At 73.2% G+C, this 45,285-nt stretch carries 41 protein-coding genes and 1 pseudogene; 30 read left to right on the forward strand and 12 right to left on the reverse strand.

The features are described 5' to 3' along the window. Window positions 1-471, reverse strand: a pseudogene (locus ACFXGI_RS03630) (hypothetical protein); the annotation flags it as partial. A gap of 147 nt (window positions 472-618) precedes the next feature. On the opposite strand from ACFXGI_RS03630, the gene ACFXGI_RS03635 reads away from it, so the two are divergent. Next, entirely contained in the window at window positions 619-1,500 is an 882-nt protein-coding gene (locus tag ACFXGI_RS03635; RefSeq protein WP_384702721.1) for a tetratricopeptide repeat protein, read from the forward strand. 79 nt (window positions 1,501-1,579) lie between these two features. On the opposite strand, the gene ACFXGI_RS03640 is transcribed toward ACFXGI_RS03635, so the two are convergent. Beyond that, on the reverse strand, window positions 1,580-2,851 hold the full coding sequence (locus ACFXGI_RS03640; RefSeq protein WP_384702723.1) for a DUF1015 family protein: 1,272 nt from the start codon (window positions 2,849-2,851) through the stop codon (window positions 1,580-1,582). A 140-nt stretch (window positions 2,852-2,991) separates the two neighbouring features. On the opposite strand from ACFXGI_RS03640, the gene ACFXGI_RS03645 reads away from it, so the two are divergent. The 4 genes from ACFXGI_RS03645 to ACFXGI_RS03660 all read left to right on the forward strand — a co-directional run bounded on the left by ACFXGI_RS03645 (window position 2,992) and on the right by ACFXGI_RS03660 (window position 7,181). Beyond that, window positions 2,992-4,032: an HAD hydrolase-like protein gene (locus ACFXGI_RS03645; RefSeq protein ID WP_384702725.1), complete on the forward strand. Its 1,041-nt coding sequence runs from the start codon at window positions 2,992-2,994 to the stop codon at window positions 4,030-4,032. A gap of 163 nt (window positions 4,033-4,195) precedes the next feature. Further along, entirely contained in the window at window positions 4,196-5,242 is a 1,047-nt protein-coding gene (locus ACFXGI_RS03650; RefSeq protein WP_384702728.1) for a FecCD family ABC transporter permease, read from the forward strand. Between the two features lie 68 nt (window positions 5,243-5,310). Then, window positions 5,311-6,300 carry a FecCD family ABC transporter permease gene (locus ACFXGI_RS03655; RefSeq protein ID WP_384703403.1) on the forward strand — a complete coding sequence of 330 codons (990 nt, stop codon included), beginning with the start codon at window positions 5,311-5,313 and terminating at the stop codon, window positions 6,298-6,300. After that, window positions 6,297-7,181, forward strand: coding sequence for an ABC transporter ATP-binding protein (locus ACFXGI_RS03660; protein ID WP_384702731.1), 885 nt, complete (start codon window positions 6,297-6,299; stop codon window positions 7,179-7,181). Before ACFXGI_RS03655 ends, ACFXGI_RS03660 begins: the two co-directional genes overlap by 4 nt. Here ACFXGI_RS03660 and ACFXGI_RS03665 read toward each other — a convergent pair. Beyond that, window positions 7,165-7,512 carry an alkyl sulfatase C-terminal domain-containing protein gene (locus ACFXGI_RS03665; RefSeq protein ID WP_384702734.1) on the reverse strand — a complete coding sequence of 116 codons (348 nt, stop codon included), beginning with the start codon at window positions 7,510-7,512 and terminating at the stop codon, window positions 7,165-7,167. The two genes, ACFXGI_RS03660 and ACFXGI_RS03665, sit on opposite strands and share 17 nt — an antisense overlap. 65 nt (window positions 7,513-7,577) lie before the next feature. Here ACFXGI_RS03665 and ACFXGI_RS03670 point away from each other — a divergent pair, with 65 nt between their 5' ends. The 4 genes from ACFXGI_RS03670 to recN are packed head-to-tail and all read left to right on the forward strand — an operon-like array spanning window position 7,578 to window position 11,469. Then, complete coding sequence (locus tag ACFXGI_RS03670) at window positions 7,578-7,868, forward strand: hypothetical protein (RefSeq protein ID WP_384702737.1); 291 nt, start codon at window positions 7,578-7,580, stop codon at window positions 7,866-7,868. Window positions 7,869-7,875: 7 nt separating this feature from the next. Then, window positions 7,876-8,691 (forward strand): TlyA family RNA methyltransferase, encoded by an 816-nt coding sequence (locus ACFXGI_RS03675; protein ID WP_384702740.1) that lies wholly within the window; start codon window positions 7,876-7,878, stop codon window positions 8,689-8,691. Between the two features lie 53 nt (window positions 8,692-8,744). Continuing rightward, window positions 8,745-9,653 carry an NAD kinase gene (locus ACFXGI_RS03680; RefSeq protein ID WP_384702742.1) on the forward strand — a complete coding sequence of 303 codons (909 nt, stop codon included), beginning with the start codon at window positions 8,745-8,747 and terminating at the stop codon, window positions 9,651-9,653. 52 nt (window positions 9,654-9,705) lie between these two features. Further along, window positions 9,706-11,469: a DNA repair protein RecN gene (gene recN / locus ACFXGI_RS03685; RefSeq protein ID WP_384702745.1), complete on the forward strand. Its 1,764-nt coding sequence runs from the start codon at window positions 9,706-9,708 to the stop codon at window positions 11,467-11,469. 51 nt (window positions 11,470-11,520) lie between these two features. On the opposite strand, the gene ACFXGI_RS03690 is transcribed toward recN, so the two are convergent. After that, window positions 11,521-12,516, reverse strand: a complete 996-nt coding sequence (locus tag ACFXGI_RS03690) for an HNH endonuclease signature motif containing protein (protein WP_384702748.1) — start codon at window positions 12,514-12,516, stop codon at window positions 11,521-11,523. 151 nt (window positions 12,517-12,667) lie between these two features. Between ACFXGI_RS03690 and ACFXGI_RS03695 the strand changes: the two genes are divergently transcribed. After that, on the forward strand, window positions 12,668-13,867 hold the full coding sequence (locus ACFXGI_RS03695; RefSeq protein WP_384702751.1) for a glycosyltransferase family 4 protein: 1,200 nt from the start codon (window positions 12,668-12,670) through the stop codon (window positions 13,865-13,867). Window positions 13,868-14,220: 353 nt separating this feature from the next. On the opposite strand, the gene ACFXGI_RS03700 is transcribed toward ACFXGI_RS03695, so the two are convergent. The 3 genes from ACFXGI_RS03700 to ACFXGI_RS03710 form a co-directional block, all read right to left on the reverse strand. Then, the gene (locus tag ACFXGI_RS03700) at window positions 14,221-15,840 is read right to left on the reverse strand and encodes a PucR family transcriptional regulator (protein ID WP_384702754.1); all 1,620 of its coding nucleotides are present in this window, start codon (window positions 15,838-15,840) and stop codon (window positions 14,221-14,223) included. 22 nt (window positions 15,841-15,862) lie between these two features. After that, window positions 15,863-17,242 carry an FAD-binding oxidoreductase gene (locus ACFXGI_RS03705; protein ID WP_384702756.1) on the reverse strand — a complete coding sequence of 460 codons (1,380 nt, stop codon included), beginning with the start codon at window positions 17,240-17,242 and terminating at the stop codon, window positions 15,863-15,865. Between the two features lie 107 nt (window positions 17,243-17,349). Beyond that, a complete protein-coding gene (locus ACFXGI_RS03710; protein WP_030870678.1) occupies window positions 17,350-19,155 on the reverse strand; it encodes a glycoside hydrolase family 15 protein in 1,806 nt (601 codons plus the stop codon). A 482-nt stretch (window positions 19,156-19,637) separates the two neighbouring features. Here ACFXGI_RS03710 and ACFXGI_RS03715 point away from each other — a divergent pair, with 482 nt between their 5' ends. From ACFXGI_RS03715 to ACFXGI_RS03775, 13 genes are all read left to right on the forward strand, one after another. Continuing rightward, entirely contained in the window at window positions 19,638-21,305 is a 1,668-nt protein-coding gene (locus ACFXGI_RS03715; protein WP_384702759.1) for a CTP synthase, read from the forward strand. A gap of 126 nt (window positions 21,306-21,431) precedes the next feature. Further along, a complete protein-coding gene (locus ACFXGI_RS03720; protein ID WP_384703406.1) occupies window positions 21,432-22,061 on the forward strand; it encodes an NUDIX domain-containing protein in 630 nt (209 codons plus the stop codon). 58 nt (window positions 22,062-22,119) lie between these two features. Beyond that, window positions 22,120-24,180: a tetratricopeptide repeat protein gene (locus ACFXGI_RS03725; protein WP_384702761.1), complete on the forward strand. Its 2,061-nt coding sequence runs from the start codon at window positions 22,120-22,122 to the stop codon at window positions 24,178-24,180. A 152-nt stretch (window positions 24,181-24,332) separates the two neighbouring features. Then, window positions 24,333-25,448 carry an alanine dehydrogenase gene (gene ald, locus ACFXGI_RS03730; protein ID WP_384702764.1) on the forward strand — a complete coding sequence of 372 codons (1,116 nt, stop codon included), beginning with the start codon at window positions 24,333-24,335 and terminating at the stop codon, window positions 25,446-25,448. Between the two features lie 459 nt (window positions 25,449-25,907). Next, entirely contained in the window at window positions 25,908-26,945 is a 1,038-nt protein-coding gene (locus tag ACFXGI_RS03735) for a ParA family protein (RefSeq protein WP_384702767.1), read from the forward strand. Then, the gene (locus ACFXGI_RS03740; RefSeq protein WP_384702770.1) at window positions 26,930-27,421 is read left to right on the forward strand and encodes a hypothetical protein; all 492 of its coding nucleotides are present in this window, start codon (window positions 26,930-26,932) and stop codon (window positions 27,419-27,421) included. The genes ACFXGI_RS03735 and ACFXGI_RS03740 overlap by 16 nt, the downstream gene beginning before the upstream one ends. A gap of 830 nt (window positions 27,422-28,251) precedes the next feature. Beyond that, window positions 28,252-29,346 (forward strand): segregation and condensation protein A, encoded by a 1,095-nt coding sequence (locus ACFXGI_RS03745; RefSeq protein WP_384702772.1) that lies wholly within the window; start codon window positions 28,252-28,254, stop codon window positions 29,344-29,346. Then, window positions 29,343-29,963, forward strand: a complete 621-nt coding sequence (gene scpB / locus ACFXGI_RS03750; protein WP_384702775.1) for an SMC-Scp complex subunit ScpB — start codon at window positions 29,343-29,345, stop codon at window positions 29,961-29,963. The genes ACFXGI_RS03745 and scpB overlap by 4 nt, the downstream gene beginning before the upstream one ends. Continuing rightward, a complete protein-coding gene (locus ACFXGI_RS03755; protein ID WP_384702778.1) occupies window positions 29,963-31,417 on the forward strand; it encodes a pseudouridine synthase in 1,455 nt (484 codons plus the stop codon). The genes scpB and ACFXGI_RS03755 overlap by 1 nt, the downstream gene beginning before the upstream one ends. Window positions 31,418-31,544: 127 nt before the next feature. After that, on the forward strand, window positions 31,545-32,141 hold the full coding sequence (gene pnuC / locus ACFXGI_RS03760; RefSeq protein ID WP_384702780.1) for a nicotinamide riboside transporter PnuC: 597 nt from the start codon (window positions 31,545-31,547) through the stop codon (window positions 32,139-32,141). Continuing rightward, a complete protein-coding gene (locus ACFXGI_RS03765) occupies window positions 32,138-33,226 on the forward strand; it encodes an AAA family ATPase (protein ID WP_384702783.1) in 1,089 nt (362 codons plus the stop codon). The genes pnuC and ACFXGI_RS03765 overlap by 4 nt, the downstream gene beginning before the upstream one ends. Next, window positions 33,223-33,951, forward strand: a complete 729-nt coding sequence (locus ACFXGI_RS03770; protein WP_384702786.1) for an NUDIX domain-containing protein — start codon at window positions 33,223-33,225, stop codon at window positions 33,949-33,951. Before ACFXGI_RS03765 ends, ACFXGI_RS03770 begins: the two co-directional genes overlap by 4 nt. Then, window positions 33,948-34,976, forward strand: coding sequence for an ADP-ribosylglycohydrolase family protein (locus ACFXGI_RS03775; protein ID WP_384702789.1), 1,029 nt, complete (start codon window positions 33,948-33,950; stop codon window positions 34,974-34,976). The genes ACFXGI_RS03770 and ACFXGI_RS03775 overlap by 4 nt, the downstream gene beginning before the upstream one ends. Window positions 34,977-35,004: 28 nt before the next feature. Here ACFXGI_RS03775 and ACFXGI_RS03780 read toward each other — a convergent pair whose 3' ends face one another. The 3 genes from ACFXGI_RS03780 to ACFXGI_RS03790 all read right to left on the reverse strand — a co-directional run bounded on the left by ACFXGI_RS03780 (window position 35,005) and on the right by ACFXGI_RS03790 (window position 36,638). Beyond that, window positions 35,005-35,715, reverse strand: a complete 711-nt coding sequence (locus tag ACFXGI_RS03780; RefSeq protein WP_384702792.1) for a DNA polymerase beta superfamily protein — start codon at window positions 35,713-35,715, stop codon at window positions 35,005-35,007. Window positions 35,716-35,743: 28 nt separating this feature from the next. Then, window positions 35,744-36,208 carry a Rieske (2Fe-2S) protein gene (locus ACFXGI_RS03785; RefSeq protein WP_384702795.1) on the reverse strand — a complete coding sequence of 155 codons (465 nt, stop codon included), beginning with the start codon at window positions 36,206-36,208 and terminating at the stop codon, window positions 35,744-35,746. 88 nt (window positions 36,209-36,296) lie between these two features. Continuing rightward, window positions 36,297-36,638 (reverse strand): DUF952 domain-containing protein, encoded by a 342-nt coding sequence (locus ACFXGI_RS03790; RefSeq protein WP_030870633.1) that lies wholly within the window; start codon window positions 36,636-36,638, stop codon window positions 36,297-36,299. 107 nt (window positions 36,639-36,745) lie between these two features. Here ACFXGI_RS03790 and ACFXGI_RS03795 point away from each other — a divergent pair, with 107 nt between their 5' ends. The 5 genes from ACFXGI_RS03795 (at window position 36,746) to der (ending at window position 41,439) form a co-directional block, all read left to right on the forward strand. Beyond that, entirely contained in the window at window positions 36,746-37,201 is a 456-nt protein-coding gene (locus ACFXGI_RS03795; RefSeq protein WP_384702798.1) for a YidB family protein, read from the forward strand. 157 nt (window positions 37,202-37,358) lie between these two features. After that, window positions 37,359-38,447, forward strand: a complete 1,089-nt coding sequence (locus ACFXGI_RS03800) for a prephenate dehydrogenase (RefSeq protein ID WP_384702801.1) — start codon at window positions 37,359-37,361, stop codon at window positions 38,445-38,447. Window positions 38,448-38,563: 116 nt separating this feature from the next. After that, window positions 38,564-39,262 (forward strand): (d)CMP kinase, encoded by a 699-nt coding sequence (cmk, locus tag ACFXGI_RS03805; RefSeq protein WP_384702804.1) that lies wholly within the window; start codon window positions 38,564-38,566, stop codon window positions 39,260-39,262. Further along, complete coding sequence (locus tag ACFXGI_RS03810; protein WP_384702807.1) at window positions 39,217-39,906, forward strand: lysophospholipid acyltransferase family protein; 690 nt, start codon at window positions 39,217-39,219, stop codon at window positions 39,904-39,906. Before cmk ends, ACFXGI_RS03810 begins: the two co-directional genes overlap by 46 nt. 75 nt (window positions 39,907-39,981) lie before the next feature. After that, window positions 39,982-41,439 carry a ribosome biogenesis GTPase Der gene (gene der / locus ACFXGI_RS03815; RefSeq protein WP_384702810.1) on the forward strand — a complete coding sequence of 486 codons (1,458 nt, stop codon included), beginning with the start codon at window positions 39,982-39,984 and terminating at the stop codon, window positions 41,437-41,439. Window positions 41,440-41,459: 20 nt separating this feature from the next. On the opposite strand, the gene ACFXGI_RS03820 is transcribed toward der, so the two are convergent. Both ACFXGI_RS03820 and ACFXGI_RS03825 read right to left on the reverse strand, forming a co-directional pair. Beyond that, complete coding sequence (locus tag ACFXGI_RS03820; RefSeq protein WP_384702813.1) at window positions 41,460-41,840, reverse strand: hypothetical protein; 381 nt, start codon at window positions 41,838-41,840, stop codon at window positions 41,460-41,462. A 216-nt stretch (window positions 41,841-42,056) separates the two neighbouring features. Beyond that, on the reverse strand, window positions 42,057-42,854 hold the full coding sequence (locus tag ACFXGI_RS03825; protein WP_384702816.1) for a hypothetical protein: 798 nt from the start codon (window positions 42,852-42,854) through the stop codon (window positions 42,057-42,059). Window positions 42,855-43,156: 302 nt separating this feature from the next. Between ACFXGI_RS03825 and ACFXGI_RS03830 the strand changes: the two genes are divergently transcribed. Continuing rightward, a complete protein-coding gene (locus ACFXGI_RS03830) occupies window positions 43,157-43,864 on the forward strand; it encodes a transglycosylase family protein (RefSeq protein WP_384702819.1) in 708 nt (235 codons plus the stop codon). A gap of 61 nt (window positions 43,865-43,925) precedes the next feature. Beyond that, window positions 43,926-44,891 (forward strand): helix-turn-helix transcriptional regulator, encoded by a 966-nt coding sequence (locus ACFXGI_RS03835; protein ID WP_384702822.1) that lies wholly within the window; start codon window positions 43,926-43,928, stop codon window positions 44,889-44,891. Window positions 44,892-45,285 lie beyond the last annotated feature (394 nt).

Raw genomic sequence — 45,285 nt, forward strand, 5'->3', positions numbered from 1 at the left:
CGCGACGACCGCGGCGGCGACCGCCCCACCGGCGGCGGCTTCCGCGGCCGCGAGGACCGTCCGTCCTACCCGCGCCGTGACGACCGCGGTGGCGAGCGTCCCACCGGTGGCGGCTTCCGCCGTGACGACCGTGGCGGCGACCGTCCGTCGTACCCCCGCCGTGATGACGACCGCGGTGGTTTCCGCGGCGGCCGTGACGACCGTGGTGGCGACCGCCCGTCCTACCCCCGCCGCGACGACCGCGGCGAGCGTCCCTCCGGTGGTGGTGGCGGCTTCCGCCGTGACGACCGCGGTGGCGACCGTCCGTCGTACCCCCGCCGTGATGACGACCGCGGTGGACGTCCGTCCTACCCGCGTCGTGATGACGACCGTGGCGGATTCCGCGGCGGCCGTGACGACCGTGGTGGCGACCGCCCGTCCTACCCCCGCCGCGACGACCGCGGTGGCGACCGTGGCGGGTTCCGTGGCCATGACGACCGTGGTGGCGACCGCGGCGGCTACCGTGGCGGCCGCGATGACCGCGGCGGCGACCGCGACTACCGTGCGGACCGCGACCGGGACCCGGTCAAGCGCCTTCCGATCGACGAGGACGTCACCGGCCTCGAGATCGACGCCGATGTGCGCCAGGAGCTGCTGAGCCTGCCCAAGGGCCTGGCCGAAGAGGTTTCCAAGAACCTCGTCATGGTCGCCCGGCTGATCGACGAGGACCCCGAGCAGGCGTACGCGTACTCGCGGATCGCCCTGCGCCTGGCCTCCCGCGTCGCGGCCGTCCGCGAGGCCGCCGGCTTCGCCGCGTACGCCACGCAGAAGTACAGCGAGGCGCTCGCCGAGTTCCGCGCCGCCAAGCGCATGACCGGCTCCGTCGAGCTGTGGCCCGTCATGGCCGACTGCGAGCGCGGCCTCGGCCGCCCCGAGCGCGCGCTGGCCATGGCCGGCGAGCCCGAGGTGCAGAAGCTGGACAAGGCCGGCCAGGTCGAGATGCGTCTGGTCGCCGCCGGTGCGCGGCGGGACATGGGGCAGCTGGACGCCGCCATCGTGACCCTGCAGAGCCCGGAGCTGGCCTCCCACTCCGTCCAGCCGTGGACCGCGCGTCTGCGGTACGCCTACGCGGACGCCCTGCTTGCGGCCGGCCGTGAGGACGAGGCGCGCGAGTGGTTCGCCAAGACGGTCGAGGCGGACAAGGACGGGGCGATGGACGCCTCCGACCGGCTCGCCGAGCTGGACGGCGTCGAGTTCGTCGACGCGCTCGGCGGCGATGAGCCGGACGAGATCGGCGACGAGATCGACGACGAGGACGACGAGGACGACGAGCAGGACTCCGCCGAGGTGGCCGCCGCCGAGCGCGCCTCCGACCAGGCCGAGTACTACGACGAGGACGACGAGGAGTACGAGCCTCTGGAGCGTTCCGCCGAGGCGGACGCCGACGTCGACCTCACCGACGAGATCGTCGTCGTCGAGGACGAGGACGAGGACGACGCGCAGGCCCGCGACAAGGCCTGAGCGCTGAACCGGCACTCATGAGAAAGGGCGGTACCCCTGGTGGGGTACCGCCCTTTTTCGTGTCCGCGATCGGGCCGGTTCAGTCGAGGCTGCGCAGGACCAGGCCCGTGGCCGGCTTCGGGCCGAAGGAGGTGGACTTGCGGGGCATCGTGACGCCCTGGCGGGCCAGGTTCCGGACGACTTCCTCCCGTACGGGGTGCAGCAGGACCGCCGTGCCGCCGTGCCGTTCCGCCATGGCGACGGTGGCCGCCGCGTCGTGGATGTACGTGATCTGGTCCGGGGTGTCCGGGATCTGCCACAGGGCGTCCAGCAGGGTCGCGTGCAGCACCGTCGCGTCCAGCCGGCGCCAGGCCTCGGGCCGGTCGCGCCGTACGGTGCGCTCCAGGAGGTCCAGGTCCGGGTCGGTGACCAGGTGGAAGGTGCCGTCGCCGGCCAGGAGGAAGGCGTTGCCGCGCTCCGCGGCGTCGCCCAGGGCCTCCAGGGCGAGCGGCAGCGGGCCGTCGACCGGGCGGACCAGGAAGTGGCCCGTCACGGCGGCCAGGGCGTCCGCGACCGGGAGGCGGCGCAGCATCCGGTGGATGGCGCGGACCTGGAGCGGGTAGCGGGCGGTGTCGACGAGGAGCACCAGGCCGAAGTCCCAGTCGGTGGGGGACTGGTGCTCCTCCTGGAGGCGCAGGTACGTCGCCCAGCGGTGGTGGCCGTCGGCGATGAGGGCCTGGCGGTGGCCGAGGTCGGTGGTGACGGCGGCCAGGTCTGCGGGGTCGGTGATGGCCCACAGCCGGTGCCGGAAGCCGTCCTCGGTGGTGGTGGCCAGCAGGGGCGGGCGTGCGGCGGTCCGCTCGACGACCGCCGTCGCGCCGGCCGCGGGGTCGCCGCCGAGGTAGGTGAGCAGGAGGGGCTCCAGATTGGCCGAAGCGGCCCGCATCAGGCCGGCCCGGTCGGTGACCACGTCGGGCATGACGTCCTCGTGCGGGAGGACGATGCCGGCGTCGGGCTTCGAGAGGGCCAGGGCGCCGATCACGCCGCGCTGGAGCACGCTGCCCTTGCGCTGCTCGTAGACGTAGAGCGCGGGCTCGGGGTCGGCGCTGAGGACGCCCTTGGAGAGCCAGTCGTGCAGGGTGTGCGCGGCCTGTTCGTTGCGCTCGGCGGGAGTGTCGGCCTGCGGGAGGATCAGGCGGACGATGTTGTGCGGGTCGGCGGACTCCAGGTGGTCGACTCCGTCGGGCCGCACGACCACGTCGTACGGCGGTGAGGTGACGGCGGCCAGGCTGCCGACACGCTCCGGGACGTAGCGCAGTCCATGGAAAGGGATCAGGCGCAGCCCGTCGTCCGCGGTACCAGATGTGGTCATTGGTGCATGGTAAGACGCGTCTCGCGATGCGGGATGATCGGGTGAGGAAGACCGCAAGTCGCATGCGTTCGGTATCGGTCACGGGCGGACGGATGCGACGGACGGACCGTCGAGGATTGAGCGGACAGGGAGCCGACAGGATGACCCGGCAGAGCAGGACGAGTCCGGCGGGCAGCGAGCGAAGCCTGCACCAGGCGTACGACACGGCCCTGCTGGACCTGGACGGCGTGGTGTACGCGGGCGGCGAGGCGATCGGGTACGCCGCGGAGTCCCTGGCCGCGGTCAGGGCCGGCGGGATGCACCTCGCGTACGTCACGAACAACGCGCTGCGGACACCGGAGGCGGTCGCCGAGCACCTGGGCGAGCTGGGGATCCCGACCGAGGCGGGCGAGGTGATCACGTCGGCGCAGGCGGTGGCCCGGCTGATCTCGGAGCAGGTGGAGCCGGGGTCGAAGGTGCTGGTGATCGGCGGGGAGGGGCTGCGGGTCGCGCTGCGCGAGCGGGGGCTCGTACCGGTGGAGTCCGCCGACGAGGAGGGTCTCGCGGCGGTCGTCCAGGGGTACGGGGGCCCGGATCTGCCGTGGTCGCGGTTCGCGGAGGCCTCGTACGCGATCCACCGCGGGGTGCCGTGGTTCGCGTCGAACACCGATCTGACGATCCCGGGGGCGCGGGGAATCGGGCCGGGCAACGGGGCCGCGGTGGAGGTCGTACGGATCGCCACGGGCGCGGAGCCGCAGGTGGCGGGGAAGCCGCTGCCCCCGATGCACCGGGAGACGGTGCTGCGGACCGGGGCGGATCGGCCGCTGGTCGTCGGGGACCGGCTGGACACGGACATCGAGGGCGCGTTCAACGGGGACGTGGACTCGCTGCTGGTGCTGACCGGGGTGACGGACGGGGCGCAGCTGCTGCGGGCCGAGCCGGCGCACCGGCCGACGTACGTGGACCGGGACCTGCGCGGGCTGCTGACGGGACAGCCGGAGGTCGTGGCGGCGGGGGAGGGCTTCCGGTGCGGGGGCTGGACCGCGGTGGCGGCGGCGGGCGTACTGGAGCTGCGGGGCGAGGGCGATCCGGACGGTTCCCTCGACGCGTTGCGGGCGCTGTGCGCGGCCGCGTGGACGCAGGCGGGGGACGGCTCGTGCACGCTGGACGCGGGGAAGGCGCTGGCCCGGATCGGGCTGTAGTCGGGGCGGCGCGGGGCGGGTCGTTCGCGGGTCGTTCGCGGGCCCTCCCCGGGCCCTCCCCGGGCCCTCCGCGGCCGCGCCCCGGGATGCCTCCGGCGTAGTTCGCGGGTATCCCGGGATCCTCAGGGCCAGTTCAGGAGCAGGGTAGGCTAACCTAACTTCCGTGTTGGTCGAGAGTCCCCCTGAACAGAGCGCGGCGCCGGTCGCCGCCATCCGCCCGCGGCACGCCGCGCGCGCCGCCGGTCTGCTCGGCGCCCTCGCGGTGCTGGCCCTGATCGCGGTCGCGAGCATCGCCGTGGGCGCCAAGCAGATGCCCCTCGACCAGGTCTGGCACGGCCTGTTCCACTACGCGGGGACGCCCTCCGACGTGGTGGTGCGTGATCTGCGGGTCCCGCGCACCCTCCTCGGGCTGATGGTCGGGCTCGGCCTCGGCCTCTCCGGCGCCGTGATGCAGGCGCTGACCCGCAATCCGCTGGCCGAGCCCGGCATCCTCGGCGTCAACGCGGGCGCCGCGGCCGCCGTGGTCTCGGCGATCACCTTCCTCGGTGCCTCCACGCTCAGCGAGTTCGTCTGGTGGGCCTTCCTCGGCGCCGCCGTCGTCTCCGTCGTGGTCTACGTACTCGGCGGCAGCCGCAGCGCGACGCCGGTGCGCCTCGCCCTCGCCGGTACGGCGGCCAGCGCGGCCCTGGTCGGCTACATCAACGCCGTGCAGCTGATGGACAGCAAGGCGCTGGACAAGCTGCGCTTCTGGACCGTGGGCTCCTTGGCCTCCGCGAACATGGACACCGTCCGGCAGGTTGCTCCGTTCCTGCTGGTGGGCGCGGTGATCGCGCTCACCCTGGGCCGGCCGCTCAACGCGATGGCCATGGGCGACGACACCGCGCGGGCCCTCGGCGCGCACCTGACGCGGACCCGGATCGGCGCGATGGCGGCCATCACGCTGCTGTGCGGGGCGGCGACCGCCGCCTGCGGGCCGATCGTCTTCATCGGGCTGATGATCCCGCACCTGGTACGGATCATCACCGGTCCCGACATGCGGTGGGTGCTCGCCTATTCGGCGGTCCTCTCCCCGGTGCTGCTGCTGGGCGCGGACGTCATCGGCCGGGTCGTCACCCGGCCCGCCGAGCTCCAGGTCGGCATCGTCACCGCGCTGATCGGCGGACCCGTCTTCATCCACCTCGTCCGGCGCAAGAGGATGGCCCAGCTGTGACCGTCGACCTTCGGGCGGACAAGCCCGGATCCCGTGCCCTGCGCGGCCCCGGCGGGCTGTCCCTGCGGATGGAGCCGCGCGCGCTGGCGGTCGGGCTGCTGCTCACCGCCGCGGCGCTGGCCATGGCCGTCGTCCTCATCGGCACCGGCGACTTCGAGATCGCGCCGTGGGACGTCGTGCAGACCCTGCTCGGCAACGGCTCCCCGGCGAACGACTTCATCGTCAACGACCTGCGGCTGCCGCGGGTGCTGGTCGCCGTGCTGGTGGGCGCAGCGCTCGGCATGGCCGGCGCCGTCTTCCAGTCCGTCTCCCGCAATCCGCTCGGCTCCCCGGACCTGCTCGGATTCAGCTACGGCTCGGCGGTCGGCGCGCTCACCGTGATCGTCCTGTTCAAGGGCGGCGCGACGGCGGTCGCCGCGGGCGCGCTCGTGGGCGGCCTGCTCGCGGGCGTCCTCGTCTACCTGCTGTCGTACCGGCGCGGCATCCACGGCTACCGGCTGGTGCTGGTCGGCATCGGCACCTCCGCGATGCTCGTCGCCGTCATCAACTACCTCCTGACCAAGGCCCAGCTCGTCGAGGCGACGCGGGCGATGGTCTGGCTGACCGGCTCGCTCGCCGGCCGGGACTGGAGCCAGGTCTGGCCCCTGCTGGCGACCTGCGCCGTGCTGTTCCCGCTGGTCCTCGGGCAGGGCAGGGCCCTGCGGGTGATGGAGATGGGCGACGACGCCGCGTACGCCCTCGGAGTACGGGTGGAACGTACGCGGATGCTGCTGATGCTGGCGGCGGTCCTGCTGACCACCGCGGCCGCCGCGGCCGCCGGACCCATCTCCTTCGTCGCCCTGGCCGCGCCCCAGCTGGCCCGGCGCCTGACCCGCTCGCCCGGGTCGAACCTGCTCACCGGCGCGCTCATGGGATCCGTCCTGCTGCTCGTGTCCGACTGGGCCTCGCAACGCGCCGTCGGCGCCGACCAGCTGCCGGTGGGCGTGGTGACCGGGCTGGTCGGCGGCGTCTACCTGCTCTGGCTGCTCGTCACCGAGCGCAAGGCGGGACGTATATGAGCACGGACACGAGCAACTCAAGGAGTACGCAGGTGCAGCGGCTGACCGCGCAGAACGTGACCCTCGGCTACGAGCAGCGGGTCATCGCCGAGAACCTGTCGGTGGAGATCCCGGACCACTCGTTCACGGTGATCGTCGGACCCAACGCGTGCGGGAAGTCCACGCTGCTGCGCGCCCTGTCGCGGATGCTGAAGCCGTCCGCGGGGCAGGTGCTGCTGGACGGGCACGCCATCGGGTCGATGCCGGCCAAGAAGGTCGCCAGGACGCTGGGGCTGCTGCCGCAGTCCTCGATCGCGCCGGACGGGATCACGGTCGCCGACCTGGTCTCCCGCGGCCGGTACCCGCACCAGGGTCTGCTGAGGCAGTGGTCGCCGGAGGACGAGCGGATCGTCCTGGAGTCGATGGCCTCGACCGGGGTCGCCGAGCTCGCGGACCGCTCGGTGGACGAGCTGTCGGGCGGGCAGCGCCAGCGGGTGTGGATCGCGATGGCGCTGGCGCAGCAGACGCCGCTGCTGCTGCTGGACGAGCCGACCACGTACCTGGACATCCAGCACCAGATCGACGTGCTCGACCTGTGCGCGGAGCTGCACGAGGAGCAGGGGCGGACCCTGGTGGCCGTGCTGCACGACCTCAACCACGCGGCCCGCTACGCCACGCACCTGATCGCGATGCGCGGCGGCGAGGTCGTGGCGGAGGGGCCGCCGGCCGAGGTGGTCACGGCGGAGCTGGTGGAGAAGGTCTTCGGCCTGCGCTGCCAGATCATCGCCGATCCGGAGACGGGCACCCCGCTGGTGATCCCGGCCGCGCGCAAGCCGAAGCAGTCGGCCGGGCTGCCGAAGCCGTCGGCCGGGCTGCTGACGGGGACTACAGCAGGCTCTTGAGGCGGAGCAGGTCGCGGAAGCCGGCCTCCAGGCGGACCCGGCCGGAGGCCCAGGCCTTGGCGAACTTGAGCTCGCCCGCGACCATCGCCACCAGGTCGTCGCCCGTCATCGCGAGCCGGATCTCGGCCTTCGCGGCGGGCGGGCCGGGGGAGACCGCGTCCACCTGGATCCGGCCGTCTTCGAGGCGGCCGGTGAAGGTCTGGTCCAGGTCGGTGATGTGGCAGCTCAGGGAGCGGTCCATCGCGGCGGCGCCGCGCACACCGCCGTCGGCCTGTGCGAGGTTGCCGGAGAGTCTGTCGAGTGCGGCTCGGCACTGATCGATCGTAGCCATCGTGATCTCGACCGTACCGCAGAGCCGCGCGTGGCCGCCCGGGTGCTTCGGGGTAGCGTCGGGGCATGACCGACGACATGGCCGTGGTACCGCAGGCGGCGGACGCAGCGCGAGCGGTGGAGGCGGCGGACGTACCGGAGGCCTCCGGGGAAGCGGCGCCGGAGCCCCTGGGGCTCGTCCGTACGCCCACCGGCCACGCAGGGGTGGACGCGTACCTGGAGCGGCTGGCCGATGCCGACCACCTCACGGCGGACGGACACGTCGCGGTGTACGAGGATGTGCACAGGGGGTTGCGTGACGCGCTGACCGCGCTGGACGCACCGCCCGTCCCCGGACCGTACGAAAACAGGAGCTGAACCGAACGTGGCAGGAGTGGCACGCCGCCGCCTGGACGCCGAACTGGTACGCCGCAGCATGGCCCGCTCGCGCGAGCACGCCGCCCAGCTGATCGCCGCGGGCCGGGTGACCGTCGCAGGCGCCACCGCGACCAAGGCGGCCACCCAGGTCGAGACCAGCGCGGCCCTCGTCGTCCTCAAGGACGCCAGCGACCCCGACTACGTCTCCCGGGGCGGCCACAAGCTGGCCGGCGCTCTCGCGGCCTTCCAGCCGCAGGGGCTGGCAGTGGAGGGCCGCCGCGTGCTGGACGCGGGCGCCTCCACCGGCGGGTTCACCGACGTGCTGCTGCGCGCGGGCGTGGCCCACGTCATGGCCGTCGACGTCGGCTACGGGCAGCTCGCCTGGTCGCTGCAGAGCGACGACCGGGTCACCGTCAAGGACCGCACGAACGTCCGCGAGCTGACCGTCGAGCAGCTCGACGGGGTTCCGGTCGACCTGGTCGTCGGCGACCTGTCCTTCATCTCCATCGGCCTGGTGCTGCCGGCCCTGGTGCGCTGCTGCGCGCCGGACGCGGATCTGGTGCTGATGGTCAAGCCGCAGTTCGAGGTCGGCAAGGACCGGCTCGGCAGCGGCGGCGTCGTGCGCAGCGCGGAGCTTCGGGCGGAGGCCGTACGCGAGGTGGCGGCCCAGGCGGCGAAGCTGGGGCTGGGCGTGCTCGGGGTGACCGCGAGTCCGCTGCCGGGCCCGTCGGGGAACGTCGAGTACTTTCTGTGGCTGCGGGCGGGGGCACCGGCACTCGACCCGGCGGATGTCGACCGTGCAGTGGCGGAGGGGCCTCAGTGACTGATTCAGCGGACAGGTCGTCGCACACATCGAGCAACTCGCACGACCCGGATTTGGGGGTTCCGGGGCAGGGGCGGACCGTCTTCCTGCTCGCGCACACCGGGCGGCCCGCGGCCATCCGCAGCGCCGAGCTGGTCGTGCAGGGGCTGCTGAAGAACGGCCTGGGCGTACGGGTCGTCGAATACGAGGCGCGGGACCTGCCGCTGCCGCCCGAGGTGGAGCTGGTGTCCGAGTGCACCCCCGCGGTGCTCGAGGGCTGCGAGCTGCTGATCGTGCTGGGCGGCGATGGGACCCTGCTGCGCGGCGCCGAGTTCGCGCGCGGCTCGGGGGTGCCGATGCTGGGCGTGAACCTGGGCCGGGTGGGGTTCCTCGCGGAGGCGGAGCGGGACGACCTGGACAAGGTCGTGGACCGGGTCGTGACGCGGGAGTACGAGGTCGAGGAGCGGATGACCCTCGACGTGCTCGTACGGACGAACGGCGACGTGATCCACCGGGACTGGGCGCTGAACGAGGCCGCGGTCCAGAAGGTGTCCCCCGAGCGGATGCTCGAAGTGGTCCTGGAGATCGACGGGCGCCCGGTGTCCGGCTTCGGCTGCGACGGGATCGTCTGCGCGACCCCGACCGGTTCGACGGCGTACGCCTTCTCCGCGGGCGGGCCGGTGGTCTGGCCGGAGGTGGAGGCTCTGCTGATGGTGCCGATCAGCGCGCACGCGCTGTTCGCGAAGCCGCTGGTGACGTCGCCGGACTCGGTGCTGGCGGTGGAGGTGCAGCAGGGCGTCCCGCACGGGGTGCTGTGGTGCGACGGCCGCCGGATGCTGGAGCTGCCGGCCGGGGCCCGGGTGGAGGTCCGGCGGGGGGCGGTTCCGGTGCGGCTCGCCCGGCTGCACCACGCGTCGTTCACGGACCGGCTGGTCGCGAAGTTCGCACTGCCGGTGTCGGGGTGGCGCGGGGCGCCGCACTGAGAGCCCGCCCAATAGCACACGCGTTCGGGCAACTCCCCGCGGGTGACGTCACATGGCATCGGTGAAACCTCGGTATCGTCGTCCCGTGCTTGAGGAGATGCGGATACGGTCGCTCGGGGTCATCGACGACGCGGTGGTCGAGCTGTCGCCCGGTTTCACCGCGGTGACCGGCGAGACCGGCGCGGGCAAGACGATGGTCGTCACCAGCCTCGGCCTGCTGCTCGGCGGTCGCGCCGACCCGGCCCTGGTGCGGATCGGGGCCAAGGCGGCGGTCGTGGAGGGCCGCATCGTCTTGCGCCCCGGCGCGCCCGCCGCCGTACGGGCCGAGGAGGCCGGGGCCGAGCTCGACGACGGCGCCCTGCTGATCAGCCGGACCGTGTCCGCCGAGGGGCGCTCGCGCGCCCACGTCGGCGGCCGCTCCGTGCCCGTCGGCCTGCTCGGCGAACTCGCGGACGACCTGGTCGCCGTACACGGGCAGACCGACCAGCAGGGGCTGCTGCGGCCGGCCCGGCAGCGCCAGGCCCTCGACCGGTACGCGGGCGACGCCGTCGCCGTACCGCTGGAGAAGTACGGGTCCGCCTACCGGCGGCTGCGCGCGGTCGCCGTCGAACTCGACGAGATCACCACCCGGGCCCGGGAACGGGCCCAGGAGGCCGACCTGCTGCGCTTCGGCCTGGAGGAGATCGCGGCCGTGGAGCCGCTGGCCGGCGAGGACGCCGAGCTGGCGGCCGAGGCCGAGCGGCTCGGCCACGCCGAATCGCTGGCCTCGGCGGCGCAGATCGCGCACGCGGCCCTCGCCGGGGACGTCGAGGACCCGGAGGGCGTCGACGCGAACACGCTCGTCGCAGGCGCGCATCGGGCCCTGGACGCCGTACGGTCGCACGACCCGGCGCTCGGCGCGCTCGCGGAGCGGATCGGGGAGCTCGGGATCCTGCTGGCCGACGTGGCCGGGGAACTGGCCGGATACGCGGACGACCTGGACGCCGATCCCCTGCGGCTGGCCGCGGTCGAGGAGCGTCGGGCGGCGCTGACCCAGCTCACGCGCAAGTACGGCGACTCGATCGACTCCGTACTGGAGTGGGCCGAGCGGGGTTCGGCGCGGCTGCTGGAACTCGACGGCGACGACGAGCGGATCGCCGAGCTGACCGCCGAGCGGGACGGGCTGCGGGCCGAACTGTCGCTGCTGGCGCAGGCGCTGACGGACGCGCGGGTGGAGGCGGCGACGCGCTTCGCCTCGGCCGTCACGGAGGAGCTGGCTTCGCTGGCGATGCCGCACGCGCGGGTGACGATCGACATCCGGCAGGTGGAGGACCCCGAGGGGGTGGAGGTCGACGGCCGCCCGGTCGCCTACGGGCCCTCGGGCACGGACGAGGTCGAACTGCTGCTGGCCCCGCACCCGGGTGCCCAGCCGCGGCCGATCGCCAAGGGCGCCTCGGGTGGTGAGCTGTCGCGCGTGATGCTGGCGGTGGAGGTCGTGTTCGCGGGCTCCGACCCGGTGCCGACGTACCTCTTCGACGAGGTCGACGCGGGTGTCGGCGGCAAGGCGGCCGTCGAGGTCGGGCGGCGGCTCGCGAAGCTGGCCAAGTCGGCTCAGGTCGTGGTCGTCACGCACCTGCCGCAGGTGGCCGCCTTCGCGGACCGGCAGCTGCTGGTGGAGAAGACCAACGACGGATCGGTGACCAGGAGCGGCGTCAAGGTCCTGGAGGGCGAGGACCGGGTCCGCGAGCTCTCGCGCATGCTGGCGGGCCACGAGGACTCGGTCTCGGCGCGGGCGCACGCGGAGGAACTCCTGGCGGCGGCCCGCGCGGACGCGTAGGGCTCGCAGGGGGCCCTCTGCGGCGCGTGCCGCCGTAGAGGGCCCCCTGCGTCAGTCCTCGCCGGAGACCCGCCTGCGGGCCACGTCGTAGGCCCAGGCGTAGGTCGACGCCTTCTTGTCGATGGAGAAATGACGGCCGGTGGCGGTGTCGAGCACCACGTGGAACTCCTCCATGAGGTTGGACCAGTCCGCCTGTGCGAAGTCCTCGTCGGACCATCCGTACAGCCGCCGCAGCTCGTCCTTGACCTCGGCGAAGAACGTCCGGGCGGGGCGCGGGGGCAGCCCCACCTCCACGCCGAGCGCGCGCAGGCGCGCCTGTTCCTCCTCCGAAGCCTGCAGCCACTTGGACCCGCTGTCCCACAGCTCGGCGTAGTCGACCCAGGCCCAGAAACTCTCGGCGTCGGCGACGTCGGGCGCCTCCTGGTGGTGCTCGGGGCACAGCAGCGCGAAGTTCCTGACGTCCATGGAGCCGCCGAGGGAGGCGGGGACCACGTGCGCGCGCTCGACCGGTGTGGCCCAGCAGATCAGGCAGCAGGCCTCGCTCATGCCGAGGTACTCGGCTATGGCCTTGACGCCGGGCGGTGACCTGCGGTCGACCGGCGCGTGCTCGCGCGGCCTCAGGGGAAGGCCGGCGTGGTCGTACTCGTGACCGGTGCCGTCCTCCGGCGGCCCGATCAGCAGGGCCTCCGGAAGGTCGTCGCGCTGCGGCCTCGGATTGCCGGCATGGAGGAGCGGGGTCCGCGCTTCGGTGAGGAACGGCATCAGGTAGCCGAGGGTGAACTCCTGCATCAGCTCCAGGGCGTCGCCGTCGTAGCCTCCCGCGGCGTTCCGGTGACCCTGGACGTCGAGGTAGAGGATGCGGGGTGTGCCGGGGAACCGGACCTGGGCGGACCGGACCATGAGGAAGATCCGCTGCGCGGCGCGCTCGAAATCCTCGTACACCGCCATGTCGTGGTAGATCGCGATCGGCTTGCCGGTGCCGGTGCCGGTGCCGGCACCGCTCCGGCTCCCGCCCCGCCGTTTCTTCCCCGTCTTCTTCTTGCTCATCCGCCGAATCCGCCCGGGGTTCGTAAGTTTGTGTCCATGGCTTCCAGGGTTTCAGGCCCCACTGACAACCGGCCCCGGAAGGCCCGGCGTTAGGCCGTGTGGGTGAGGCTCGGGGGCGTGTGGCGGTATCTCGCGCGGGATCCGCACCCGTATGGTCCCGGAACGCGCGTGCGGACTGGCATCCTGGGCGACGACTCTGCCTCCCTCACCCACCCTGGAGCTTCGGCCCGTGAGCAGCTCCCCGGTCTCCGTCCCGGTCCCCCCGCAGCCGTACGGGCGGCCGCCGCTGCGCACCGTCCAGGTACTCGGCGGCGCGGGCGCGGGCAGCAGCGCGCACGTACGGTCGCTGGCGACCGGGCTCGCCGCGCGCGGGGTACGGGTCACGGTGTGCGCGCCCGTGGAGGCGGAGGGGGAGTACGACTTCACCGGCGCGGGGGCGGAGTTCACACCGGACGCGGTGAGCGCGCTGCGGGCCGTGTGCGCCGGGGCGGACGTGGTGCACGCGCACGGGGTGCGGGCCGGGGCCCGGGCCGCTCTGGCGCTGCGCGGGCGCCGGGTGCCGCTGGTGGTGACCTGGCAGGGCGGCGGGCCGGCCGCCGAAGGGGCGTTCGGGCGGCTGGGGCGCGTGCTGGAACGGCATGTGGCGCGGGCGGCGGCGGTGGTGCTGGGCGCGTCCTCGGACCAGGTGGACCTGGCGCGGGCCCGGGGCGCGCGGGACGCGCGGCTGGCGCCCGTGGCCGTGCCGGTGGCGCCGGCCGGACCGGACGCCGGGACGGACCCCGGCAAGGCGCGGGCGGAGCTCGGAGCGGTGGAGCGGCCGTTGCTGATCGCCGTCGGGAGCCTGGTGGAGCACCGGGGCTACTCGGTGCTGCTGGACGCGGCGCGGGCGTGGCGGGTGCTGGAGCCGCTGCCGCTGGTGGTGATCGCGGGTGAGGGCCCGCAGCGGGCCGAACTGGCCCGGCGGATCGAGGCGGAGGGGCTTCCGGTGCGGCTGCTGGGGCAGCGCCGGGATGCCGCGCAGCTGCTGGCGGCGGCGGACGTGGTGGTGCTGCCGAGCCGGTGGGAGGCGCGGTCCCTGCTGGCGCAGGAGGCTCTGCGGGCGGGGGTACCGCTGGTCGCCACGGCGGTCGGGGGCGTACCGGAGCTGATCGGGGACGCGGGGGTGCTCGTCCCGTACGGGGACGCGGCCGCACTCTCCTCGGCGGTGACGGACCTCCTCGCGGACCCGCCCCGCCGCGCCGCCCTGATCGCCGCAGGCCGCGCCCAGGCGGCCACCTGGCCCACGGAGGACGACACGGTGGCCCAGATCCTGTCGGTCTACGACGAACTGATGGAGCGCGGCCGCCCCTGAAGCACCCCTGCGGCTCCGCCCCGACGCCTGCGCGGGGGTGCGAACGGGGCCGGGGCGGGCGGCTGGGGGACGAGCCCCGCAGGGCCGCCCACCCGCGCCCGGACACCGCCTGCGCCCTGCGGGCCGGTCCCGCCCGCGTGTGCCGCGCCGGCCGCGGTGAGACGTCGCCCGGGGGACCCCGCCCGGCGGCCGCCGGACGGAGTCCGGCGCAGCGGCGCGAAGCCGGGAAGGCGCCCTGGCGCCGAGTCGTGTGAGGGGCGCGTCAAGAAGGCGTGGCGCCCTGGCGCCGAGTCGTGTGAGGGGCGCGTCAAGAAGGAGTGGCGCCTTTGGCGCCGAGTCATGTGAGGGGCGCGTCAAGAAGGCGTGTGGCGGCGGGCGCGGAGGGCCAGGCTCAGGGACAGGACCGTTTCCGGGTCGTCCAGGTCCGTGCCCAGGAGCTCCGAGATGCGACCCAGGCGGTTGTACAGGGTCTGGCGGTTGAGGTGGAGCTCGCGCGCCGTCTCCGCCTTGCGGCCCGCGTGGGCCAGGTACGTTTCCAGGGTGGGGAGGAGCGGGGGGCGGGACGCCGCGTCGTGCACGCGCAGTGCGCCGATCGCGCGGTCCACGAACGCCGCCAGGTCGGGGTGCTCGCGCAGCCGCCACAGGAGCAGGTCGATGTCCAGGCGCCGCGCGTCGTACCAGGGCCGGGCCGGGAGGCCGTGGGCGGCCGTGGCGGTCTCCGCCGCGTGGCGCAGGCCCGCCGAGGCGGCGGCCCAGCCGCCCGCCACGCCCACCACCACCGCCGGCGGGGCCGCCGCGCGGTCCAGGCCGGCCCGTTCCACGCCGGCCCGCAGGGCGGCGGCCACGCGGTCCGCCACCGTCGTGCGCTCCGATTCGGAGCGGAGCGAGACCAGGAGCGGTACCCGGCCTTCCACCGGGCGTACGCCCAGGAGGACCGGGACGCCCACCGAGCTCAGCTCCTCCAGGACCGCCCTCGCCAGCACCGCCCAGTTGCCCGACGGGCCCAGCGACGAAGACAGGCGCATGACCACCGGCAGGAGCGGGCCCGCGCCCGGCTTGAAGCCCAGGACGCGGGCCTGTGCCGGGGCGTCCTCCGCCGAGATGCGGCCCTCCGCCAGGTCCGTCAGGAAATCGCCGCGGCCGCGCGCCGCCAGTTCGTCCTCCTGCCGCGCCTGCATCAGTACGACCGCCAGTACCCCCGCCGTCCGTTCCGCCGCCATCCGGTGGACGGGCAGCAGCGGCGCCGACACGCCCAGCAGGACCACCCTGGCGCGGACCGAGCCCGTGCCGTGGCCCCCGCCGGGGACGTCGATCAGGACCGCGTTGGCCGACGGCTCCGCCTCGCGCTGGCCCCGCAGCCCCTCCCAGACCTGCAGCGGGTCCGCCGCGGCCTCCCCGGAGACCGGGCCCGCCGCGTACAGGAGCTGCCCGTCGGGGGTCTCCAGGAACACCGGATTACCGGTGAAATCGGCCAGGATGTGCAGGACTTGGGGGATCCCACCGCCGCTGAGCAGGGCCTCCGTACACCGCCGGTGCACCTCCTCGGCCCGCTGGAGCAGGGCGTAGTGGTGGTTGACGATCTCGGTGTGGACCTCCTCGGTGACCGCCACGAACGGCACCTCGCGGTGCAGTTGGACCAGGGGGAGCCCGGCCGCACGCGCCGTCTCGACGAGCGTCGCCGGGAGCCGGGTGAAGCGCGGGCCCAGTTCGACCACCAGCGCGGCGATCCCCCGGTCCGCGAGGCGCCGTACGAAGGCACGCTGCTCGGCGGGCCGGGTCCCGAGGCCCAGCCCCGTGGTCAGCAGCAGCTCCCCGCCCTTGAGCAGGGAGGCGATGTTCGGCACCTCGCCCGCGTGCACCCAGCGCACGGTCCGGCCCAGGCGGTCGGCGCAGGCCACCACCTCCGGCAGCCCGCTGCGCAGTCCGGGCAGCTCCAGCGCCCGCTGAACGGTGATCCCGCCCTGGTTGTCCATGTCGCGGGACGCTACCAGGGGGTCAGGCCGGCTTGATGTTGTGGTTGAAGCGGAAGATGTTGTCCGGGTCGTACGCCCGCTTCACCGCGCCCAGCCTGGCCAGATTCTCCGCGCCGAGACCGGCCGCCACCCGCTCGGAGCCCTCGTCGCCGGTGAAGTTGAGGTAGACCGCGCCGCTGCTCCACGGCTGCACGTGGGCGCGGACGTCCTTCACCCACGAGACGGCCCGCTCGTCCTCGGCCGGGTCCTCCCAGATGCCGAACGGGTGCACGGCCCAGGGCGAGGCCCGGTACGGGACGGGGAACTCCGAGGGCCCGTCCGCGATGGCCCCGCCCAGCGGGAACAGCACGTGCTGGGTCCCGCCCGTCGGCATCACGTCGCCGAGCGCGCAGAAGACGCCGACGAGTTCGTCCGGCAGGCCGGTCAGGTACTCCGCGGACCAGTAGTTCCGCAGGCCCGGCGGATCGTCCAGCATGCACTGAAAGTCCGCGTACGGGAGGGCGGTGAGGACCTCCACCTCGTGCGGCAGCGCGAGCAGCGGTGCCGCGAGCCTGCGCAGCGCCTCCTCGCCGCCCGCGTAGGTGAGCAGCGCGCCCGCCATCCGAGTACCCACCAGGTGTTCCGGTACGAAGGGCTCCGGCGGCGCCGTCAGGTAGATCATGCCGCCGCCCGCCTCGGCGGGACCGTTCTCGATGATCTCGCGGTAGGTGCGCAGGACTTCGGGGCCGGCCTCCACCGGGTACAGCAGCAGGCAGATCGCGAACTCGGGCAGTTCGTGCAGGCGCAGCGTGATCGAGGTCGCGACCCCGAAGTTCCCGCCACCGCCGTGCAGGGCCCAGAACAGCTCGGGGTTGTCCTCGGCGGTCGCCGTCAGGGTGCTGCCGTCGGCGGTGACCAGGTCCACGCCGAGCAGGTTGTCCACGGCCAGCCCGAACTTCCGGTCCAGCCAGCCGGAGCCGCCGCCGAGGGTGAAGCCGGTGACGCCGGTGGTGGAGACCCGGCCGCCGGTGGTGGCGAGCCCGTACGGCTGGCAGGCGCGGTCCAGCATGCTCATCACCGCGCCGCCCCCGACGCGTACGGCCTTCGCCCCGGGATGGACCGTGACCTCCTGCATGCCGCGCATGTCGACGACCACGCCGCCGTCGTTGAGGGACATCCCGGCAACGCTGTGGCCGCCGCCGCGCACGGCGACGGGCAGGTCCAGATCGCGGGCGAAGCGGACGGTGGTGACGACGTCCGCCTCGCTCTCGCACCGGGCGATGACCGCGGGGCGGCGGTCGATCATCGCGTTGAAGACCGACCGGGCCTCGTCGTACGCGGGATCGCCGGGGGCGAAGACCTCACCGGCCAGATCCTCGCGGAGCGCGGTCAGGGCCTGGCCGGCCTTTGACGGGGGAGCCATGGCGGCGGCCCTCCTTCCGGAGGAGGCATAGGACCTCTCCAGCGTAGGCGGGGCCGGCCTGCCGGGCGCGGGGGAGCCGGGGCGCCGCCCCCCCCGCCACAGGCGGCCTAGCCCCCGTATGCCCCGCTCGCCGTCAGACGCAGCGCCGTGTCGATCAGGGGGACGTGGCTGAACGCCTGGGGGAAGTTGCCGACCTGGCGCTGGAGGCGCGGGTCCCACTCCTCCGCCAGCAGCCCCAGGTCGTTGCGGAGCGCCAGCAGCCGTTCGAACAGCTGGCGCGCCTCGTCGACCCGGCCGATCATCGCCAGGTCGTCCGCCATCCAGAACGAGCACGCGAGGAACGCCCCCTCGTCGCCCTCGAGGCCGTCCACGCCGGCCTCGCCGCCCGTCGTCGGGTAGCGCAGGATGAACCCGTCGGGCGTCGACAGCTCGCGCTGGATCGCCTCGATCGTCCCGATCACCCGCTTGTCGTCCGGCGGCAGGAATCCCATCTGCGGAATCAGCAGCAGCGAGGCGTCCAGTTCCTTCGAGCCGTACGACTGGGTGAACGTGTTGCGTTCCTTGTCGTAGCCCTTCTCGCACACGTCCTGGTGGATCTCGTCGCGCATCTCGCGCCACCGCTCCAGCGGGCCGTCCGCGTCACCGCTCTCGATCAGCTTGATCGTGCGGTCCACGGCCACCCACGCCATCACCTTCGAGTGCACGAAGTGGCGGCGCGGGCCGCGCACCTCCCAGATGCCCTCGTCCGGCTGGTCCCAGTGCTCCTCCAGGTAGCGGATCAGCTTCAGCTGGAGCACCGAGGCGTAGTCGTTGCGCGCCAGGCCCGTCATGTGGCCCAGGTGCAGGGCCTCGGTGACCTCGCCGTACACGTCCAGCTGGAGCTGGTGCGCGGCGCCGTTGCCGACCCGGACCGGCCGGGAGTTCTCGTACCCGGGCAGCCAGTCCAGCTCGGTCTCGCCGAGCTCCCGCTCGCCCGCGATCCCGTACATGATCTGCAGGTTCTCCGGGTCCCCGGCGACCGCGCGCAGCAGCCACTCGCGCCAGGCCTGGGCCTCCTCGCGGTAGCCGGTGCGCAGCAGCGAGGAGAGGGTGATGGCGGCGTCGCGCAGCCAGGTGTAGCGATAGTCCCAGTTCCGGACGCCGCCGATCTCCTCCGGGAGGGAGGTGGTGGGCGCGGCGACGATGCCGCCGGTGGGGCCGTACGTGAGCGCCTTGAGGGTGATCAGGGAGCGGATCACGGCTTCGCGGTAGGGGCCGTGGTACGTGCAGTGGTCGACCCACTCGCGCCAGAACGCGGCGGTGGTCGCCAGCGCCTCCTGCGCGTCGGGGGTGTCCGGGGCGCCCTTGTGGGAGGGCTGCCAGCTGATGCAGAAGGCCTTGCGGTCGCCGGGGCCGACGGTGAAGTCGGAGTACGTCGTCAGGTCCTTGCCGTACGTCTGCGCGTCGGTGTCCAGCCAGACGGAGTCGGGGCCCGCGACGGCGACGGTGCGCCCGTCGACCTTGTGCACCCAGGGCACGACCCGGCCGTAGCTGAAGCGCATGCGCAGTGCGGAGCGCATCGGGACGCGCCCGCTGACGCCCTCGACGATGCGCACCAGCTGCGGCGCGTGGTCCTCGCGGGGCGGCATGAAGTCGGTCACGCGGACCGTGCCGCGCGGCGTGTCCCACTCCGATTCCAGGATCAGCGAGTCGCCCTGGTACCGGCGGCGGGTCGCCGCGGGGGCCGCGGCGCCCCCGGGGAACGCCGGGCCGATGCGCCAGAAGCCGTGATCCTCCGTTCCGAGGATGCTCGCGAAGACGGCATGGGAGTCGAAACGGGGCAGACACAGCCAGTCCACCGATCCGTCCCGGCAGACCAGCGCGGCGGTCTGCATGTCCCCGATCAGTGCGTAATCCTCGATGCGCCCGGACACGTTAGATCTCCCAGTCGAACGGCCACGTCCGCCCCGAAGGGCGCTTGCATTGCGCGGTTGCGCGGTCCCGTGGGTATGGATCCCCGCACTGAGCTCATGATTCCGGATGCGGCCGGGTTACGCCGTCTGCCGGACTGCTCGGCGGCGAGGTGATGCGATATCCGAGCAGGATATGACGGCACCCTAGTGATCTCCTGAAGTCTGAGGACAATGTGTCTAGTCCGAATGGGTGACCTGGGGGAATGTAGGCGTGGCCAGCCCGGGGACGGCCGGTGGCGCTCCGTCGAGCGGTCGTGGCGGCGCGTGGCCGGAGGCGGACGGGCCCGGGCGCTGATAGGCTGGTACCCCGTGGACCGGTGGTCTGCCTGTGCGAATCAGGAGCCCCGAAACCGCAGCTTCGGCGCCCCCTGAGAGCCTCCGGTTCGATGGTGGCCGGCGCCGGACGCACCTCACTTCGCGACCACGGGAGCCCCCTCTTGGCGATGCCGCCCAAATCCATGACGACCAAGCACATCTTCGTCACCGGGGGTGTCGCTTCGTCCCTCGGCAAGGGCCTGACGGCCTCCAGCCTGGGTGCGCTGCTCAAGGCGCGCGGCCTGCGGGTCACGATGCAGAAGCTCGACCCGTACCTGAACGTCGACCCGGGCACGATGAACCCCTTCCAGCACGGCGAGGTGTTCGTCACCAACGACGGCGCCGAGACCGACCTGGACATCGGCCACTACGAGCGCTTCCTCGACGTCGACCTCGACGGCTCGGCGAACGTCACCACCGGCCAGGTCTACTCGCAGGTCATCGCCAAGGAGCGGCGCGGCGAGTACCTCGGTGACACCGTGCAGGTCATCCCGCACATCACCAACGAGATCAAGCACCGCATCCGCCGCATGGCGACCGCGGACGTCGACGTCGTGATCACCGAGGTCGGCGGCACCGTCGGCGACATCGAGTCGCTGCCGTTCCTGGAGACCGTCCGCCAGGTCCGCCACGAGGTCGGCCGCGACAACGTCTTCGTCGTGCACATCTCGCTGCTGCCCTACATCGGCCCCTCCGGCGAGCTGAAGACCAAGCCGACCCAGCACTCGGTCGCGGCGCTGCGCAACATCGGCATCCAGCCGGACGCCATCGTGCTGCGCGCCGACCGCGAGGTCCCGACCTCCATCAAGCGCAAGATCTCTCTGATGTGCGACGTCGACGAGGCGGCCGTGGTCGCGGCGATCGACGCCAAGTCGATCTACGACATTCCGAAGGTGCTGCACACCGAGGGTCTCGACGCGTACGTCGTGCGCAAGCTCGACCTGCCGTTCCGCGACGTCAACTGGACGGTGTGGGAGGACCTGCTGGACCGGGTCCACAACCCCGACCACGAGGTCAAGGTCGCGCTCGTCGGCAAGTACATCGACCTGCCCGACGCCTACCTGTCGGTGACCGAGGCGCTGCGCGCCGGCGGTTTCGCCAACCGGGCCCGCGTCCAGATCAAGTGGGTCACCTCCGACGACTGCAAGACCCCGGCCGGCGCCGCGGCGCAGCTGGGCGACGTGGACGCGATCTGCGTGCCCGGCGGCTTCGGCGACCGCGGTGTCAACGGCAAGGTCGGCGCGATCACCTACGCCCGCGAGAACAAGATCCCGCTGCTCGGCCTGTGCCTGGGCCTGCAGTGCGTGGTCATCGAGGCCGCGCGCAACCTGGCGGGCATCGCCGAGGCGAACTCCACCGAGTTCGACGCCTCGACCCCGCACCCGGTGATCTCCACGATGGAGGAGCAGCTGGCCTTCGTCGAGGGCGCGGGCGACCTGGGCGGAACGATGCGCCTGGGCATGTACCCGGCGAAGCTCGCCGAGGGCTCGATCGTGCGCGAGGTCTACGGCGACCAGGCGTACGTGGACGAGCGCCACCGCCACCGCTACGAGGTCAACAACGCCTACCGCGGCGAGCTGGAGAAGAAGGCCGGCATCGTCTTCTCCGGCACCTCCCCGGACAACAAGCTCGTCGAGTACGTCGAGTACCCGCGCGAGGTGCACCCCTACCTGGTGGCCACCCAGGCCCACCCGGAGCTGCGCTCGCGCCCGACCCGGCCGCACCCGCTGTTCGCGGGGCTGGTCAAGGCCGCGGTGGAGCGCCAGCAGGCCGCGAAGGCCAAGGTGACGGTCTGACCGCATAACGTAGACGGCCGGGGCACGGAACGTGCCCCGGCCGTCGCGTTTGCGACGCGTCTTCCGGCGCGTCTTCCGCGCGTTTTCTGTCTCGCTTTCGGAAGTTACGGGGTACGGGTCATGACCATGGGCATCGCAGACGCCGGGGAGTCGTGGGAGGTCATCGCCTCACGGACCCCGTTCGAGGGCGCGAAGACGGCGGTCCGCTCGGAGCAGGTGAGGATGCCGGACGAATCGGTGGTGCGCCGGGACTACCAGGTGCACCCGGGATCGGTGTGCGTGCTCGCCCTCGACGAGGACGGCGGCGTGCTCGTGCTGCGCCAGTACCGCCACCCCGTACGCCACAAGCTGTGGGAGCTGCCGGCCGGGCTGCTCGACGTACCCGGTGAGAACCCGCTGCACGCGGCCCAGCGGGAGCTGTACGAGGAGGCGCACGTCAAGGCGGAGGACTGGCGGGTGCTCGTGGACTTCTTCGCGTCCCCCGGCGGTTCCGACGAGGCGATCCGGATCTTCCTCGCGCGCGGCCTCTCCGAGGCGGAGGGGGAGCGGTACGAGGTCTCGGAGGAGGAGGCGGACATGGAGGTCGCCCGCGTCCCGCTCGCGGACCTGGTCCGCGGGGTCCTGGAAGGCCGGCTGGGCAACCCGGGCCTGGTGACGGGTGCCCTCGCGCTGTCCGCCGCACTCGCAGCCCCGGGCGGCCTGGACGTCCTGCGCCCGGCGCAGCCCCCGTGGCCGGCCCGCCCGTACGAGGTGTGATCCTCCCTCTCCGGGCCCGTGGGAGCGTGGTGTGACGATCCGCTGATCCGATCGGGCGATGTGTCCGCCGCGCTCCACACGGGTCGTCGCTCTGCGTGAACTACGCTCGCAACCCGAAGGCAGGGAGAGGAGCGGATCCGTGACGGATTTCGTCGGGCGGCGGCGTGAGCTCAAGGAGCTGCGCGAGGACATCGCACGGACCGGGCTCGACACCCTCTCGGGCCGCAAGGCCAAGTCCCCCAGGGCGCGCGTGCTGCTCGTCGCCGGGCGCCCCGGGTCGGGGCGCACCGCCCTCGCCGAGGCGTTCGTCCGCGAGGTCGGCGAGGACTACCCCGACGGAGTCCTGCGCACCCGCCTCACCTCCCCCGGCGGGCAGACCGTCGCCACGGAGCGGGCGATCCGGACCCTGCTGGAGGGGCTCGGGGAGCCCACGCCCCCCGGCGCCGCCGAGGACGAGCTCAGCTCCGCCCTGCGTGCCGCCCTCGCCCACCGCAAGGCGATCCTGCTCGTCGACGACGCCGCCGATCCCTACCAGGTCGACGCCCTGCTGCCGGACACCCCCGAATGCCTCGTCGTGATCACGGCCGAGGGGCCGCTCACCGGGATTCCGGATGTCCGCCCCTGCACCCTCGGCGGGCTCGACACCCCCTCCGGGGTCCAGCTGCTGGTCCAGCGCATCGGGGACACCCGGATCGCCGTCGACCCGCGCGCCGCCGAGACCCTCGCCGAGGAGTGCGGAGGCCAGCCCGCCGCGCTGGCGCTGGTCGGCGGCTGGCTCGCCGCGCACCCCAAGGCCGCCGTCTCCGACGTGGCCAAACAGCTCCACGACATGCCGCCGGGCACCAGCGGGCCGCTCGGCCGCGGCTTCCGGCTCGTCTACGAATCCCTGCCGCAGCCCGCCCAGCGCACCCTCCGGTTGCTGCCGCTCGCCCCCGCCGGGATCGTCGACTCGCACACCGCCTCCGCCCTCGCCGGCTGCTCCGTGGCCGCCGCCCAGTCCACCCTGGACGATTTCGCCGGGCTGGGCCTCCTGCGCCCGGCCTCCGACGGGCTCTTCCTGCTGCCCGGCTGCCTCGTGCCGCTGATCCAGGCCCTGCTGGAGACCAAGGAGCGCGCCGGCGAGGTCGAGCTGGCCCGGGCCCGGATGCTGGAGCGCACCGTACGCCTGCTGCACTCCTGCCGGGTCATGGCCGAGCCCGACGACGACGGGGCGGACGGGGCGGACGTGCGGGAGAGGCTGGAGGGGCTGCCGCGCGCGCTGCGCTTCCCCGACCGGCGGGCCGCCGCCAAGTGGCTCGACACCCGGCTGCCCGCGCTGTCCGCGGCCGCATCCCTGGCCGTGGCCGACGGCGGGCTGGACACCCTGGCCCGCCGGCTGGTCGCGGCCCTCGTACGGGCCCTCGCCGAGCACCGCGGCACCGCCGGGGCCGCCCCCGAGCTGTACGGGCTGCACCGCCTGGTCCTGGACGTGGCCGAGCGCCGCGGCCTGCACCGGGAGCAGGCCGCGGCCCTGCTGAACCTGGCCGACCTGGACGCCGAGACCGGCCGCACCCAGGAGGCGCTGGAGCGCTACCGGGCCGCGCTGGACGCGGGGCGGGCGGCGAACGACCCGTACGCGACGGGCCGCGCGATGGAATCCGTAGGCGGCGCGTACCAGGAGCTCGCGGACTGGCACCGGGCCGCCGACTGGTTCGGCCGGGCCCTGGCCCAGGCACTCGCGCGTGGGGAGCGGGCGGACGAGGCCCGGCTGTACGGACGGCTCGGCAACGTGCACACGTACGCGGGCCGCTACGGGGACGCGCTGCGCAGCTGGCGGACCGCGGCCGCGGGGTACCGGAGGCTGGCCGATGTACCCGGCCAGGCAAAGGCGTTGAGCGAGATGGCGCGAATCCAGGAGTACGCCGGGCGCCCCGAGGAATCGCTGCACACCTGCCGCGAGGCGGTGGAGCTCGCGCGCCGGGCCGGAGACCTGCGGCTTCAGGCCGCGCTCCAGGTGCGTCTCGCGGACACTCTCGACCGCCTCGGCGACCCGGCCGCCGCAAGGCTGCACCGGTCCGCAGCCGACAGATTGCTGGGAGACGACCCCGCAGCCTGTGAAATCCGTAGTGGTTCCGACTGAGATTATTGGTTTGCAAGGCTAGACAGCGCGTCGTCCTTCATTAGACTGGCTTCACCACGACATCCCGTGGTGCATCCCGTTGCGCGTTCTTGTGGGCGGGTATGTATGGAAGTGCCCCGAAAAATCCCCTGAGCCAAGGACCGTGATCGACGATGAAGGTCGGCATCCCCCGCGAGGTCAAGAACAACGAGTTCCGGGTCGCCATCACGCCCGCCGGCGTGCATGAGCTGGTCCGTAACGGCCACCAGGTCTTCGTCGAGCAGAACGCCGGTGTGGGTTCCTCGATCACGGACGCCGAGTACGTCTCGGCCGGCGCCGAGATCCTCGGCACCGCGGACGAGGTCTGGGCGACCGCCGACCTGCTGCTCAAGGTCAAGGAGCCCATCGCCGAGGAGTACCACCGCCTCCGCAAGGACCAGACCCTCTTCACCTACCTGCACCTCGCGGCCTCCCGCGAGTGCACGGACGCCCTCCTGGAGTCCGGCACCACCGCCATCGCGTACGAGACGGTCGAGCTCGCGAACCGCGCGCTCCCGCTGCTCGCCCCGATGTCCGAGGTCGCGGGCCGCCTGGCCCCGCAGGTCGGCGCCTACCACCTGATGCGCTCGGCCGGCGGCCGCGGCGTCCTCCCCGCCGGCGTGCCCGGCACCCACGCCGGCGAGTGCGTGGTCATCGGCGGCGGCGTCTCCGGCTGGAACGCCGCTCAGATCGCCATCGGCATGGGCTTCCACGTGACCCTGCTCGACCGCGACATCAACAAGCTCCGCGAGGCCGACAAGATCTTCGGCACGAAGATCAAGACGATCGTCTCCAACGCCTACGAGCTGGAGAAGGCCGTCGTCGAGGCCGACCTCGTCATCGGCGCCGTGCTGATCCCGGGTGCGAAGGCCCCGAAGCTGGTCACCAACGAGCTCGTCGCCAAGATGAAGCCCGGAAGTGTCCTTGTCGACATTGCGATCGACCAGGGCGGCTGCTTCGAGGACTCCCGTCCGACCACCCACGCCGAGCCGACCTTCCAGGTCCACAACTCGGTCTTCTACTGCGTCGCCAACATGCCGGGCGCGGTGCCGAACACCTCCACCTACGCGCTGACCAACGCCACGATGCCCTACATCGTGCAGCTCGCGAACCTCGGCTGGGTCGAGGCGCTGCGCCGTGACCCCGCGCTCGCGCTGGGCCTCAACACCCATGACGGCCAGGTCGTTTACGGTCCGGTCGCCGAGGCGCACGGCCTGCCGACCCTTGAGCTGAGCACGCTGCTCGGCTGATCGGTCAGACCCCGTCAACGACTGACGTCAATCTCACGTATCCGGCCGGACCTTGCCCCCAAGGTCCGGCCGGAGGCGTTTGCGGGGTGCGGGCGGTCACGGCTCAACTCGCCTCGAACGTAACCCTTTAACCCTTTCGCACACCCGTGAAACTTCACGGTGACGGCCTGGGCGCCCTTGACAGAGTGGTGTTCGGTTGCCGACACATCGTTGCCGGTCCGACGGATTGTGTTGCCGCTGAGTGGTGACACGCCATAGAGTCGCCAACCGTCGGCATGGTGCCACGCTGACCTATCGATAAGTGTCCTGGTCACGTCCGAGGAGGTAAGACGACTTGTGAATGAGTCGACATTTGCTCCCGGGGGTGGTCGAGCAGGGACGCCAGACCGGGGCCAAGGATCCGGCGGGCTCGAAGCGGTCGGCTCCGTCGCGGTCCGCACCTTCGCAAACCACCAGCACATGACGACGCCCCAAAAGAGCATGGACGGCCTAGACGTGAACTCCAGGGCCGGCGACCTGAGCGGCGAAAAGCCCGTGGGTTTCGCCGACTACGAAAACGTGCCCGAAGGGCACTTCTACGACCCGGACGCGGAGTACGAACCCGACCCCGAGTACGCGGCCACCCTCGCCCCCGACGCTGCCCGTCAGCGCCGGGAGCGGATCGGCCCGACCGGACGGCCGCTGCCGTACTTCCCGATCCCGGGTCCGCTGACCGACCACGGTCCGGCGACGATCATCGCGATGTGCAACCAGAAGGGCGGCGTGGGCAAGACCACGTCGACCATCAACCTGGGTGCGGCGCTCGCCGAGTACGGGCGCCGCGTGCTGCTCGTCGACTTCGACCCGCAGGGCGCGCTGTCCGTGGGCCTCGGCGTGAACCCGATGGAACTCGACCTGACGGTCTACAACCTGCTCATGGAGCGGGGCATGTCGGCCGACGAGGTGCTGCTCAAGACCGCGGTTCCGAACATGGACCTGCTGCCGAGCAACATCGACCTGTCCGCTGCGGAAGTGCAGTTGGTCAGTGAGGTCGCGAGAGAGTCGACGCTGCAGCGGGCGCTCAAGCCCCTGCTAGCCGACTACGACTACATCGTGATCGACTGTCAGCCCTCGCTCGGCCTGCTGACCGTGAACGCCCTGACGGCGGCTCACAAGGTCATCGTGCCGCTGGAGTGCGAGTTCTTCGCACTGCGCGGTGTGGCGCTGCTGACCGAGACCATCGAGAAGGTGCAGGAGCGGCTCAATCCGGAGCTGGAGCTCGACGGCATCCTCGCCACGATGTACGACTCCCGTACGGTGCACAGCCGCGAGGTGCTGGCGCGCGTCGTCGAGGCCTTCGACGATCACGTCTACCACACGGTCATCGGCCGTACGGTGCGCTTCCCGGAGACCACGGTCGCCGGCGAGCCGATCACCACGTACGCCTCCAACTCCGTCGGAGCCGCCGCCTATCGCCAGCTGGCCAGGGAGGTGCTCGCCCGGTGTCCCGCCGAGTGAGTCTGCCCGGAGCCGACGAACTGTTCCGCACGACCGGGGGGATGGCGCTCCAGTCGTCCTCGCCGAGGCGAGGCCCGGAGGAGTCGACCGCCGGGGAGCACGCGGCGTCGTCGGCGGAGGGCACGGCGGGCGAGGGCCGCAGCCGGGAGGCCGCGGTGACCGGCACGGAGTCGGTGGTCGCACCCCGGCGCCCGCAGGAAGGTTCTGTCAGCCCGGAGCCCCGGCGGGGCAAGGGCCAGGGCCGCGGGGCGAACCGCAGGCCCAGCGGGCGCGAACGGCACGACGAGAAGATCACGGTCTACGTCTCCGCCGAGGAGCTCATGGACCTGGAGCACGCACGGCTGGTGCTGCGGGGCGAGCACGGGCTGGCCGTGGACCGCGGCCGCATCGTCCGCGAGGCGGTGGCGGTCGTGCTCGCGGACCTGGAGTCCCGCGGCGACGCGAGCATCCTGGTCCGCAGGCTCCGCGGCCGCTGACCACCTGACCGGCGGGCGGGTTGCTGTCCGCATGGCCGTGCGGGTTGCCGGGATGGCGGCCTGTTGTGCCGGGCGGCGGTGATGGCGGTGGCTCCGGCGGGGCGGTGTCGGTGGAGTGCGGGGCGTGACCCCGCGGGCAGGCCCGAAGCCGCCCCTGCCCGCCGGGCCTGACGCCGGACACGGCCTGCGGGCCGCCTTTCCCGCGTCTTACGACGCCCCGTCCGTCGTCCCGTCCCACCTGTCGGCACCTGTGCGCCGTCCGTGACCGTGGCGGATGCCGGTCTGGTGTCCGTGTGCGGCTTGTGGACCCTCCTACCGGTGGTGACCGGTGGCACAGGCGGCAGGAGGGCCCGTGACGGGCGGTCGGAAGGCGGAGAGGGCGGGCACCGGGCCTGCCTTGACCGCACTCCCGGTGGGGATTTCCCGCTCCCGCTCCCGCGTCTCCTGCCCCCGGCTCCGCCGGTCGGCTTCCTGCTTCGCCGCGGCGGCAGCCGCCCCGGCCCCGCCGGTCGGCCTCGAACTTTCCTTCCGGTGCTGCCGCTCCCCGCTCCCGGTCGACTTCCCGCTCCTGTCCCGGCGGCCTCCGTCCCCTCCTCCGCCGGTCGACCTTCCGCTTCCGCCCAGGCGTCTCCTGCCCCCGGCTCCGCCGGTCGACCTCGAACTTCCCCCCGGCGGCTTCCGCCCCCCCGCTGCGCCGGTCGACCTTCTGCCTCCGGCCCCGCGGCTTCCCTCCCCCCGGGCGGGTCCGGGGGAGGGAGGTGGGCCGGGCGTGGCAGCCTTGGGGCTGGCTCCGGCCGACCGACACCGCTTCCGTACCGCCTTGGACCCCGATGCCCCTTCCCGCCGATCCCGGCCGCCCCGCCCGCCGCAGTCTGGGACGCGGGCCCGGTGCCCGGACCGAGTCCGAGCCCCGAGACGCTCACGTGCCCCCTGAGGGGCCCGAGGCGGGCGGGCCGGGTGAGGACCCCGACCGGCCCCCCGCGGCCGCTGACGCGCCCGCTGAGCCCCGTACGCCCGCCCCGGCGGACCCGGTGGCCGCTGTGGGGGCCGAAGCCGGCCAGGAGGCCGTGGAGGGGCCTCCGGTGGCCCGTGTGGCCGCCGGGGTGGCCGAGGGCGGTCCCGGCGGCGCCGGCGGGCGGTTCACGCTGCGGCTGGCCAACTTCGAGGGTCCCTTCGATCTGCTGCTCCAGCTGATCTCCCGGCACAAGCTCGACGTCACCGAGGTCGCCCTCTCCAAGGTCACCGACGAGTTCATGGCGCACATCCGCGCCATGGGCCCCGACTGGGACCTCGACCAGACCACCGAGTTCCTCGTGGTCGCCGCCACCCTCCTCGACCTCAAGGCCGCCCGCCTGCTGCCGGCCGCCGAGGTCGAGGACGAGGCCGACCTCGCCCTGCTGGAGGCCCGCGACCTGCTCTTCGCCCGGCTGCTCCAGTACCGCGCGTACAGACGGATCGCCGAGATCTTCGAGCTGCGCGCCGAGAGCGAGGGCCGCCGCCACCCCCGCACCGTCGGTCTGGAGGACCACCACGCCGAGCTGCTGCCCGAGGTCGTCATCGGCATCGGCGCCGAAGGCTTCGCCCGGCTCGCGGTCAAGGCCATGCAGCCCAAGGCCAAGCCCCAGGTCTACGTCGACCACATCCACGCCCCGCTCGTCAGCGTGCGGGAGCAGGCCGCGGTCGTGGTCGCGCTGCTGAAGGCCCGCGGCGAGGCCACCTTCCAGGAGCTGACCGAGGACGCCGAAGACACCCTCACCGTCGTCGCGCGCTTCCTGGCCCTCCTGGAGCTCTACCGCGAGAAGGCGGTGGCCCTCGACCAGGAGGAGGCCCTGCGGACGCTCACCGTCCGCTGGAGCGGCGGGGACGGCGACGGGATGCCGACCGTCACCGACGAGTTCGACCGGATCGTGGAGGTCAAGGAATGAGCGACGTGGCCCGCCTCGCGCTGAAGCCCGCCCTGGAGGCCGTCCTCATGGTCGTGGACGAGCCCGCGACCGAGGCGCACCTCGCCAAGGTGCTGGACCGCACCCCGCGCGAGGTCGCCGACGCCCTGCGCGAGCTGGCCGACGAGTACACCGTCCAGGGGCGCGGCTTCGAGCTGCGGATCGTCGCCGGCGGCTGGCGTTTCTACACCCGGGCGGAGTACTCGGACGCCGTCGAGCGCTTCGTACTGGACGGGCAGCAGGCCCGGCTGACCCAGGCGGCCCTGGAGACGCTGGCGGTGGTCGCGTACCGCCAGCCGGTGAGCCGATCGCGGGTCTCGGCGGTCCGCGGAGTGAACTGTGACGGGGTCATGCGGACCCTGCTCCAGCGCGGTCTGGTGGCCGAGGCGGGCACGGAACCCGAAACAGGTGCGATCCTGTACAGGACGACGAACTACTTTCTGGAGCGGATGGGCCTGCGCGGCCTGGATGAGCTCCCGGAGCTCGCGCCCTTCCTCCCCGAGGTGGACGCGATCGAAGCCGAGACGCAAGAGGGTGTTCCGTCGTTCGATCCGGATGCACCGGATACCGATGAAGACGACAAGACGACGGAACTTTGATGCGAAGCAGCGGCAACGGCAACGGTGGCAACAGGAACAGCGGCGGCGGTGGCGGCGGCGGGCGTGGTAACTCCCGCGGCGGCAGCTCCAGCGGCGGCGGTGGCGGCTACCGCGGTGGCGGCTCCGGCGGCGGCAGCGGTTCGGGAGGCGGCTCCCGTGGCGGCAGCTCGGGTGGCGGCTACCAGGGCGGCTCCCGCGGCGGCAGCTCCGGCGGCGGCTCCCGTGGCGGCAGCTCCGGCGGCGGCTACCAGGGCGGCTCCCGCGGTGGCAGCTCGGGTGGCGGCTACCAGGGCGGCTCCCGTGGCGGCAGCTCCGGCGGTGGCTACCAGGGCGGCGGCGGTGGCGGCTACCAGGGTGGCGGCTCCGACCGTGACCGCGAGCCCGCGCCCCGTATCCGCAACCCCCGCCCCGAGGAGCGTCGCTACGACGTCGGCCCCGAGGGCGAGCGCAACGGCCGCGGCGGTGCCAAGGCCGGCGGCGGCGGTGCCCGCGGCGCGGCCGACGGCAACCGCGGCGGCGCCCGCGGCGACGCGGCGCGCGGTGGCGCCAAGGGCGGTCCCCGCACCTCCAAGACCCCCGGCATCGGCGGGGCCGGCGGCCCGCGCCGCGGCCCCGGCAGCCGCAGCGGCCAGTCCCGTCCCCGCGAGCTGGACGCGCGGATCGAGGAGCGCGTGCGCGACCGGTACGCCGACAAGCCCGAGATCAAGACCCCGAAGACCTTCCCGGGCGCCGAGGAGGAAGGCGAGCGCCTGCAGAAGGTGCTCGCCCGTGCCGGCATGGGTTCGCGCCGCGCGTGCGAGGAGCTCATCGAGCAGGCCCGCGTCGAGGTCAACGGCGAGATCGTGCTGGAGCAGGGCAAGCGCGTCCAGCCGAAGGACGAGATCAAGGTGGACGGCCTGACGGTCGCCACCCAGTCGCACCTGTTCTTCGCGCTGAACAAGCCCGCCGGCGTCGTCTCCACCATGGAGGACCCGGACGGCCGCCAGTGCCTCGGCGACTACGTCACCAACCGCGAGACCCGGCTCTTCCACGTCGGCCGGCTCGACACGGAGACCGAGGGCATCATCCTCCTCACCAACCACGGTGAGCTGGCCCACCGCCTCACGCACCCGAAGTACGGCGTGAAGAAGACGTACGTCGCCGCGATCACCGGCCCGCTGCCGCGCGACATCGGCAAGAAGCTCAAGGACGGCATCGAGCTGGAGGACGGGTACGCCCGCGCCGACCACTTCCGCGTCGTCGACCAGGTCGGCAAGAACTACCTGGTCGAGGTGACCCTCCACGAGGGCCGCAAGCACATCGTCCGCCGCATGCTGGCCGAGGCCGGCTTCCCGGTCGAGAAGCTGGTCCGGACCTCCTTCGGCCCGATCGAGCTGGGCGACCAGAAGTCCGGCTGGCTGCGCCGCCTGACCAACACCGAGGTCGGCATGCTCATGCGCGAGGTCGGTCTGTAACCCCTCGCCCACCGGCTGGGAAAAGCCCGCAGTGCCCACGTGGCACTGCGGGCTTTTCGCTTGTCAGGGACCCGCCTCCCTGTTTATAGTCAACCTGACTATTAAAGAACGAGGGGGGTCGGGCGTCATGAGCTGGACCGAAATCCTGGGCTTCGCCACCGGAGCCCTGTGCGTCTGGCTCGTAGCCCGGCAGCACGTCGCGAACTGGCCCGTCGGCATCGCGAACAACGTCTTCTTCATCGTGCTCTTCGCCCGGTCCGGCCTGTACGCCGACGCCGGGCTCCAGATCGTCTTCATCGCCCTCGCCGCGTACGGCTGGTGGTCCTGGACCCACGGGGGTGGACCAGGAACCGCCGAGGCCCTGCCGGTGCGCCGCACCACGCGCACCGAATGGGCCGTGCTGGCCGCGGCGGGGGCGGTGGGGGTGCTCGGGCTCACGCTGCTGCTGAGCCGGGTATCCGACTCCACCGTCCCGTTCTGGGACGCGCTGACCACCGGGCTCTCGCTCATGGCCACGTACGGCCAGTGCCGCAAGCTCGTCGAGTCGTGGTGGCTGTGGATCGCCGCCGACCTCGTCTACATCCCGCTCTACGCGTACAAGGGGCTCTACCTGACCTCGGCCCTGTACGCCGGCTTCCTCGCGCTCTGCGTGGTCGGCCTGCTCGGCTGGCGCCGGACGATGCCGGCGCGCGGCGCCCGTACGGCGGCGGAGGTGACGGCATGAGCGGCGAGCGGCGCCACGCCCACGGCCTGGTCCTCGGCAAGTTCTACCCGCCGCACGCCGGCCACCACCACCTCGTGCGCACCGCCCAGGAGCGGTGCGAGCGGCTGACCGTGCTGGTGTGCGCCGCCTCGGTGGAGTCGGTGCCGCTCGCCGACCGGGTGGCGTGGATGCGCGAGGCGCACCCGGGGGCGCAGGTCGTCGGCGCGGTCGACGACATCCCGGTGGACCTGCGGGACCCGGCGGTCTGGGAGGCGCACATGGAGGTCTTCCGGGGCGCGGTGCCGGGGCGCGTCGACGCCGTCTTCACCTCGGAGGAGTACGGGGCGGAGCTCGCCCGGCGGTTCGGGGCCGAGGAGGTCTGCGTCGATCCGGGCCGTACCCGCTTCCCCGTCTCCGGGACGGCGGTACGGGCGGACCCGGTCGGCAACTGGGAGTTCCTGGGGCCGGGCGTACGGGCGGCCCTGACCCGGCGGATCGTCGTACTCGGAGCCGAGTCGACCGGTACGACGACCCTCTCGCGGGCGCTCGCGGCGCACTACCGGGCGCGCGGCGGGGTGTGGGCAGGGACGGGCTGGGTCGCGGAGTACGGGCGTGCGTACAGCGAGGAGAAGCTGGCGGCGGCCCGCGCGGCGGACCCGGCGGCGACCTGGGAGGACGTGTCCTTCGGGTCGGAGGAGTTCCCCGTGATCGCGCGGCGGCAGGACGCGGAGGAGGAGCGGGCGGCGCGGGCGGGTTCGCCGGTGCTGATCTGCGACACCGACTCGTTCGCGACCGGCATCTGGCACGAGCGGTACACGGGGGCCCGCAGCGAGGAGGTCGAGAAGATCGCCGCGCTGACCCACCGGGACCTGTACCTGCTGACGGACCACGCGGACGTGCCCTTCGAGGACGACGGTCTGCGCGACGGCGAGCATCTGAGGCCGTGGATGACGGACCGCTTCCGCCAGGAACTCACCGGCACGGGAAGGCGTTTCCTGATCGTGCGCGGGGACCGTGAGACCCGGCTGAAGACGGCGGTCACGGCCGTGGACGAACTGCTGGCCGAGGGCCGGCACTTCGCGGACCCCCTCCCGGAGAACCGGTGAAGGGGTACGACCCGCACGCGTTCGAGCCGTTCGCGGTGACGGTGGACCTGGCGGTCTTCACGGTGCGGGGCGGCGCGCTGAACGTCCTGCTGATCCGGCGCGGCCAGGACCCGTACGCGGGGGCCTGGGCGCTGCCCGGCGGCTTCCTGCTCCCGCGCGAGTCGGCGGAGACGGCGGCCCGCCGGGAACTGGCCGAGGAGACCGGACTGCCGGAGCCGGTCGTCGCCGCGCTGCACCTGGAGCAGCTGCGCACCTACAGCGATCCGGACCGCGATCCGCGGATGCGGGTGGTCTCGGTGGCCTTCGCCGCGCTGGTCCCGGACATGCCGGAGCCGGTGGCGGAGGGCGGCGGGGACGCGGCGCAGGCGCGCTGGGTGCCGGTGGGGGAGACCGGGCCGCTGGCCTTCGACCACGCGCGGATCGTGTCCGACGCGCGCTCCCGCATCGGGGCGAAGCTCGAATACACCTGCCTGGCCACGGGGTTCTGCCCGCCCGAATTCACCCTCGGGGAGCTCCAGTCCGTCTACGAGACCGTCTGGGACATTGCCCTGGACCGCCCCAACTTCCGCCGCAAGGTCCTGGCGACGCCCGGCTTCGTCGAGGCGGTGCCGGGGGCGGCCCGGCTGACCGGAGGCCGCGGCAAACCGGCCGCCCTGTACCGGGCGGGCCCGGCGACCGCCCTCCACCCGCCCCTGCTCCGCCCCACGGAAGGACACCCGAAATGACCCTGGCTCCGACTTCGAGGAAGCGGCCGGCGACGGGGGCCCTGATCGGCCTCGCGCTGGGCGACGCACTGGGCTTCCCCACGGAGTTCAACGACGTCCCGTCGATCCTGGCGAAGACGGGCCCGTGGCGCGAGATGCGGCTGCCCCGCCCGGCCATCGTCACGGACGACACCCAGATGACGCTGGCGCTGGCAGGCGGTATACGGACGGCGGCGGAACGCGGGCCCCTGGACCCTGATCTCCTCGCGGGCCCGATCCGGGAGGAGTTCGTGGACTGGTACCACTCCCCGGAGAACAACAGGGCCCCCGGCAACACCTGCCTGCGGGCGTGCAACCTGCTGAACGACCCTTCCCGGGACTGGCGGGACGCGAGCCAGATCGGCTCGAAGGGCTGCGGGGCGAACATGCGGGTGGTCCCGGTGGGCCTGGTCCCCGGCTGGACGGAGGAGGAGCGCGCCGGTGCGGCCCAGCTCCAGTCGGCCCTGACCCACGGCCACCCGACGGCCCTCGCGGCCTCCGACCTGACGGCCCGGGCGGTCCACCTCCTCGCGCAGGGCACGGAGGTGACGGGCCTGGTCGGGCAACTGCGCTCGTACGCCCTCGACAACCGCACCCGCTACCACGAGCGCTGGCTGGGCGACCTCTGGATGCGCACGGCCTCGGACGCGACGCCGGAGTCCTTCATGGCCCGGGGCTGGGACGACTGCCTCGCCGTCCTGGACCGTCTGACGGCCGCCCTGCGCTCCCCCTCCCCGGAAACGGACCCGTGCCTGACGACGGGCGACGGCTGGATCGCGGAGGAGGCCCTCGCCACGGCCCTCCAGTGCTTCCTCCTCTTCCCGGACGCCCCCCTCACGGCCCTGCGCCGCGCCGCCTGCACGAAGGGCGACTCGGACTCGATCGCCTGCCTGGCCGGCGCCTTCGCGGGCGCCCACCACGGCGCGTCCGTCTGGCCCGAAGACTGGGCGTCCCGCATCGAATACCGCGACGCCCTCCTCACCTTCGGCACGCTCTGGGACGCGTGAGGTCCCCGGAGCGGCGGTTTGCGGTCGGCTACGCCGAGGCGCTCGTGCGGCGGGTGCGGAGGAGGAAGTCGGCCACGCGGGCGTGGTCCGGGTCCGGCGGGAGGGGGGTGGCGGTCAGGGCCGTGTCCGACTCCTCGCGGAGGCGGGTCATCCAGGCGTCCACCTCCGGCCAGGTGAGTTCGCCGCGCTTGACCGCGAGGAGGCGGTCGCGGTGCTCGGTGGCGTCGATCGTCAGGCGGCCCGTGCGCAGGAGGTCGCGGCAGGACAGGAGCAGGCGCAGCAGGTGCATGGCGTGCTTCCAGCGCGGGGCGCCGTGGATGCGGACGTCCGTGACGAGTTTGGTGTGCTGGGAGACTGCGTACCGGGTGAAGGTGGTGTGCGCCAGGCGGGACAGGAAGGCCTCCCGGAGGGAGAGGAGCTCCTCTCCCAGCGGCGTCAGCCGTTCCACCAGCGGGGAGTGCATGCACTCCAGGATGTTCGGGTTGGCGCGCAGGGCGAGTTCGCAGAAGCGCTCCAGCTCCCAGGAGAACTCCTCCTCCCGCGGGCCCTCCACATGCGTCGGCGGCTTCTCGAAGCGCCAGAACAGCGGCGTAGGGGCGAGGTAGACGCCGCGCCGGTCGGTGTCGCTCGCCTCCGTCGCCAGGCCGAACGCCCGGGAGCCCATCACGCACGCGTAGATCGTGTGGTCGCGTACGAGGGTGAGGTTCAGGGCTTCCGGGGACGTGGTCGGCTCGTTCATCCCGGGAGCGTAGGCCGGGCGGACCGGGCTACGCGAGCGAGATATTCCCGTCCGGGGCCACCGTGATCTGCTTCTCCGCCAGGGGGCGCGTCGCCGGGCCGTGGGCCACCGCGCCGTCCGTGATCTGGAACTTGCTGCCGTGGCACGGGCAGTCGATGGTGCCGGCCGCCACCTTGTTCACGAGGCAGCCCTGGTGTGTGCACACCGCCGTGAAGCAGCGGAAGGACCCGGCCGTGGGCTGGGTGACCACCAGCTTCTCGTCCTTGAGGATCGTGCCGCCGCCCACCGGCACCTCGGAGGACTTGAGCAGCGCCTTGCCCGTGCCCGCCGCGGGGGAGGACGGGGCCGCGGCATCGGAGGTCGAGGGGCTGCCCGGCTCGCTCTTCGGGCTCTTCTTCTCGCCGCCGCACGCGGTGAGCGTGCCGCCGCCCAGCGCGACGGCCGCTCCTGCCGCCAGTACCGTACGGCGGGCCGTCGGCGTGGGGTCGCTCATGGGGTGCTCCTCGATCGGGTCGCTTCGGGATGGCGAGCAGCATCCTGGTCCCTCCCGGGCCCCAGGAGAAGCCCCCGCGCCGCCCGGCTCAGGAGCCCTGCTCCCACGGGACCAGCTCCGCCGGGCCGCCCGCCGTACGTGCGACCTCCCAGAGGCGGACCACGGCCGCCCGGTCCAACGGGCCGTGGACGTGCGGGTAGCGGCCGCCCGATTCACCCTCGCGGCGGACTTCCGAGGTCAGGGCCCGCTCGTCGAGCTCGACGGCCAGCAGCGGACCCGGTACGTCGCGGTAGTGCGCCTCCGCGATCGCGAGCACGGTCGGACGGTCCGCCGAACAGTGCACGAAGCCCTCCGATTCGAGCGAGGAGGGGGCGTACGGAAGCTCGGGCGCGGCGGTCCAGTCGGCGAGCGGCACGATGTGGAAGATCATGTCGGCCGTTCTATCGCACCTGCCCCGGACATTCCGCATCAAGTGGCAGCTTGGGGTGAATTGGGCGACATTGTCCGTGTCTCGAACCCTCTCGAAAGGCATGGACGATGGCGGGTAGCGACCTCGGCTCCCTTCTGGGCGGCATCCTCGGAGGCGGCAGCGGCAGCGGCAGCGGCGGCCAGGCGGGCGGTGGCGGTGGCGGCAACATCCTCGGCGCGCTGCTCGGAACCCTCATGGGCGGCGGTGCGGGCGGGGGCCAGGCGGCCGGAGGCGGGAACAATCCGCTCGGCGGGCTGATGGACATGCTGAGCAAGTCCGGTCTCGCCGACCAGGCGCAGTCCTGGATCGGTACGGGAGACAACAAGCCGGTCAGCGGCGCCCAGATCGCCGACGCACTGCCGGACGACACCCTGCAGAAGGTCGCCGAGCAGACGGGCGTCAGCCCGCAGGAGGCCGCCGACCAGATCGCCCGGTCGCTGCCGCAGGCCGTGGACAAGCTGAGCCCGGCCGGTTCGATCCCGAGCGGTTCCCTCGAGGACATCATCCGGCAGCAGAACCTCTAGTCCGCCAGTCCGCCAGTCCGCCAGCAGCGCCGAGGGTCCGGCCGCCGTCCCACATGACGGGCCGCCGGGCCCTCGTGCCGTGTGCGCTGGCTACTCTGGCCCTGACTCGCCGTTATGGCCCGTCAGCCACCCGTCACCGCATCCCTGGAGCGCCCCCGTGAGAACCGCCGTCGTGATCGGAACCGGACTGATCGGCACCTCCGCGGCGCTCGCCCTGACCGCCCGCGGGATCACCGTCCACCTCGCCGACCACGACCCGGCCCAGGCCCGTACGGCCGCCGCCCTCGGCGCCGGCAGCGACGAGGCCCCCGAGGGCCAGGTCGACCTCGCGATCGTCGCCGTCCCGCCGGCCCACGTGGCCGCGACGCTGGCCGAGGCGATCGGCCGCGGCGTGGCCCGGGCCTACGTGGACGTGGCCAGCGTCAAGGGCGGCCCCCGCCGGGAGCTCGCGGCCCTCGGCGTGGACGTCACGGCGTACATCGGCACCCACCCCATGGCCGGCAAGGAGCGGTCGGGCCCGCTCGCCGCGACGGCCGACCTCTTCGAGGGCCGGCCCTGGGTGCTGACCCCGACCCGGGACACCGACCACGAGGTGCTCAACCTGGCGCTCGAACTCGTGGCCCTCTGCAAGGCCGTACCGGTGGTCATGGACGCCGACGCGCACGACCGGGCGGTGGCGCTGGTCTCGCACACCCCGCAGCTGGTGTCCAGCATGGTCGCGGCGCGCCTGGAGGAGGCCGACGAGACGGCGGTACGGCTGTGCGGGCAGGGGATCCGGGACGTGACCCGGATCGCCGCTTCCGACCCGCGGATGTGGGTGGAGATCCTCTCGGCCAACCCCGGCCCGGTGGCCGACGTCCTCGCCGGGATCGCCTCCGACCTCGAAGCCACGGTCGACGCCCTGCGCGGGCTCCAGTCGGCGGACGTGGAGAAGCGGCGCGGCGGCGCGGCCGGCATCGAGGACGTCCTGAAGCGGGGCAACGCGGGCCGGGTCCGGGTACCGGGCAAGCACGGCGCGGCGCCCATGGCGTACGAGACGGTCGCCGTGCTGATCAGCGACCAGCCGGGCGAGCTCGCGCGGATCTTCGCCGACGCCGGGCGGGCCGGGGTCAACATCGAGGACGTGCGGATCGAGCACGCCACCGGCCAGCAGGCCGGTCTCGTCCAGCTCATGGTCGACCCCAGGGCGGCCGCGGCCCTCACCGCGGAGCTGCGCGAACGCGGCTGGGCCCTGCGCCAGCAGTAGCCGGCAGGCCCGCCTCCGCGGTACTGGGCGGCGCCCGTCTCCGGGGCCGGTAACCTTGGGGAGGGGCGCTTTGGCGCGCCCGGACACGTACGCGCAACCAGGAAGGTGCCCGCACCGTGGAAACCGCAGCTCCGTCCGCCGTGATCGTCGCCATCGACGGTCCCTCCGGCACGGGCAAGTCCAGCACCTCCAAGGCCGTGGCCGCCAAGCTCGGGCTGCGCTACCTGGACACCGGTGCCCAGTACCGGGCCATCACCTGGTGGATGATCACCAACGGGATCGACACCGACGACCCGCACGCCATCGCCGTGGCGGCCGGCAAGCCCGGCATCGTCTCCGGTACGGACCCGGCCGCCCCGACCATCACGGTCGACGGTCTGGACGCCTCCGGCCCGATCCGCACCCAGGAGGTCACCTCCAAGGTCAGCGCCGTCAGCGCCGTCCCGGAGGTGCGCACCCTGATCACCGAGCTCCAGCGCTCCATCGCGGCCTCGGCCGAGGGCGGGATCGTCGTCGAGGGGCGGGACATCGGCACCACCGTCCTGCCCGACGCCGACCTCAAGATCTTCCTGACCGCGTCCCCCGAGGCCCGCGCCGCGCGCCGCAGCGGTGAGCTGCGCGGCAAGGAGGCCGCGGACCTCGCGGCCACCAAGGAAGCCCTGATCAAGCGCGACGCCGCCGACTCGGGCCGCAAGACCTCCCCGCTGGCCAAGGCCGGGGACGCCGTGGAGGTCGACACCACCGAGCTCACGCTCGACCAGGTCATCGAATGCGTCGTGACGCTGGTGGAGGAGAAGCGGGCGGCGCGCACGTGAGCGGAACGCCCTCCCTCAAGGGTGCGGCGCTCGGCAGGCGGATCGGCATCGGCCTCATGTACGGGCTGTGGAAGCCGCGCGTACTGGGCGCCTGGCGCGTGCCCGCCTCGGGGCCTGTCATCCTTGCCGTGAACCACGCGCACAACATCGACGGGCCGATGGTCATGGGCACCGCCCCGCGGCCGCTGCACTTCCTCATCAAGCAGGAGGCGTACGTCGGCCCGCTCGGCCCGTTCCTGGACGGCATCGGCCAGGTCAAGGTCGACCGTACGGGCACGGACCGGGGCGCCATAGGCAAGGCGCTCGCGGTGCTGGAGAACGGCGGAGCCCTGGGGATCTTCCCCGAGGGCACCCGCGGCGAGGGCGACTTCGCCTCGCTGCGCGCCGGGCTCGCGTACTTCGCGGTCCGCAGCGGCGCGCCCGTCGTGCCCGTGGCCGTGCTCGGCAGCACCGAGCGCCAAGGGCGGCTGGTCCGCGGACTGCCGCCGTTCAAGAGCCGGGTCGACGTCGTCTTCGGCTCCGCCTTCGACGCGGGCGACGGCACCGGCCGCCGCACCCGTACGGCCCTGGACGAGGCCACCGCACGCATCCAGAGCAGGCTGACCGCCCACCTGGCCGACGCCAAGCGCCTCACCGGGCGCTGAGCGAGACTTGACCTAGTAGTGGAACCGCGCTGCGCGGGCACCACCGATCACCACGAACGACGAGGAACGGACTTCATGAACGACCAGCACGACCACGGAGCACTTGGCGATGCCGAGTACGCGGAGTTCATGGAGCTCGCCGCGGAGGAAGGCTTCGAAGTTGACGACGTCGAGGGCGCGATCGCGGAGGCCGGCCACGGGCCGCTGCCCGTGCTCGCCGTCGTGGGCCGTCCGAACGTCGGCAAGTCGACCCTGGTGAACCGCATCATCGGCCGCCGCGAGGCGGTCGTCGAGGACAAGCCCGGTGTCACCCGCGACCGCGTCACGTACGAAGCCGAGTGGGCCGGCCGCCGGTTCAAGGTCGTCGACACCGGTGGCTGGGAGCAGGACGTCCTCGGCATCGACGCCGCCGTCGCCGCGCAGGCCGAGTACGCCATCGAGACCGCCGACGCGGTCGTCTTCGTCGTCGACGCCAAGGTCGGCGCCACCGACAGCGACGAGGCCGTCGTCAAGCTGCTGCGCCGGGCCGGCAAGCCCGTCGTCCTGTGCGCGAACAAGGTCGACGGCCAGAGCGGCGAGTCCGACGCGGCCTCCCTGTGGTCCCTGGGCCTCGGCCAGCCGCACCCGGTCTCCTCGCTGCACGGCCGCGGTACGGGCGACATGCTCGACGCCGTCCTGGAGGCGCTGCCCGAGGCGCCCGAGCAGACGTTCGGCGGCGCCCCGGTGGGCGGCCCCCGGCGCATCGCGCTCATCGGCCGTCCGAACGTCGGCAAGTCCTCGTTGCTGAACAAGGTCGCGAAGGAGGACCGCGTCGTCGTCAACGAGCTGGCCGGCACCACCCGCGACCCGGTCGACGAGCTGATCGAGCTCGGCGGCATCACCTGGAAGTTCGTGGACACCGCGGGCATCCGCAAGAAGGTGCACCTCCAGCAGGGCGCCGACTACTACGCCTCCCTGCGCACGGCCGCCGCCGTCGAGAAGGCGGAGGTCGCGGTCATCCTGATCGACACCACCGAGACGATCAGCGTCCAGGACCAGCGCATCATCACCATGGCCGTCGAGGCCGGGCGCGCGATCGTGATCGCGTACAACAAGTGGGACGAGCTCGACGAGGAGCGCCGCTACTACCTCGAGCGCGAGATCGAGACCGAGATGCAGCAGGTCGCCTGGGCGCCCCGGGTGAACGTCTCGGCGCTCACCGGCCGCCACATGGAGAAGCTGGTCCCGGCGATCGAGACGGCCCTCGCGGGCTGGGAGACGCGCGTCCCGACCGGTCGGCTGAACGCCTTCCTCGGCGAGGTCGTCGCGGCCCACCCGCACCCGATCCGCGGCGGCAAGCAGCCCCGCATCCTGTTCGGCACCCAGGCGGGGAGCAAGCCGCCGCGGTTCGTCCTCTTCGCCTCCGGCTTCCTGGAGCACGGCTACCGGCGCTTCATCGAGCGCCGTCTGCGCGAGGAGTTCGGCTTCGAGGGGACCCCGATCCACATCTCCGTGCGGGTGCGCGAGAAGCGCGGCGCGCAGTACAAGAAGTAGGCGGCGAGGGTGATCCGGGGTCAGTAGCCCCGGCGCGGAGCGGGCGGCAGGGCCGCCGGGATGTGGTGCATTCCGGTGTGGTGCTGCCGCCCGCCGGCGTATGCGGAGTCGGCGGCGCCGTGGTCGCCGCCGCCCGCCGCGGACCCGGCGTACGCGTACGCGTACGAGGGCTGCGGCGCGGGGGCGTACGAGGCGGGCCACGGGTCGGTCTGCCATGCCGACCCGTTCCAGCCGCTCCCGTACGAGCCGCCTCCGTACGGGGCGCCTCCGCCCGCGTACGAGAACGTCGTGAACCCGAGGTCCTCTTCGCCCGTACGGTCGCCCGGCAGGGCCCGGAAGGCGCGCAGGTACTCCGAGTAGAGCGTGTCGTAGATCGGGGTGTGCGAGACGGCGGGGCGCATCGGGGAGACGGCGCTCGCGTGGGCAGGGGCGCGGGATGGGTCGTATGAATGCACGTATCAGCCAACGAACCCGGGGCCCTGCGGATGCGGGCGGGAACCATAAAAACGCAGATCGCCGGGGGTGCGCGGGATGGACCGCGTACCCCCGGCGCATACCGCTCCGTCCCCTCGACGGGTGCGGTGCGGTGTTCCGGGATCCCCTGCGTGCGCCTGGGCTCAGACGCCGGAGGTGCCCGCCAGCGGCATCGAGGCCGCCACGAGCTTGCCGCCGGCGGCGGCCTTGTCCAGCGCGTCGCGGAGCAGGTCCTCGCGGGGCTGCTGGCCGATGGAGCCGACCGGAGCGGCGTAGATCAGCACGCGCTGCGTCTTGTTGACGGCGGCCCGCCAGCCGTCGGTGACCGACAGGGCCTGGTGCGCCTGCCACCAGGCGACCTGGCCGCCGCCCTCGGCGCCGGGCTGGAGCACGGCGTGCAGCTGGCCCGCGGCGAGCAGAACCGACCAGCCGGCGAGCGGGGAGGGCAGCTCGGCGGTGTCGGTGACCGGGATGAACCCCTGCTCGATCAGGAGCGGCAGGAAGTCGTCGCCGGGGCCGCTGGTGCCGGGGCGGGCGATCGGCGCGGTCGGCTCGACCACGAGCGCCGGGTGCAGCTCGCCGCCGATCAGGACCAGGCCGCTGGTGATGCCGAGGACCGCCTGGCCGCCCGGCACGTTCTGCGGGGCGTTGCCGCCGGCGGGGCTGTCGCCGGTGATGCTGCGGACCGCGCCCTGGAGCTGCTCCTCGGAGACGGTCACCACCTGCGAGGGGATGCAGCCGGCGTGGGCGAAGGCGAGGACGGCCGTCTCCTCGCCGACGAACAGCACCGTGCTGGTGCGGTCGGTCTCGGGGTCCCCCGGGGTGCGGCAGGAGGTGCAGTCGTAGCTGCGCGGTGCGTCGTCGCCGGTGAGCAGCCTCTCGGCTTCTTCGTCACCGATCTCGGCACGTACCTCATCACTGACGTCGAGCATGCGGGGCACGGGCTGGCTCCTCGGACTAGGCGAGCGGGGGCGGCCGGGCGGTTCCCGGCTCGCCGGGCTCAACGGCCGAGCGGCGGCCGGGGTCACGCCGTTGGAGGGAACGGAATCGAACCTGGCCCCCGGAGGGGTGAACGGTCGGACCGGGGCTTTCTTTTCGTGCCAACTCTTTTTTGGATGTGCTCAGTTGATGGTCGGTCCTGGTCGCTTCCGGCGGGGGTGTCGACTCCGCCGACCGGGTGGGCCGCGGGCCGGGCCGCGTGGCAAGGCCGGGCGGACGCCGCGGCGCTGCGTAGCGTGACGCGATGCCCGACCTCCGGATCCGGCGGGCCGCCTCGGCGGCCGGTGCCGCTGCCGCTGCCGCGCTGGCTCTCGTCCTCGTACTCCCGTCGGGGGCCGGCGCGGCCCCGCCGCCGCCCGCGCCCGGGCCCGCGGGGGCGGCCCACCCCGGCTCGCCCGGGATCATCGGGACCGGCCCGGGGGACTGCGGTCCCGGCGGGCAGTGGCCCTGGGACTGCGTGGCCGACTGCGAGAGCAGCGGGCGCTGGGCGGTCGACACCGGCAACGGCTTCTACGGGGGCCTGCAGTTCCGGCAGCCGACGTGGGAGCAGTACGGGGGGCTGGTCTTCGCGGCCCGGGCCGATCTGGCGACCCGGGAACAGCAGATCCGGGTGGCCGAGGACGTGGTCGGGTTCCAGGGGTGGGACGCGTGGCCGGTGTGCTCGAAGCGGTACGGGCTGGCGGGACGGATGCACGTGGTGCGGACCGGGGACACGCTGGAGAAGATCGTCCGGCGGTACCGGGTGAAGGGCGGCCGGCAGGCGCTGTACGAGGCGAACCGGGCAGTGATCGGCCCGAAGCCGCAGGAGCTCGCGGTGGGCACGCTGCTGACCCTGCCGCCGTCGCCGTCGCCGTCGCCGCCGTCGCCTCCGGTTCCGGTCCAGGCCGCGACGCCGGTCCCGGCGTCGGTTCCGACGCCTGCGCCCACCCCCGCGGCCGTACCGGCTCCCTGACGGGGGCTCGGCCCGCGGGGGCGATTCGGACGGGGGCCGGGGTACCGGCAGACTGCTCCGCATGCTGGAGACCTCCGCACGACTGCTCCGCCTGCTGTCCCTGTTGCAGGCCCACCGCGAATGGACCGGCGCCGATCTCGCGGAACGCCTCGGCGTGACCCCGAGGACGGTCCGGCGCGATGTGGACCGGCTCCGGGAGCTCGGCTACCCGGTGAACGCCAGCCCCGGCACCGGCGGCGGCTACCAGCTGGGCGCAGGGGCCGAGCTGCCGCCGCTGCTGCTCGACGACGACGAGGCCGTCGCCGTCGCGGTGGGCCTGCGGACGGCCGCGGGGAACGGCGTCGAGGGGATCGGGGAGGCGTCCGTCCGGGCGCTCGCCAAGCTGGAGCAGGTGCTGCCGGGGCGGCTGCGCCGGCGGGTGTCGGCGCTCAACGAGTTCACCGTGCCGATGCTGCGCGACCCGGGGCGGGCCACGGTCGACGCCTCCGTGCTGACCGGACTCGCCGCCGCGTGCCGGGACAGCGAGCGGCTGCGATTCGACTACCGGGACCACGGGGGCAGCCTCAGCCGCCGCGTGGTGGAGCCGCACCGGCTGGTGTGCACCGAGCGGCGCTGGTACCTGGTCGCGTGGGATCTGGACCGGGAGGACTGGCGGACCTTCCGCGCCGACCGGATCGAGCCCCGGCCGCCGCACGGGCCGCGGTTCACCCCGCGCCCGGCGCCCGCGGAGGACCTCGCCGCGTACGTGTCGCGCGGCGTGGCGCAGGCCGCGTACGCAGCCCGGGCCGTGCTGAGGCTGAAGCTGCCGGCGGAGGCGGCGGCCGCGATCGTGGGGCCGAGCCAGGGGGCCTTGGAGCCCCTCGACGCCGAGAGCTGTCTGCTGCGGACGGGGGCCGTGAACCTCGACGTGCTCGTCATTCACGTCATGCTGCTCGGCTGTGAGTTCGAGGTGCTGGAGCCGCCGGAGCTGGCGGACCGGATCAGAGCGGCCCGGGACCTTCTCGGGCGGGCCGTGGAGAAGATGTAAGGAAACCGAGGGGGTTCACCCTGCCGTGCCGGGGTGCGCCGCGCAATCCCCGGGGAAATTCCGGAGGCCCCGGACGGAATGCGAAACAGGATGTGCGGAGGGCTTGTCGCGGGCCGGAAAAAGAATGGCGCGCGGGCGATTTCGCGGCGGCGCGGATGAAGCCGGGTCCGTCAAAGAACTGTCGACATTCCGTGACCCAAGCGTGACCCGGTACGGACGAACCTCCGGGCGCTGCGCTGACGTTCCGGTCGGGTGCGCCGTGGGGATCACCGAAATGGCCGAGGCGGGCCGGGTGGTGACCCGGCCCGCCTCGGTGGTGCGGGGGTGAGTGGGTGGTACCCCCCCCCGGGGGTTTGAAACCCCAGCCTCCCCCCGCCCGGGGCCCAGCCCCGAA

The sequence above is a fragment of the Streptomyces sp. NPDC059355 genome (assembly GCF_042752335.1).
Lineage (GTDB): Bacteria > Actinomycetota > Actinomycetes > Streptomycetales > Streptomycetaceae > Streptomyces.

What these genes read in the sequence shown, in the direction of transcription:
- ACFXGI_RS03640 (WP_384702723.1), bottom strand. Translation starts at nt 2,851, where the DNA reads ATGACCACATCTGGTACCGCGGACGACGGGCTGCGCCTGATCCCTTTC.
- ACFXGI_RS03645 (WP_384702725.1), top strand. Translation starts at nt 2,992, where the DNA reads ATGACCCGGCAGAGCAGGACGAGTCCGGCGGGCAGCGAGCGAAGCCTG.
- ACFXGI_RS03655 (WP_384703403.1), top strand. Translation starts at nt 5,311, where the DNA reads ATGGAGCCGCGCGCGCTGGCGGTCGGGCTGCTGCTCACCGCCGCGGCG.
- ACFXGI_RS03660 (WP_384702731.1), top strand. Translation starts at nt 6,297, where the DNA reads ATGAGCACGGACACGAGCAACTCAAGGAGTACGCAGGTGCAGCGGCTG.
- ACFXGI_RS03665 (WP_384702734.1), bottom strand. Translation starts at nt 7,512, where the DNA reads ATGGCTACGATCGATCAGTGCCGAGCCGCACTCGACAGACTCTCCGGC.
- ACFXGI_RS03670 (WP_384702737.1), top strand. Translation starts at nt 7,578, where the DNA reads ATGACCGACGACATGGCCGTGGTACCGCAGGCGGCGGACGCAGCGCGA.
- recN (WP_384702745.1), top strand. Translation starts at nt 9,706, where the DNA reads ATGGCATCGGTGAAACCTCGGTATCGTCGTCCCGTGCTTGAGGAGATG.
- ACFXGI_RS03690 (WP_384702748.1), bottom strand. Translation starts at nt 12,516, where the DNA reads ATGAGCAAGAAGAAGACGGGGAAGAAACGGCGGGGCGGGAGCCGGAGC.
- ACFXGI_RS03695 (WP_384702751.1), top strand. Translation starts at nt 12,668, where the DNA reads ATGGTCCCGGAACGCGCGTGCGGACTGGCATCCTGGGCGACGACTCTG.
- ACFXGI_RS03700 (WP_384702754.1), bottom strand. Translation starts at nt 15,840, where the DNA reads ATGGACAACCAGGGCGGGATCACCGTTCAGCGGGCGCTGGAGCTGCCC.
- ACFXGI_RS03705 (WP_384702756.1), bottom strand. Translation starts at nt 17,242, where the DNA reads ATGGCTCCCCCGTCAAAGGCCGGCCAGGCCCTGACCGCGCTCCGCGAG.
- ACFXGI_RS03715 (WP_384702759.1), top strand. Translation starts at nt 19,638, where the DNA reads ATGCCGCCCAAATCCATGACGACCAAGCACATCTTCGTCACCGGGGGT.
- ACFXGI_RS03720 (WP_384703406.1), top strand. Translation starts at nt 21,432, where the DNA reads ATGGGCATCGCAGACGCCGGGGAGTCGTGGGAGGTCATCGCCTCACGG.
- ACFXGI_RS03725 (WP_384702761.1), top strand. Translation starts at nt 22,120, where the DNA reads ATGTGTCCGCCGCGCTCCACACGGGTCGTCGCTCTGCGTGAACTACGC.
- ald (WP_384702764.1), top strand. Translation starts at nt 24,333, where the DNA reads ATGAAGGTCGGCATCCCCCGCGAGGTCAAGAACAACGAGTTCCGGGTC.
- ACFXGI_RS03735 (WP_384702767.1), top strand. Translation starts at nt 25,908, where the DNA reads ATGACGACGCCCCAAAAGAGCATGGACGGCCTAGACGTGAACTCCAGG.
- ACFXGI_RS03745 (WP_384702772.1), top strand. Translation starts at nt 28,252, where the DNA reads ATGCCCCTTCCCGCCGATCCCGGCCGCCCCGCCCGCCGCAGTCTGGGA.
- scpB (WP_384702775.1), top strand. Translation starts at nt 29,343, where the DNA reads ATGAGCGACGTGGCCCGCCTCGCGCTGAAGCCCGCCCTGGAGGCCGTC.
- ACFXGI_RS03755 (WP_384702778.1), top strand. Translation starts at nt 29,963, where the DNA reads ATGCGAAGCAGCGGCAACGGCAACGGTGGCAACAGGAACAGCGGCGGC.
- pnuC (WP_384702780.1), top strand. Translation starts at nt 31,545, where the DNA reads ATGAGCTGGACCGAAATCCTGGGCTTCGCCACCGGAGCCCTGTGCGTC.
- ACFXGI_RS03765 (WP_384702783.1), top strand. Translation starts at nt 32,138, where the DNA reads ATGAGCGGCGAGCGGCGCCACGCCCACGGCCTGGTCCTCGGCAAGTTC.
- ACFXGI_RS03775 (WP_384702789.1), top strand. Translation starts at nt 33,948, where the DNA reads ATGACCCTGGCTCCGACTTCGAGGAAGCGGCCGGCGACGGGGGCCCTG.
- ACFXGI_RS03780 (WP_384702792.1), bottom strand. Translation starts at nt 35,715, where the DNA reads ATGAACGAGCCGACCACGTCCCCGGAAGCCCTGAACCTCACCCTCGTA.
- ACFXGI_RS03785 (WP_384702795.1), bottom strand. Translation starts at nt 36,208, where the DNA reads ATGAGCGACCCCACGCCGACGGCCCGCCGTACGGTACTGGCGGCAGGA.
- ACFXGI_RS03790 (WP_030870633.1), bottom strand. Translation starts at nt 36,638, where the DNA reads ATGATCTTCCACATCGTGCCGCTCGCCGACTGGACCGCCGCGCCCGAG.
- ACFXGI_RS03795 (WP_384702798.1), top strand. Translation starts at nt 36,746, where the DNA reads ATGGCGGGTAGCGACCTCGGCTCCCTTCTGGGCGGCATCCTCGGAGGC.
- ACFXGI_RS03810 (WP_384702807.1), top strand. Translation starts at nt 39,217, where the DNA reads ATGCGTCGTGACGCTGGTGGAGGAGAAGCGGGCGGCGCGCACGTGAGC.
- der (WP_384702810.1), top strand. Translation starts at nt 39,982, where the DNA reads ATGAACGACCAGCACGACCACGGAGCACTTGGCGATGCCGAGTACGCG.
- ACFXGI_RS03820 (WP_384702813.1), bottom strand. Translation starts at nt 41,840, where the DNA reads ATGCGCCCCGCCGTCTCGCACACCCCGATCTACGACACGCTCTACTCG.
- ACFXGI_RS03830 (WP_384702819.1), top strand. Translation starts at nt 43,157, where the DNA reads ATGCCCGACCTCCGGATCCGGCGGGCCGCCTCGGCGGCCGGTGCCGCT.
- ACFXGI_RS03835 (WP_384702822.1), top strand. Translation starts at nt 43,926, where the DNA reads ATGCTGGAGACCTCCGCACGACTGCTCCGCCTGCTGTCCCTGTTGCAG.